51 protein-coding genes and 1 pseudogene (2 of these 52 running past the window's edge) are annotated in these 57,311 nt (G+C 59.6%); 22 read left to right on the forward strand and 30 right to left on the reverse strand.

Annotated elements, in window-relative coordinates; all coding sequences use genetic code 11:
* The 3 genes from DMX11_RS03010 to DMX11_RS03020 form a co-directional block, all read right to left on the reverse strand.
* Window positions 1-355, reverse strand: partial view of an ABC transporter ATP-binding protein gene (locus DMX11_RS03010; RefSeq protein WP_110743151.1) — the 5' portion only. Its footprint begins 467 nt before the window's first position; 355 of the gene's 822 nt are visible here — the first part of the coding sequence; the start codon lies at window positions 353-355; its stop codon lies beyond the left edge, outside the window.
* A complete protein-coding gene (locus DMX11_RS03015) occupies window positions 352-1,416 on the reverse strand; it encodes an acyl-CoA dehydrogenase family protein (protein ID WP_110743152.1) in 1,065 nt (354 codons plus the stop codon). Before DMX11_RS03015 ends, DMX11_RS03010 begins: the two co-directional genes overlap by 4 nt.
* Window positions 1,417-1,516: 100 nt before the next feature.
* Entirely contained in the window at window positions 1,517-2,077 is a 561-nt protein-coding gene (locus DMX11_RS03020; protein WP_110743153.1) for a carboxymuconolactone decarboxylase family protein, read from the reverse strand.
* A 102-nt stretch (window positions 2,078-2,179) separates the two neighbouring features.
* On the opposite strand from DMX11_RS03020, the gene DMX11_RS03025 reads away from it, so the two are divergent.
* A complete protein-coding gene (locus DMX11_RS03025; protein WP_110743154.1) occupies window positions 2,180-3,091 on the forward strand; it encodes an AraC family transcriptional regulator in 912 nt (303 codons plus the stop codon).
* Between the two features lie 46 nt (window positions 3,092-3,137).
* On the opposite strand, the gene DMX11_RS03030 is transcribed toward DMX11_RS03025, so the two are convergent.
* On the reverse strand, window positions 3,138-3,677 hold the full coding sequence (locus tag DMX11_RS03030; protein WP_110743155.1) for an Rrf2 family transcriptional regulator: 540 nt from the start codon (window positions 3,675-3,677) through the stop codon (window positions 3,138-3,140).
* Between the two features lie 191 nt (window positions 3,678-3,868).
* On the opposite strand from DMX11_RS03030, the gene DMX11_RS03035 reads away from it, so the two are divergent.
* Window positions 3,869-5,071, forward strand: coding sequence for an NAD(P)/FAD-dependent oxidoreductase (locus tag DMX11_RS03035; RefSeq protein WP_110743156.1), 1,203 nt, complete (start codon window positions 3,869-3,871; stop codon window positions 5,069-5,071).
* A gap of 228 nt (window positions 5,072-5,299) precedes the next feature.
* Window positions 5,300-6,925 carry a methyl-accepting chemotaxis protein gene (locus DMX11_RS03040; protein ID WP_110743157.1) on the forward strand — a complete coding sequence of 542 codons (1,626 nt, stop codon included), beginning with the start codon at window positions 5,300-5,302 and terminating at the stop codon, window positions 6,923-6,925.
* A gap of 52 nt (window positions 6,926-6,977) precedes the next feature.
* Here the strand turns inward: DMX11_RS03040 and DMX11_RS03045 are convergent, their stop codons facing one another.
* Complete coding sequence (locus DMX11_RS03045) at window positions 6,978-8,384, reverse strand: cytosine permease (RefSeq protein ID WP_110743158.1); 1,407 nt, start codon at window positions 8,382-8,384, stop codon at window positions 6,978-6,980.
* Window positions 8,385-8,700: 316 nt separating this feature from the next.
* Here DMX11_RS03045 and DMX11_RS03050 point away from each other — a divergent pair, with 316 nt between their 5' ends.
* The 12 genes and pseudogenes from DMX11_RS03050 to DMX11_RS03105 all read left to right on the forward strand — a co-directional run bounded on the left by DMX11_RS03050 (window position 8,701) and on the right by DMX11_RS03105 (window position 20,467).
* On the forward strand, window positions 8,701-9,186 hold the full coding sequence (locus DMX11_RS03050) for a flavin reductase family protein (protein WP_110743159.1): 486 nt from the start codon (window positions 8,701-8,703) through the stop codon (window positions 9,184-9,186).
* Window positions 9,187-9,266: 80 nt separating this feature from the next.
* Window positions 9,267-10,307, forward strand: a complete 1,041-nt coding sequence (locus DMX11_RS03055) for an LLM class flavin-dependent oxidoreductase (protein ID WP_110743160.1) — start codon at window positions 9,267-9,269, stop codon at window positions 10,305-10,307.
* Between the two features lie 481 nt (window positions 10,308-10,788).
* A complete protein-coding gene (locus tag DMX11_RS03060) occupies window positions 10,789-11,385 on the forward strand; it encodes an amino acid synthesis family protein (protein WP_003256068.1) in 597 nt (198 codons plus the stop codon).
* Between the two features lie 68 nt (window positions 11,386-11,453).
* Entirely contained in the window at window positions 11,454-12,287 is an 834-nt protein-coding gene (locus tag DMX11_RS03065) for an alpha/beta fold hydrolase (RefSeq protein ID WP_110743161.1), read from the forward strand.
* Entirely contained in the window at window positions 12,284-13,765 is a 1,482-nt protein-coding gene (locus tag DMX11_RS03070) for an aldehyde dehydrogenase (protein ID WP_110743162.1), read from the forward strand. Before DMX11_RS03065 ends, DMX11_RS03070 begins: the two co-directional genes overlap by 4 nt.
* 13 nt (window positions 13,766-13,778) lie before the next feature.
* Window positions 13,779-14,264, forward strand: a complete 486-nt coding sequence (locus DMX11_RS03075; RefSeq protein ID WP_110743163.1) for a flavin reductase family protein — start codon at window positions 13,779-13,781, stop codon at window positions 14,262-14,264.
* 135 nt (window positions 14,265-14,399) lie between these two features.
* Window positions 14,400-14,789: a carboxymuconolactone decarboxylase family protein gene (locus DMX11_RS03080; RefSeq protein ID WP_023535056.1), complete on the forward strand. Its 390-nt coding sequence runs from the start codon at window positions 14,400-14,402 to the stop codon at window positions 14,787-14,789.
* Window positions 14,790-14,879: 90 nt separating this feature from the next.
* The gene (locus DMX11_RS03085) at window positions 14,880-15,632 is read left to right on the forward strand and encodes a GntR family transcriptional regulator (protein WP_010954490.1); all 753 of its coding nucleotides are present in this window, start codon (window positions 14,880-14,882) and stop codon (window positions 15,630-15,632) included.
* A 2-nt stretch (window positions 15,633-15,634) separates the two neighbouring features.
* The gene (locus DMX11_RS03090; protein ID WP_110743164.1) at window positions 15,635-16,198 is read left to right on the forward strand and encodes an NUDIX hydrolase; all 564 of its coding nucleotides are present in this window, start codon (window positions 15,635-15,637) and stop codon (window positions 16,196-16,198) included.
* A 102-nt stretch (window positions 16,199-16,300) separates the two neighbouring features.
* Entirely contained in the window at window positions 16,301-18,484 is a 2,184-nt protein-coding gene (locus DMX11_RS03095; protein ID WP_110743165.1) for an ATP-binding protein, read from the forward strand.
* Between the two features lie 13 nt (window positions 18,485-18,497).
* Window positions 18,498-18,668, forward strand: a pseudogene (locus tag DMX11_RS03100) (AsnC family transcriptional regulator); the annotation flags it as partial.
* Window positions 18,669-19,054: 386 nt separating this feature from the next.
* A complete protein-coding gene (locus DMX11_RS03105) occupies window positions 19,055-20,467 on the forward strand; it encodes a cytosine permease (RefSeq protein WP_110743166.1) in 1,413 nt (470 codons plus the stop codon).
* 64 nt (window positions 20,468-20,531) lie between these two features.
* Here the strand turns inward: DMX11_RS03105 and DMX11_RS03110 are convergent, their stop codons facing one another.
* The 5 genes from DMX11_RS03110 to glnT all read right to left on the reverse strand — a co-directional run bounded on the left by DMX11_RS03110 (window position 20,532) and on the right by glnT (window position 26,235).
* Entirely contained in the window at window positions 20,532-21,833 is a 1,302-nt protein-coding gene (locus DMX11_RS03110) for an ammonium transporter (RefSeq protein WP_110743167.1), read from the reverse strand.
* 52 nt (window positions 21,834-21,885) lie between these two features.
* A complete protein-coding gene (locus DMX11_RS03115) occupies window positions 21,886-23,211 on the reverse strand; it encodes an FMN-binding glutamate synthase family protein (RefSeq protein WP_110743168.1) in 1,326 nt (441 codons plus the stop codon).
* A gap of 15 nt (window positions 23,212-23,226) precedes the next feature.
* Window positions 23,227-23,901, reverse strand: a complete 675-nt coding sequence (locus DMX11_RS03120) for a protein glxC (protein WP_110743169.1) — start codon at window positions 23,899-23,901, stop codon at window positions 23,227-23,229.
* Window positions 23,902-23,928: 27 nt separating this feature from the next.
* Complete coding sequence (locus tag DMX11_RS03125; protein ID WP_110743170.1) at window positions 23,929-24,834, reverse strand: glutamine amidotransferase family protein; 906 nt, start codon at window positions 24,832-24,834, stop codon at window positions 23,929-23,931.
* A 66-nt stretch (window positions 24,835-24,900) separates the two neighbouring features.
* A complete protein-coding gene (gene glnT, locus DMX11_RS03130; RefSeq protein WP_110743171.1) occupies window positions 24,901-26,235 on the reverse strand; it encodes a type III glutamate--ammonia ligase in 1,335 nt (444 codons plus the stop codon).
* 346 nt (window positions 26,236-26,581) lie between these two features.
* On the opposite strand from glnT, the gene DMX11_RS03135 reads away from it, so the two are divergent.
* Complete coding sequence (locus DMX11_RS03135; protein WP_110743172.1) at window positions 26,582-27,175, forward strand: helix-turn-helix domain-containing protein; 594 nt, start codon at window positions 26,582-26,584, stop codon at window positions 27,173-27,175.
* Between the two features lie 293 nt (window positions 27,176-27,468).
* Window positions 27,469-28,398 (forward strand): DMT family transporter, encoded by a 930-nt coding sequence (locus tag DMX11_RS03140; protein ID WP_110743173.1) that lies wholly within the window; start codon window positions 27,469-27,471, stop codon window positions 28,396-28,398.
* 185 nt (window positions 28,399-28,583) lie between these two features.
* Here the strand turns inward: DMX11_RS03140 and DMX11_RS03145 are convergent, their stop codons facing one another.
* Entirely contained in the window at window positions 28,584-29,474 is an 891-nt protein-coding gene (locus DMX11_RS03145) for a LysR family transcriptional regulator (protein WP_110743174.1), read from the reverse strand.
* Between the two features lie 102 nt (window positions 29,475-29,576).
* Here DMX11_RS03145 and DMX11_RS03150 point away from each other — a divergent pair, with 102 nt between their 5' ends.
* On the forward strand, window positions 29,577-30,020 hold the full coding sequence (locus tag DMX11_RS03150) for a cupin domain-containing protein (protein WP_110743175.1): 444 nt from the start codon (window positions 29,577-29,579) through the stop codon (window positions 30,018-30,020).
* Between the two features lie 41 nt (window positions 30,021-30,061).
* Here DMX11_RS03150 and DMX11_RS03155 read toward each other — a convergent pair whose 3' ends face one another.
* Both DMX11_RS03155 and DMX11_RS03160 read right to left on the reverse strand, forming a co-directional pair.
* Window positions 30,062-30,367, reverse strand: coding sequence for a winged helix-turn-helix domain-containing protein (locus DMX11_RS03155; RefSeq protein WP_158286150.1), 306 nt, complete (start codon window positions 30,365-30,367; stop codon window positions 30,062-30,064).
* Between the two features lie 240 nt (window positions 30,368-30,607).
* Complete coding sequence (locus DMX11_RS03160; RefSeq protein WP_110743177.1) at window positions 30,608-30,973, reverse strand: LysR family transcriptional regulator; 366 nt, start codon at window positions 30,971-30,973, stop codon at window positions 30,608-30,610.
* A 150-nt stretch (window positions 30,974-31,123) separates the two neighbouring features.
* Here DMX11_RS03160 and DMX11_RS03165 point away from each other — a divergent pair, with 150 nt between their 5' ends.
* Window positions 31,124-32,224, forward strand: coding sequence for an alkene reductase (locus tag DMX11_RS03165; RefSeq protein ID WP_110743178.1), 1,101 nt, complete (start codon window positions 31,124-31,126; stop codon window positions 32,222-32,224).
* Window positions 32,225-32,354: 130 nt separating this feature from the next.
* On the opposite strand, the gene DMX11_RS03170 is transcribed toward DMX11_RS03165, so the two are convergent.
* The 12 genes from DMX11_RS03170 to DMX11_RS03225 all read right to left on the reverse strand — a co-directional run bounded on the left by DMX11_RS03170 (window position 32,355) and on the right by DMX11_RS03225 (window position 49,603).
* Window positions 32,355-33,278: a LysR family transcriptional regulator gene (locus DMX11_RS03170; RefSeq protein WP_108078684.1), complete on the reverse strand. Its 924-nt coding sequence runs from the start codon at window positions 33,276-33,278 to the stop codon at window positions 32,355-32,357.
* Between the two features lie 161 nt (window positions 33,279-33,439).
* Window positions 33,440-34,654 (reverse strand): MFS transporter, encoded by a 1,215-nt coding sequence (locus tag DMX11_RS03175; RefSeq protein ID WP_110743179.1) that lies wholly within the window; start codon window positions 34,652-34,654, stop codon window positions 33,440-33,442.
* Between the two features lie 214 nt (window positions 34,655-34,868).
* Entirely contained in the window at window positions 34,869-36,293 is a 1,425-nt protein-coding gene (locus tag DMX11_RS03180; RefSeq protein ID WP_110743180.1) for an efflux transporter outer membrane subunit, read from the reverse strand.
* Complete coding sequence (locus DMX11_RS03185; protein WP_110743181.1) at window positions 36,283-39,435, reverse strand: efflux RND transporter permease subunit; 3,153 nt, start codon at window positions 39,433-39,435, stop codon at window positions 36,283-36,285. Before DMX11_RS03185 ends, DMX11_RS03180 begins: the two co-directional genes overlap by 11 nt.
* Window positions 39,436-39,445: 10 nt before the next feature.
* Window positions 39,446-40,576, reverse strand: coding sequence for an efflux RND transporter periplasmic adaptor subunit (locus DMX11_RS03190; protein WP_110743182.1), 1,131 nt, complete (start codon window positions 40,574-40,576; stop codon window positions 39,446-39,448).
* Window positions 40,577-41,085: 509 nt separating this feature from the next.
* Window positions 41,086-41,814, reverse strand: a complete 729-nt coding sequence (locus DMX11_RS03195) for a hypothetical protein (protein WP_110743183.1) — start codon at window positions 41,812-41,814, stop codon at window positions 41,086-41,088.
* The gene (locus tag DMX11_RS03200) at window positions 41,804-42,877 is read right to left on the reverse strand and encodes an MsnO8 family LLM class oxidoreductase (RefSeq protein WP_218278939.1); all 1,074 of its coding nucleotides are present in this window, start codon (window positions 42,875-42,877) and stop codon (window positions 41,804-41,806) included. Before DMX11_RS03200 ends, DMX11_RS03195 begins: the two co-directional genes overlap by 11 nt.
* Before the next feature lie 2 nt (window positions 42,878-42,879).
* Window positions 42,880-43,356 (reverse strand): nuclear transport factor 2 family protein, encoded by a 477-nt coding sequence (locus tag DMX11_RS03205; RefSeq protein ID WP_110743184.1) that lies wholly within the window; start codon window positions 43,354-43,356, stop codon window positions 42,880-42,882.
* Window positions 43,357-43,674: 318 nt separating this feature from the next.
* Entirely contained in the window at window positions 43,675-46,062 is a 2,388-nt protein-coding gene (locus DMX11_RS03210; RefSeq protein ID WP_110743185.1) for a membrane-bound PQQ-dependent dehydrogenase, glucose/quinate/shikimate family, read from the reverse strand.
* A 135-nt stretch (window positions 46,063-46,197) separates the two neighbouring features.
* Window positions 46,198-47,712, reverse strand: a complete 1,515-nt coding sequence (locus tag DMX11_RS03215; protein ID WP_110743186.1) for an aldehyde dehydrogenase — start codon at window positions 47,710-47,712, stop codon at window positions 46,198-46,200.
* 247 nt (window positions 47,713-47,959) lie between these two features.
* Entirely contained in the window at window positions 47,960-49,057 is a 1,098-nt protein-coding gene (locus DMX11_RS03220) for an alkene reductase (protein WP_110743302.1), read from the reverse strand.
* Window positions 49,058-49,096: 39 nt separating this feature from the next.
* Window positions 49,097-49,603, reverse strand: a complete 507-nt coding sequence (locus DMX11_RS03225) for a nuclear transport factor 2 family protein (protein WP_110743187.1) — start codon at window positions 49,601-49,603, stop codon at window positions 49,097-49,099.
* A 261-nt stretch (window positions 49,604-49,864) separates the two neighbouring features.
* Between DMX11_RS03225 and DMX11_RS03230 the strand changes: the two genes are divergently transcribed.
* Window positions 49,865-50,749, forward strand: a complete 885-nt coding sequence (locus DMX11_RS03230; protein WP_110743303.1) for a LysR family transcriptional regulator — start codon at window positions 49,865-49,867, stop codon at window positions 50,747-50,749.
* A 73-nt stretch (window positions 50,750-50,822) separates the two neighbouring features.
* On the opposite strand, the gene DMX11_RS03235 is transcribed toward DMX11_RS03230, so the two are convergent.
* The 4 genes from DMX11_RS03235 to DMX11_RS03250 all read right to left on the reverse strand — a co-directional run bounded on the left by DMX11_RS03235 (window position 50,823) and on the right by DMX11_RS03250 (window position 55,550).
* Window positions 50,823-52,073, reverse strand: coding sequence for a carbohydrate porin (locus DMX11_RS03235; protein WP_158286152.1), 1,251 nt, complete (start codon window positions 52,071-52,073; stop codon window positions 50,823-50,825).
* 220 nt (window positions 52,074-52,293) lie between these two features.
* Window positions 52,294-53,148, reverse strand: coding sequence for an acyl-CoA thioesterase II (locus DMX11_RS03240; RefSeq protein WP_110743189.1), 855 nt, complete (start codon window positions 53,146-53,148; stop codon window positions 52,294-52,296).
* Between the two features lie 96 nt (window positions 53,149-53,244).
* Window positions 53,245-54,021, reverse strand: coding sequence for an enoyl-CoA hydratase/isomerase family protein (locus DMX11_RS03245; protein ID WP_110743190.1), 777 nt, complete (start codon window positions 54,019-54,021; stop codon window positions 53,245-53,247).
* A gap of 8 nt (window positions 54,022-54,029) precedes the next feature.
* Window positions 54,030-55,550: a class I adenylate-forming enzyme family protein gene (locus DMX11_RS03250; RefSeq protein WP_177410702.1), complete on the reverse strand. Its 1,521-nt coding sequence runs from the start codon at window positions 55,548-55,550 to the stop codon at window positions 54,030-54,032.
* A gap of 266 nt (window positions 55,551-55,816) precedes the next feature.
* On the opposite strand from DMX11_RS03250, the gene DMX11_RS03255 reads away from it, so the two are divergent.
* Entirely contained in the window at window positions 55,817-56,584 is a 768-nt protein-coding gene (locus tag DMX11_RS03255) for an SDR family NAD(P)-dependent oxidoreductase (RefSeq protein ID WP_110743192.1), read from the forward strand.
* Between the two features lie 70 nt (window positions 56,585-56,654).
* Window positions 56,655-57,215, forward strand: a complete 561-nt coding sequence (locus DMX11_RS03260; RefSeq protein WP_158286153.1) for a TetR/AcrR family transcriptional regulator — start codon at window positions 56,655-56,657, stop codon at window positions 57,213-57,215.
* Between the two features lie 46 nt (window positions 57,216-57,261).
* Here the strand turns inward: DMX11_RS03260 and DMX11_RS03265 are convergent, their stop codons facing one another.
* A protein-coding gene (locus DMX11_RS03265; RefSeq protein WP_110743193.1) for a hydroxymethylglutaryl-CoA lyase crosses the window boundary here: on the reverse strand, window positions 57,262-57,311 show its final stretch. It continues 898 nt past the right edge of the window; the window shows 50 of its 948 coding nt (coding positions 899-948); the start codon falls outside the window, past its right edge; the stop codon is at window positions 57,262-57,264.

The raw sequence follows: 57,311 nt of genomic DNA on the forward strand, positions 1-57,311 counted from the left end.
GGGCACGACGCTCGGCAGCCGCCACCTTGGGCTGGCGGGCGAAGTCCAAGCCGAACGCGACGTTTTTTTCAAGGCTCAGCCAAGGCAGCAGGCTGGGGTCTTGAAAAGCCACCGCCAGGCGCGGGTGCGGGCCCTGCAGCCGCTGGCCGTGCAGGCTCACGCTGCCGCCGCTCGGCTGCTGCAAACCGGCCAGCACCCGCAGCAAGCTGGACTTGCCGACACCACTGGGGCCAAGGATGCTTACCACCTCGCCCGGTGCCAGTTGCAGGTCGAACTGCGCCAGCACCTGCTGCCAGCCGCCCTCGCCTGGGTAGCCCAAGCTGATAGTGCGGGCCTCGAGCAACACTGCACTCATGCGGCGCCCGCCTGGCGTTGCAGCTCGGCGCGCAGTTGCACCAGGCTGGGCGTGACGATCGGCACGAAGGCCGATTCCCGCCAGCGGCGGGCAAAGCCTTCGCCGTACTCGCTGAGGTACGCCTTGCCACCACTGGCCTGCAACTCCAGCTGCACCGCGTCGGCAGCACTTTCGGCCAGCGTGATGCGCAGCTTGAACAAGGCCCCCGGCTGTTGCTGGAAGCGGCTCTCCAGCAGGCCCTGCTTAAGCTCGCTGACGGTGTTTTCCAGTCGCTCGCTGAGCACTTGGCGCGCTTCATCCAGGAACGACGCGCGACCGTGCAGGTGCATGTGCACCTCAGCCAGTGCGCGCCGCGCCAGGCCGATGGCCATGCCGCACTGCAGCCCCAAAAACGCCGGGCGGACACCTGGCAGAAACTCGCGGGCATTTTCGTGCAGCAGCCAGTCACGCGTCAGGTGCACCTGCTGGAAAGCCAGTGCTGCCGTGTTGCTCGACTGCAGGCCCATCAACTGCAGGTCCTCGGAGCGTTCCAGGCCCGGGGCGTCCGAAGGGATGGCCAACACGAACGGCGTGCCGCCGTCGTCATCTTCGATGGCTGCCGCCACCACGAAACCGCTTCGGCGCAGGTTGGTCACCCAGTGCAGGCGGCCTGCAAGGTGCCAACCATCGGCTGCCGGGCGACCACGCACCTGCAACGCTTCGATACCGGAGAGGAATTTCATGGCGTTGGAAAGCCCGGTGGCCCCGGCCAGTTCGCCGGTCAGCAGGCGCGGTAGCAGGCGCTCGCGCAGGGGCTGGTTGGGGCTGTGCAACAGGTATTCGATGAAGGCGCGCTGGCCCCAGCAGACGAAGGCTGCGGCCAACGAGCGGCTGGCAATGGCGGCAATCGCCTCGACGGCGTCGGTCACCTGCCCACCCGTGCCGCCCAGGGCCGGGTCGACACCAATGCGCAACAGTTGCGATTCGGCGATCTGCGCCAGCACCTGGTGCGGCTCGCACAGGCCCCGGTCGATGGACTCGGCATTGGCATCCAGCCAGTGTCGAAATGCACAATCCTGCATGGTCTTGCTCCTTTAGAAAACGCCGGGGCTACTCTGCAGCCCATTCGCGGCACAGGGCCGCTCCTGCAACGACCGCGCGAGGGCCGCTTGCAAACGTGGGCTACGCAGAAGGCTGCCAACGGTATTTGCCAAGCTCCTCGTTGAGTGGCGTCTGGGCGAAGACATTAGCAAAGTTGCAGAGGGTTGCGAGACTTACCCCCAGAATCACTTCCAGCGCGTTGCCTTCGCTGAAGCCGGCTTCACGGAACGTCTGGTAGGTGGCTTGGCTGACATTGCCACGGGTGGCGATCACTTCGCGGGCAAAAGCGGCCAGGGCTTCATGGCGGGCGTTGGGCAATTCGTCACGCGCACGCAGGGCATCGACCACCTCCGGCGGCAGTTTGGCCTTGTTCAGCGCCACCGCTGTGTGGCCGGCCACACAAAAGTCGCAGCCATGCTGGGTGGCGGCGATCAGCTGCACCACCTCGCGATCGGCCAGGCTCAAGTCGGACTTGCCATTCAGCGCCGAGACGGTGACGTAGGTTTCCAGCGCCGCCGGAGCGTTGGCCAGCACGCCAAGCAGGTTGGGAATGAAGCCGGAATTCTTCTGCGCAATCTCAAGAAACGGCCGTGCCGCTTCCGGGGCGCTCTGCAGCGTGTGTAAAGTGATGCGCGAGGACATGCAGTGATCTCCGTTGATGGGTGTCACTACAGTCTGTTGGTTATAAGAACTACCCTCCATATTCGTCAGTCGCCTTTCCTTGCTCCTGAGTCTTTGCTTTAGATGATTTCTTCCAGCCCGCTTGTCGATTGGTTATTAGAAGGCCTGGAGCTCGATGCCAGCCTGTTCCACGTAGGCCGCTATTGCGGCGGCTGGCACGCCAGTACCCAGGGCATGGGCCGGGCCAGCTTCCACCTGGTGGTGCAAGGCCATTGCTGGCTGCACATTGACGGCCAGCCCCGGGCCCTGCGCTTGGAGCAAGGTGATGCCGTGTTCCTGCTGCGCGACTTGGCTTATCGCTTGTCCAGCGACCATGACCCGGTCGACGCCTGCGCGCAACCGCGTCAGGTCATGCAGGCACTGGACAATACGGCTGGCGACGGGGTCGGGCTGGTCTGCGGCTTCTTTCATTTCCACTCGGGCCTGTCATCGCTGATCGTCGACGGCCTGGCCGAGTGGATCCTGCTGCGCGCCAAAGACCCCGCAGGCAGTGCAGCGGGGGCGCTGTTCGGGTTGATTCTGGAAGAGTGTCGGCGCAACCCCGGGCCATCGCAGACGCTGCTGGAGCGGCTGACACATTTGCTGTTTCTGTATGTGCTGCGCCAGCAGGTGCACGCCGGCCAATCGCTTGGCGGCCTGGTCGCCCTCGCCCGCCAACCGGCATTTGCCGGGCTGCTGGAGCAATTGATCGAGCAGCCGGGGCAAGCGTGGACACTGGAGAGCATGGCAGCTTGCACCGGGTTGTCACGCTCGGCTTTTTTCAAGCGTTTCAGCGAGCTGGCGGGTCAATCGCCGGGGCAGGTTCTGCTGGCGCTGCGCATGCGCCAGGCCTGCCAGTTGCTGCAGGCCGGGCACACCGTGGAGCACGTGGGCGCGCAGGTGGGGTACCAATCGGTGGCGGCCTTTACCCGGGCGTTCGCCAAGGTGGTGGGGGTGCAGCCTGGGGCCTATCGGCGACAGCATGAAGGGCGCTGATCGGCGTCTATCCCTACCCGCGCAAAGGCCAGTACGGGCAACCCCTTCACACCTGCTCTACCGGAATATCCCCAGCCCCCTTGGCCTCCCGCCGCTCCCCCATCCAGGCAACGACCTGCTGGCCGAATTCAGCCGGGGCCTTGCGCCCGAAACGCATGGCCAGGTCCAGCACAGTCTGCTGTGCCAATGACTCTTCCATGCGCTTCTGCGCCCCCAGCATCACCGCGTGGATCGCACAGGTACCCTCGGTCGCCCAAGTCGGCGGCGAGCCGTCGAACAAGGTGCAACGCTCGCGCACCTCGCGGCAATCGAAGATCTTCTTCGGTCCATCAATGGCAGTGACGATATCCAGCACGCTGATCTGCGCCGCCGGCCGCGCCAGGCGGAAGCCGCCGCGCACGCCTTCGGTAGCCGCCACCAGCCCGGCACGGGCCAGCTTGGTGAAGACCTTGGCCAGGTATTCCTGCGGCACACCTTGCAGCTCGGCCAGGTCGCGCACGCTGGAATCACGGGTTTCACCGCGCTCGTCGACTAAAAACAACAGGCAATGGATGCCGTATTCCACGCCAGCACTGTAAAGCGACATTCTAATCTCCGACCGATTTTGTCGTATATGTTACGCCGATGCTCCGGCACTGACAAAACAAGCGTCGAGAGGTAGCGCCACTGCAAAGGGAAAACCCTTGCCGAAGATAACTACGATCGATATAGTCGTAGTTAATCGAAGGCCATACAGCTGGTCCTCGAGGCCCTCTTCGAACCTTGCGGAGTACCTTCATGAAATCCAACATCCTGATCATCGGTGCCGGCTTTGCCGGTGTCTGGAGCGCCCTGAGCGCTGCACGCCTGCTCGACCAGGCGCAACGTGGCGACCTCAGCATCAGCGTGCTGGCGCCTCAGCCAGAACTGCGTATTCGTCCGCGTTTTTACGAGGCCGACGTGCATGGCATGAAGGCGCCGCTGGGTGATCTGTTCGCGGCTGTGGGCGTTCACTTCATCCCGGGCAACGCCGACAGCATCGACACCGAAGGTCGCAGCGTCAGCTATATCGATACCCACGGCCAGCCACAGCGCATCGCCTACGACCGCCTGATCCTGGCGGCAGGCAGCCAGGTTGCCCGCCCGGCAGTACCAGGCCTGGCTGAGCATGCGTTCGATGTCGACCAGATGGAATCGGCCATGCGCCTGGAGCAGCACCTGGTCGATCTGGCCGCCCTGCCGGCTTCGCCAGCTCGCAATACCGTGGTGGTATGCGGTGGCGGCTTCACCGGTATCGAGACCGCAACCGAAATGCCTAATCGCCTGCGCTCGATCCTCGGGGCCAAGGCGGCATTGCGGGTAGTGGTGGTCGACCGTGGTGCGCAAGTGGGCGCGGCATTGGGTGCAGGGATCACACAGTCGATTGTTGCCGCGTGTGAACAGGCCGGTGTCGAATGGCTGGCCGGCGCTTCGGTGGTGGCTGTCGATGCGGCGGGAGTCACCCTGGACAACGGCGAGCACATCGCCAGCAACACGGTAATCTGGACCGTTGGCGTCAAGGCCAGCCCGTTGACGGCGCAAGTTGCCGGGGAGCGCGATCACTTCGGCCGGCTGAAAGTGGATGGTCATTTGAAAGTGCTGGGCCAGGACCACGTTTATGCCACCGGCGACACCGCCTGGGCTGCGGTAGATGACTTGGGCAACCATGCCCTGATGACGTGTCAGCACGCCATCCCCATGGGCCGCCACGCCGGCAACAACGCCGTCGCCGACCTGCTCGGCCTGCATCCGGTGGTATATCGCCAGCCCAAGTACGTCACTTGCCTTGACCTGGGTGGCTGGGGCGCCGCCTTCAGCGAAGGCTGGGAGCGTGAACTGAAGCTGCACGGCCAGGAAGGCAAAGAGCTCAAACGCCAGATCAACTCGGTGTGGATTTACCCGCCAGCGGCTGACCGCACCGTGGCGCTGGCTGCGGCGGACCCAATGATCGCCATCGTTTAACGGCATTTTCCTCACAAAACCGTCAACAATTGGCGGTTTTGCCAGTTCTGGCCGTTACGTTGAATGACTGTTCAATAATGATGGCCATATGGCATCATTCAAACAAAAAAGTCACGAGGGTGAGACACACAACCAACTTCGCAGCGCATCAAGAGCCTGGCGCCATACCGGTGACCGGCCATCCGCCCAAGCTCCTGAGGCCTGCACGCCACCGTCAAGGAGCATTCCATGCAGTTACGGAATTTGAAGATCGGCATTCGCGCTGCAAGCGTGTTCGCCCTGTTGGGCATCCTGGTCCTGTTCATGGGCTTGATCGCACTTTATGAAACCCGGCAGATGGACAAGGCCACGGATGAAATCCGGGTGACCTGGATGCCGGCCGTAATAGCCCTGGGTGACATCAGCAGCAACCTCGGGCGCGCCCGCGCCGTCACCTTGCGTGCCGCCCTGGACGACAACCCCAGTGACCGCGTGCGCAACCTGCAGATGCTCGACGGTATAAATACCGAGCTGAATAATGCTCTGAAGAATTATGCCGACACGATCATCGCTGCCGATGACCGCGCCCTGTTCAATGCCTTCAGCGCTGCTCATCAGCACTATTTCGAATTACAGACCCGCGTGCTGCAAGACATCCAAGCCGGGCGTATGGACGACGCCAAGCAGCAGATCAGCGGCGCGCTGACTCAGCGCGCCGACAGCATGATGCAGGCCATGGCAGCGTTGATCGCGTATAACGGCACAGGCGCCGAACAAGCCTCGCAGCGCAGCAGCGACGTCGCTGACGAAGCGTTCACCGCGCTGGTCGCCGCACTGGTGGTGATCATGCTGGCCCTTGCCGCCATCGCCACCCTGCTCACCCGCAGTATCGTCGTGCCGCTGGCCGATGCGCTGGCGGTGGCCGAGCGCGTTGCGACCGGCGACCTGACCCGCGAGATACGGGTAACCGGTCGCGATGAGCCGGCCATGCTATTGCGCGCCCTGAGCCGGATGCAGGGCAGCCTGCGCGATACCATTCGCCAGATCGCCGCGTCTTCCGACCAACTGGCCTCGGCCTCGGAAGAACTGCACACCGTCACTGAAGACACCAGCCGCGGCCTGCATCAGCAGAGTGCAGAAATCGACCAGGCCGCCACGGCGGTGAACCAGATGACTGCGGCAGTCGAGGAAGTGGCGAACAACGCGGTCAGCACTGCTGATGCTTCCAAAGGCGCTGACCAGACCACCCGAGATGGCCGCGACCAAGTCAACCAGGCGCTGGCATCCATTCAGCATCTGGTAGCGGATGTGACCGGCACATCGGCCGAGATCGAACAACTGGCCAGCAACGCCAACGAGATCAGCCGGGTGCTGGACGTGATTGGAGCGATTGCCGGGCAGACCAACCTGCTGGCACTGAACGCCGCCATCGAGGCGGCAAGGGCCGGCGAGGCAGGACGTGGGTTTGCCGTGGTGGCTGACGAGGTACGCGCCCTCGCCCACCGTACCCAGCAATCGACGGCGGAGATCGAGCAGATGATTGCCGGTATCCAGAACGGCACCGAGCGGGCGGTGACGGCAATGCACAGCAGCCAGGGTCGCGCCACGGGTACGCTGGCAGTGGCGCAAAGCGCAGGGCAGGCGTTGGAGGTGATAGCCGAGGCCATCGCTTCGATCAACCAGCGCAACCTGGTGATTGCCAGTGCCTCGGAAGAGCAGGCGCAGGTCGCACGCGAGGTGGACCGGAACCTGGTGAATATTCGTGACTTGGCGACGCAAACGTCGGCGGGCGCGAACCAGACCAGTGCGGCGGCGCAGGATCTGTCGCGGTTGGCGGTGGACCTGAACGGGATGGTGGCGCAGTTCAAGGTTTGATCCAAAACAGCCGGGGCCGCATTGCGGCCCCGGTTACAGCAACAGCGGTCTGTCAATCGTTGACGCTTACCACCCGCCCCGCCTTCTCGACAGCCTTGCCGCGCGTCGCCAGGCAGTAGTACAACGGCACGGTCACCAGCAAGCCGAACAGCCATGACAGGTCGGCCCCTTCGACAATGTTCGAGTACGGCCCCACATACAGCGAAGTATTGGCAAACGGCAGCTGCACCAGGATGCCGCAGGCATAGGCGATGATCGCGTGGTGGTTGAAGCGGCCATAGATACCGCCGTCGGCGCTGAAGATCGACGCAATGTCGTACTGGCCTTTCTTGATCAGGTAGAAGTCGATCAGGTTGATCGAAGCCCACGGCACCAGCACCAGCAGCAGCGCCAGGATCAGGCCGATGAAGTGGCTGATGAAGTCCGCCGAGGCGTTCAGTGCCACCATCCCGCAGCCCAGCAGAATCACTGAAGCCAGGATCACCCGCACCTTGATGCTCGGCGTCCACTCGGCCATGAAGGTCTGGATCGCGGTCACGATCGACAGCACGGCGCCGTAGAGGTTGAGGGCGTTGTGGCTGATGATGTTGAGCAGGAACAGCACCATCAGGATCGGGCCCAGCCAGCCGGTGGCCTGCTTTACCGCATCCATTGCGTCGGTGCCTTCCGGCACGCACAGCACGGCCACCGTACCAAAGCTGAAGCACAGGATGGTACCCAGGGTGGCGCCGAAGTAAGTGGCCCAGAACGGCTTGGCAATGCCCACTTCACGGGGCAGATAGCGCGAGTAGTCGGAGGTGTACGGGGAGAAGCTGATCTGCCAGATCACACCCAGCGACACGGTGGCAATGAAGCCCGACAGGTTGAACGCGCCACGGCTGAAGAAGTCAGCCGGCAGATCCTGGACGAACATCATGATGAAACCGGCAAGCAACGCCGAGCCCATCACCCAGGTACCGATGCGGTTGAGGATATGGATGAAGCGGTAGCCGATCACGCCAATAGCAGTCGCACTCAGCGCACCGATCACGATCGCACCGGGCATCGGCACGCTCGGCGCGATGCCGTGAATGGTCTTGCCTGCCAGGACGATATTGGAAATGAAGAAGCCGACATAGATCAGCGCGGTGAAGAACACGATCAGCAAGGCACCGTAGCGGCCAAACTGGCCACGGCTCTGCACCATCTGCGGAATGCCCAGCTGCGGCCCCTGCGCAGAGGCCAGGGCGATGACCACACCCCCGACCAGATGGCCCAGTACGATGGCGATCAGGCCCCACAACAGGTTCAGGTGGAACACCTGGACCACCATGGCACCGGTCACGATAGGCAGTGGCGCAATGTTGGTACTGAACCAGAGGGTGAACAGGTCGCGCGCCTTCCCATGGCGCTCGGCAGGTGGAACGTAATCGACCGTGTGATTCTCGACAAACTGGTGTTGCGACGACGGTTGGGACATGGTTTTCAGCTCGAAAGGTCGTTTTTATCTTTGTAAGGAAACCGCATCAAGGCGGCCTCTCAGCTGCGGACCATATTATGGTATTCCAAGCTTTTGACAACACTGATCCGCACGAAAAAACGGCCGCTGATCCGCTTCGCAAACCCCTGCGACAAACCGCCCCACTGCTCAAGGCCACGGTTTACGTGGCTTTGGGCCGTTCATCGCGAAAAAACAGGGATAAAAATTCTGCTTGCAAAATAGGTATTACGGTATACCATCAGACACATCAACGATAAAAACCGCGGACCACCGCAGCCCTTTAGAGGTACACGAGATGATCGACGCAACCGTCTACAAGAACGTCCTGGGCTCCTTCCCGTCCGGCGTTACCGTCATCACCACCCTGGACGACGACGGCTCGGTCGTCGGCCTGACCGCCAGCGCTTTCTCTTCCTTGTCGATGGACCCGCCGCTGGTGCTGTTCTGCCCCAACTACACCTCCGATTCCTACCCGGTACTGATCAAGCAGAAGCGCTTTGCCATTCACCTGCTGTCCGGTGAACAGCAGGCCGAAGCCTACGCGTTCGCCAAGAAGGGCAAGGACAAGGCCAGCGGCATCGAGTGGACCCTGAGCGAACTGGGCAACCCGATCCTGGCCGGCGCCACCGCCGTCATCGAATGCGAACTGTGGCGTGAATATGAAGGTGGCGACCACGCCATCATGGTCGGCAAGGTACACAACCTGATCGTCCCTGCCGAAGCGCCACGGCCGATGGTGTACTGCCGCGGCAAGATGGCCAGCCTGCCGGCCTTTGCCTGAAGCCTGCACTAGGACGCAGCCCGCCCCCACACTGAAGCCCGCTTGACTGACGGGCAACAACAAGCGTTGAGGAAAAACCCATGAAATTTTCGTTGTTCGTGCACATGGAACGTTGGGATGAACAGGTCAGCCACCGCCAGCTGTTCGAAGACCTGACCGAACTGACCCTGATGGCCGAAGACGGCGGTTTCAGCACCGTATGGATCGGCGAACACCACGCCATGGAATACACCATTTCGCCAAGCCCGATGCCGCTACTGGCCTACCTGGCCGCACGCACCGAGAAGATCCGCCTGGGCGCCGGCACCATCATCGCGCCGTTCTGGAACCCGATCCGCGTGGCTGGCGAATGCGCCCTGCTCGACGTGATCAGCAACGGCCGCATGGAAGTGGGCCTGGCCCGTGGTGCCTACCAGTTCGAGTTCGACCGCATGGCAGGTGGCATGCCGGCCACCGACGGCGGCAAGGCGCTGCGCGAGATGGTGCCCGTGGTGCGTAAGCTGTGGGAGGGCGACTACGCCCACGACGGCGAAGTCTACAAGTTCCCGACCTCCACCAGCGTACCGAAACCGTTCAACGCCACGCCGCCTATGTGGATCGCCGCCCGTGATCCGGACTCGCACAACTTTGCCGTTGCCAATGGCTGCAATGTCATGGTCACCCCGCTGATGAAGGGTGACGAAGAGGTGCTGGACCTCAAGAACAAGTTCCAGGCTGCCCTGGACAACAACCCGGACGTGCCGCGCCCGCAATTGATGGTGCTGCGCCACACCCATGTGCACAGCCCGGCCGAACCGGAGGGCTGGAAGGTTGGCGCCCAGGCGATCTCGCGCTTCTACCGCACCTTCGATGCCTGGTTCGGCAACAAGACCACCCCGGTGAATGGCTTCCTGGAGCCGAGCCCGGAGTCCAAGTTCGCCGAAGTACCGGCGTTCCAGCTGGAGAACATCCGCAAGAACACCATGATCGGCACGCCGGAAGAGATCATTGCGCGCATCAAGTACTACCAGGAGCTTGGCGTCGACGAGTTCAGCTTCTGGTGCGACAACAGTCTGCCCCACGCCGAGAAGAAGAAGTCGCTCGAGCTGTTCATCAAGGAAGTGGTGCCGGCGTTCGCCTGAATTCCCATTGCCTGAATCATTGCGGGACGCAGCCCGCTCCCGTGGGCCCTTGTGGCTCGCGTGAGCGGGCTTTTTTTGAGGGGTACGCCTTGGGTCTTGCGGTGTATTCGAAATCGAGCGCCGCCCGCGCGGCGCATCGCGAGCTGCGCTCGCTCCTACGTTTGTTTCGGGCCAGTGATTCCTGTGGGATTTGCGCGCGAACGCCTTGGCGCATGGCGCGAAATCGCGTCGTACAAACAAGGCGGTCGCGCGCGCCTGCAACAGGCGTTACTGGCCAAAAACAAACGTAGGAGCGAGCGCAGCTCGCGATGCGCCGCGCGGGCGGCGCTCGATTTCGAATACACCACAAAAACTCAAGGCATACCCAACAGCCCCACCTTTCGTCCCCCCGCAAGAGAAATTTCCAGCCACCTCTTGCACAACAAATATTATGGTATACCATCAGACAACAAGAGCTGATAACCCTCACCAGGAGCCATCCATGAGTTTCGAAATCCGCAAGATCGTCACCTACTCCGAAGAGACCCGCATCGAAGGCGGCAAGGCCACCGACAAGCCGGTGACCATGGTCGGCCTGGCCGTCGTGATCAAGAACCCATGGGCCGGTCGCGGTTTCGTTGAAGATCTGAAGCCGGAAATCCGCGCCAACTGCTCGGAGCTGGGTGCACTGATGGTCGAGCGCCTGACTGCCGCCATTGGCGGTGCCGACAAGATCGAAGCCTACGGCAAGGCCGCGGTGGTCGGCGCCGACGGCGAAATCGAGCACGCCTCTGCGGTGATCCACACCCTGCGCTTCGGCAACCACTACCGTGAAGCGGTACAGGCCAAGAGCTACCTGAGCTTCACCAACAAGCGCGGCGGCCCAGGCACCTCGATCCAGATCCCAATGATGCAGAAGGACGATGAAGGCCTGCGTTCGCACTACATCACCCTGGAAATGCAGATCGAAGACGCCCCTCGCGCCGATGAAATCGTCGTGGTCCTGGGTGCTGCCGACGGTGGCCGTCTGCACCCACGTATCGGCAACCGCTACATCGACCTGGAAGAACTGGCTGCCGAAAAAGCCAACGCTCAATAACAACAACCAAGACGGGCCGGGGCGTGGCGTGCTTACCCGCCGCGCCCGACCTTCAAGGAGCGCCCTCCATGATTCAGCCTGTCGCTGAACGCACACCTGCCGGCACCAGCTACCTGTCCGTCGGCCAGGGCCAACCCGTGGTATTGATCCACGGCGTGGGCCTGAACAAGGAAATGTGGGGCGGTCAGTTCGTTGGCCTGGCCAACGACTACCGCGTCATTGCCTACGATATGCTCGGCCACGGCCAAAGCCGTGTACCGGCCGCAGACACGCCGCTGGAGGGCTACGCCGACCAGCTCGCCGAACTGCTCGACCACCTGCAAATTGCCCAAGCCACCGTGATCGGTTTTTCCATGGGCGGCCTGGTCGCCCGCGCCTTTGCGCTCAACTACCCACAGCGCCTGGCCGCCTTGGTCGTGCTCAACAGCGTGTTCAACCGCAGCCCCGAGCAGAGTGCCGGCGTCATCGCCCGCGCCGCCCAGGCTGCAGAGCTAGGCCCTGACGCCAACGTCGATGCAGCGCTCGACCGCTGGTTCAGCCGTGAATACAAGGCTGCCAACCCGGCGCAGGTCGCTGCCATCCGCCAGGTGCTGGCGAGCAACGACCCGCAGGGCTACCACACCACTTATTCGCTGTTCGCCACTCAGGACATGTACCGCGCAGGCGACCTGGGCAGTATCCAGGTGCCGACGCTGATCGCCACCGGCGAACTCGACTCGGGCTCCACCCCGGCCATGACCCGCCAGCTCGCCGCCAGCATTCCTGGCGCACACAGTGTGGTCCTCGCCGAGCAACGGCATATGATGCCGGTGGAAGCACCGCGTGAAGTCAACAAGATGCTGCTGGACTTCCTCACCCAAGCCCGCACCCTCACCGAATCCGCCAAGGGGATTGTTGCATGACCCTCGTTCGTTTCCAGATGTGCATCGACGGCCAATGGCGCGATGCCCAGAGCGGCAAGACCTTCGACAGCCTCAACCCGGCCACTGCCCAGGCCTGGGCGCAACTGCCCGATGCCGACGAAGCCGATGTCGAGCTGGCCGTACAGGCCGCCCAGCGTGCCTTCGACAGCAAGGAATGGCGCAGCATCACTGCCACTGCACGCGGCAAGTTGCTGCGTCGCCTGGGTGACCTGATTGCCGAGAACAAGGAACACCTGGCCCAGCTGGAAAGCCGTGACAACGGCAAGCTGATCCGCGAAACCCGCGGCCAGGTCGGCTACCTGCCCGAGTTCTTCCACTACACCGCAGGCTTGGCCGACAAGCTCGAAGGCGGCACCCTGCCGCTGGACAAGCCCGACCTGTTCGCCTACACCGTGCACGAGCCGATCGGCGTGGTCGCCGGCATCATCCCGTGGAACAGCCCGCTGTACCTCACGGCGATCAAACTGGCCCCGGCCCTGGCAGCCGGCAACACCATCGTACTGAAACCGTCCGAGCACGCCTCGGCGACCATCCTCGAACTGGCCCGGCTGGCCCTTGAAGCCGGTTTCCCGGCTGGCGTGGTCAACGTGGTCACCGGTTACGGGCCAAGCACCGGCGCGGCGCTGACTCGCCACCCGCTGGTGCGCAAGATCGCCTTCACCGGCGGCGCGGCCACCGCCCGCCACGTGGTGCGCAGCAGTGCCGAAAACTTCGCCAAGCTGTCGCTGGAGCTGGGCGGCAAGTCGCCGAACATCATCTTTGCCGACGCCGATCTGGACAGCGCCATCAACGGCGCCGTGGCCGGCATCTATGCCGCCTCCGGGCAAAGCTGCGTGGCTGGTTCGCGCCTGCTGGTGCAGGACGAGATTTTTGACCAGTTCGTCGAGCGCCTGATCGCCCGCGCCAAGCGCATCCGCATCGGCAACCCGCAGGACGACGCCAGCGAAATGGGCCCGATGGCCACGGCACAACAACTGGCCGTGGTCGAAGGCCTGGTCGCTGCGGCCAAGGCCGAGGGCGCGAAGCTGCACATGGGTGGCAAGCGTGCCGAGGTCGAAGGCGATGGCTGGTTCTACGAGCCGACCCTGTTCGAATGCGACAGCAATTCGATGACCATCATGCAGGAAGAAGTGTTCGGCCCGGTCGCTGCGGTCATCCGTTTCAAGACCGAGGAAGAAGCCCTGGAAATTGCCAACGACTCGCAGTTCGGCCTGGCTGCCGGCATCTGGACCCGCGACCTGGGCCGCGCCCACCGCCTGGCCCGTGACGTGCGTTCGGGGATCATCTGGGTCAACACCTACCGCGCCGTGTCGGCCATGGCACCGATCGGTGGCTTCAAGAACAGCGGCTACGGCCGTGAGAGCGGCATCGATTCGGTGCTGGCCTATACCGAGCTGAAGACCGTGTGGATCAACTTGTCCACCGCGCCGATGCCCGACCCGTTTGTGATGCGTTGAGAGGTAGCACGAGATGATCGAACCCGGCATCTACAAAGACGTGATGGGCTCCTTCCCGTCCGGCGTCACGGTTGTCACCACCCTGGACGCCGACGGCGGCATCGTCGGCATCACCGCCAGCGCGTTCAGCGCGCTGTCGATCGACCCGGCACTGGTGCTGTTCTGTCCCAACTACGCCTCGGACACCTACCCGATCCTGCGCGACAGCAAGCAGTTTGCGATCCACCTGCTGTCTGCCGACCAGACCGCCGAGGCCTATGCCTTCGCCGGCAAGGGCAAGGACAAGGCCAAGGGTGTCGAGTGGCAGCTGAGCGAACTGGGCAACCCGCTGCTGACCAAGGCCACCGCGATCATCGAGTGCGAACTGTGGCGCGAGTACGACGGCGGTGACCACGCGATCATCGTTGGCGCGGTGAAGAACCTGGTGCTGCCGGCCGAGCCGGTGACACCCATGGTCTACCACAAAGGCAAGCTGGGCGCCTTGCCGCCGTTGGGCTGAGACACCTTGAGCATCGGTGTTGGCTGTTCGCGAGTGAACCGGCGACAAAGCCAACACCGATAGTACTGTTTTTAGGGGGCCGCGCTATCGTCTCACCCTCGGTTGCGGCCCCTGTTTTATTCCGGAGTACTGCGCATGAGCAATGAAAAGTACGAGAAAGGCCTGCAGATCCGTACCCAGGTGCTGGGCGAGGACTACGTCAACCGCTCGATCCAGAACGCCGACGCGTTCACCCAGCCGCTGCAAGAGCTGGTCACCGAATACTGCTGGGGCCATGTCTGGGGCCGCGAAGGCCTCTCGCTGAAGGAGCGCAGCATGATAAACTTGGCCATGATTTCCGCGCTCAACCGGCCCCACGAGCTCAAGCTGCACATTCGCGGCGCATTGCGCAATGGCCTGAGCCGTGAACAGATTCGCGAGATCCTGCTCCAGGTCGGCATTTATTGCGGCGTGCCCGCGGCGGTGGACAGTTTCCGCCTGGCCCGCGAAGCGTTCGCTGAAGCCGATGCGGAGTCAACCCGTTAACACCGGGCTGTTCGAACCCACGCAAGGAGCACCCAAGGTTCGTGGTGCTGTTGCGGTTGCGGCCGGGCAGCCTCTTTAAGAGCGCACTTGATGAAACGCCAGCCACTCGACGACAGCTTCAAGGTCAACCGCAACCCCGTTACCCTGCGCGAAATCGTGCTCGACAAGCTGCGCACCGCGATCATGAACTTCCATTTGCTGCCCGGCGACCGCCTGGTCGAGCGCGACCTTTGCGACCGCCTCGGCGTCAGCCGCACCTCGGTGCGTGAAGCGCTGCGGCACCTGGAGTCCGAAGGCCTGGTGGAATTCGCCGACGCCAAGGGGCCGCGGGTGGCCATCATCACCCTGGAAGACGCCCGCGACATCTACGAGCTGCGCTGCGTGCTCGAAGGCCTGATCGTGCAGCTGTTCACCCTCAACGCCAAGGCCAAGGACATCCGCGCCCTTGAGCGCGCGCTGGAGGTGAACCGCGAGGCCCTGGAAGAGGGCGAGCTGCAACAGGTGCTGGATTCGGTGCAAGGCTTCTACGATGTGCTGCTGGAGGGTTCAGGCAACCAGGTGGCTGCGCAACAGTTGCGCCAGTTGCAGGCACGCATCAGTTACTTGCGGGCCACTTCGGTGTCGCAAGAAAACCGCCGCGGCGCCAGCAACCGCGAAATGGAAAAAATCGTCGAAGCCATCAAGGGTGGCGACCCGCTGGTCGCGCACCAGGCTTCGGTCGATCATGTCCGCGCTGCCGCCAAGGTGGCCCTGGACTACCTGCGCCAGAAGCAGGATGACAACGCCAAGGTGCGCGACATCGTCGAGCCCCTGGCCCTGAAGGAACCTCGTATAGGCCGCTGACCATGCCCAACGCCCCGCGCTACTGCCCGCACTGCACCACGGAACTGGCCCGGGGCGTTCCCACAGGCGATACCCACGAACGCCTGCACTGCACCGGCTGCGGTTACATCCACTACATCAACCCGAAGCTCATCGCGGGCTGCATCATCGAGCGCGAGGGCAAGTACTTGCTGTGCCAGCGTGCCATCCCGCCGCGCCCCGGCACCTGGACATTGCCGGCCGGGTTCATGGAGGCCGGTGAAACCACCGAGCAGGCAGCGCTGCGCGAGGTCTGGGAAGAAAGCGGCGTGCGCGCCGACATCGTTTCGCCCTACTCGATCTTCAGCGTGCCGAAAATCAGCGAGGTGTACATCATCTTCCGCGCCATCGCCACTGAAGAGACCGGTCAGTATGGCCCGGAGACCCTGGCTTACAAGTTCTTCGAACCGGATGAAATTCCTTGGGACGAGATCTATTACCCGGCGATCCGGCAGATTCTCGAGCGCTACATCCTGGAACGGCAGGCCGGGGTTTACGGCATTTACATGGGTAATGACGACACCGGCAAAGTGCACTTCATGCGCTAGCCTGCGCCGGGCAAGGACCGGTACCGGCAACACGAAAACACTCGCCAAGCGGCTATTCTCGGTGCACCCTAATGGCCTTGAGCAAACGGACCGGCAGCGTATATGGCGAAATGGCTAGACGGCGGCGGCTTGATGGCAGAGCGCATCCGCCATCACGACTGGACAAACACTTCCCTGGGGCCCCTCCCCACCTGGCCCGACGCCCTGAAAACTACCCTGGCCCTGTGCCTGGCCTCGCGCTTTCCGCAGGCAGTGCTCTGGGGCCCGGAATTGCTTACCCTGCACAATGACGCCTTCTCCCAGATCCTCGGGCAGAAGCCACTGGCGCTTGGCAAGCCTTTCAGCGAAGTGTGGCAGGAAGCCTGGGCCGACATCAGCAGCATGGCCCAACGAGCGCTGGCTGGCGAAGCGGTTTATATCGAAGACTATTTGCTCACCATCGACCGCAATGGCGGGCCCGAACGCGCCTACTTCACCTTCTGCTACAGCCCTATCCGTGGCCACGACGGCCAGGTACTGGGCATGCTCGATACCGTCACCGAAACCACCGCCAACGTGCTGGCCAACCAGCGCCTGAAGTTCCTTGACGACCTTGGCCGCAGCATTGCCGATGCCACCGAACCGGACCATGTGCTCGCCATCACCACCCGCCGACTCCTCGAGCACCTGCAGTTGTCGAGTTGCGCCTACGCAGTCATGGATCCCGACGAGGACGGCTTCACCATTTGTGGCGACGCGGTAGCACCCGGCTCGCCGCACCTTGTCGGGCAATATCAGCTGCGCGACTTCGGCCACCTGGCAGTCAGCCGCCTGCGCAGCGGCCAGGCCCTGGTGATCAACGACAATCTTCGCGAGCTGGCCCCTGAGGAAGCGGCCACCTTCCAGGCAATCGGCATTACCGCGACCATTTGCATGCCCCTGATCAAGGGCGGCCGGCTGACCGCGCTGATGGCCATTCACGATAAAGCACCACGGGCATGGACCCACTATGAGCAAGCGCTGATCAGCGAAGTCACCGAGCGCTGCTGGGCGCATATCCAGCGCGTACAGGCCAACGCCGAGGTTCGCGAAGCCATGGCGGCGCTGGAAGCGCTCAATGCCACCCTGGAGCACCGCGTGGAGGAGCGCACCACCCAGTTGCTGCACACCGAAGCCGTATTGCGCCAGGCGCACAAGCTGGAGGCGATCGGCCAGCTGACCGGCGGCGTGGCCCATGACTTCAACAACCTGCTGACCATCATTCGCTCGTCACTGCACTTTCTGCAACGCCCCAGCCTGGACGAAAAACGCCGCGAGCGCTATCTCAAGACCATGTCCGACACCGTTGACCGTGGCGCCAAACTGACCGGCCAGCTGCTTGCATTTGCCCGCCGCCAGGCGTTGAGCCCGGAGGTGTTCGAGGCCGGGGCACGGCTGGAGGCCATGGCCGATATGCTCGACACCGCCACCGGTGCGCGCATCCAGATCGATTTGCAGCTGCCGCAGGCGCCCTGCCATATCCGCGCCGACCTCAGCCAGCTGGAAACCGCAGTGATCAACCTGATGCTCAATGGCCGCGATGCCATGGCCGGCGAAGGCACCCTGCAACTGCGCTTGCAAGCGGACCAGCCGCTACCCGGCCTGCGCGGCCATGCGCCGCAGCCAGGCCCGTTCGCGGCGATATCAGTGCGCGACAGCGGCGTCGGCATCGCCAACGAATTGCTGGAGCGCATTTTCGACCCGTTCTTCACCACCAAGGCGCCGGGTGAAGGCACCGGTCTTGGCTTGTCACAGGTGTTCGGCTTTGCCAAGCAGTCAGGGGGCGATGTGCACGTTCACAGCATCCCCGGCCAGGGCACCACCTTCACCCTGTACCTGCCGCAGCAGGCGCCACCGGCAGACCACGCCGAAGACGCCACGGCGACCCGCCAGCCGCAGGCAGAGGGCGGGCGGCGACGGATACTGGTGGTAGAAGACAACCCGGATCTGGGCAACTTCACTGCGCAGATCCTGGAAGACCAGGGCTACCGGATCAGCTATGCGCGTTCGGCGGAAGAAGCGCTGGCACAGCTTACCGGCCCGGCGGGTGATTTTGATGCGGTGTTTTCCGATGTGATCATGCCCGGCATGGGTGGCCTGGCGCTGGCCCGTGAACTACGCCGTCAGCGTCCACAGTTGCCGATAATCCTGACCTCGGGGTACAGCGAGGCGGTTGCCGAAGGCGGCCATCAAGGGTTCGCCTTTCTGGCCAAGCCCTATTCGGCAGAACAATTGTGCCAGGTACTTGGCCAGATGCTGGGCAGTTAGCCTGGGGCGCTAGGAGTCCGGGGCGATTATGGGCTACCACGCTCGCCTGGCACCGAGCGCCCTGGGGCTGAATTTTGCCGCGTTGGTGTTCGTTACCCTGCGCGAAGTCACCCGCCAGCCGGTGGCTGACTTTGAAGCGGCGTTGGCTGAGATCCCGCAGATTGTCGAAGCGCAGCGGTTGTTTAGCGGCTGAACCCCCACCCATTGACGGCAGGTTATGAAAAGCGCACCGGACCTCTGGCGGCGTGTTTACCCGCGAAGAGGCCGCTACAGGCAACCTTTTCACCTGCACTGTAAACGTGCACACCGCACCACTCCAGCCCACCACAAACCTGCACGCCCCCAAGCAAACCCTTCTGGCCCAAGCCTTCCGACCAGCTGGCACCCTCCTTGCTACTGTCAGCCGCTTAAGCTTTTGTCAGCCTTAGGTTTTTTAACGCTTATGGGTACATATTTACTAATTTCCCCTTACCCCAGCGCCCCGCATCATCGCTCCAACAAGAACGCGTCGCCCTTCGCCGGCACGCCCCCGGGCAGCTCCCTATGCCCTACCTTGCCTTGGAGTCAGTCATGACCAGTGCAGCCAATTCGGCACCCTTGATAGAAAAACACACGATCGGCTATGTGCCGCCGGAAGACCGCCATGGAAAGGTAAGGGATCTATTCACACTGTGGTTCGGCGGCAATATCGCGCCACTGCCCATCGTCACCGGCGCGCTGGGGGTGCAGTTGTTTCACCTGAACCTGGTATGGGGCATCGTCGCCATCCTCGTCGGTCACCTGGTCGGTGGCGTGCTGATGGCATTGCACTCGGCCCAGGGCCCGCAGATGGGCATCCCGCAGATGATCCAGAGCCGCGCCCAGTTCGGCACCCTTGGTGCGCTGCTGGTGGTGGTGATCGCCGGGGTCATGTACATCGGCTTCTTCGCCTCCAACATCGTGCTTGCCGGCAAGTCGCTGCATGGCGTGGTCGACGCCGTACCCGTGCCGGTCGGCATCGTCATCGGTGCGCTGGGTTCGGGCATCATCGGCATCATCGGCTACCGCTTCATCCACGTACTCAACCGCATCGGCACCTGGGTGCTGGGCATCGGTATCGTGGTCGGGTTCGGCTACATCTTCACCCATGTGCAAAGCGACGACTTCCTCACCCGCGGCGGCTTCAATTTGGCCGGCTGGCTGGCCACCGTGTCGCTGGCGGCGCTGTGGCAGATCGCCTTTGCACCCTACGTGTCGGACTACTCGCGCTACCTGCCGGCAGACGTGAAAGTCAGCTCGACCTTCTGGACTACCTACCTGGGTTCAGCCCTGGGTTCAAGCCTGTCGTTCATCTTCGGCGCCGTGGCGGTGCTGGCAATCCCGGCCGGTATGGACACCATGGACGCGGTCAAGCTGGCCACCGGCACCCTCGGCCCGATCATGCTGGTGCTGTTCCTGCTCAGCGTCATCAGCCACAACGCCCTCAACCTGTATGGCGCAGTGCTGTCGATCATCACCCTGGTGCAGACCTTCGCCTACCGCTGGATTCCGACCGCCAAGAGCCGCGCGGTGCTGTCGCTGATCGTGCTGTCCGCCTGCTGCGTGGTGGCGGTGTTCGCCTCGGCAGACTTCATCGGCCATTTCGTCGACATGGTGCTGGTGCTGCTGGTGGTGCTGGTGCCATGGACGGCAATCAACCTGATCGACTTCTATGCCATTCACAAGGGCGACTATGACATTCAGTCGATCTTCCAGGTGGATGGCGGCGTCTACGGGCGTTACAACCCGCAGGCATTGATCGCCTATGCGATCGGTATCGTGGTGCAGATCCCGTTCATGAACACACCGCTGTACGTCGGGCCGATTTCCGAGCACATCAACGGGGCTGACCTGTCGTGGCTGGTAGGCCTGGCAGTGACCTCGCCGCTGTACTGGTGGCTGGCCAGCCGTGACAGCGCCTACCGCCGTCGGCAGACCAGTGCGAAGTTGGCCATGGGGCACTGATCGAATCGGTGCCGGCCTTTTCGCGGGTCAAGCTGCGAAAAGGCCGGCACAGGCACCGCATCAATCAGAGGTTGTACGCCCGCTCATTGTGCTCCGCCAGGTCCAGCCCCTGCTCTTCCTCTTCTCGGCTGGCCCGCAGCCCCACGGTCAGCTTGATGGCCCCGAGAATCGCCCAGCTCACCACGAAGCAATAGACAACGGTAAACGCCACGCCCTTGAGCTGTATCAGCGCCTGCCCGAGCGGCGAAGCCCCTTCCACATATCCGCCCAGCGACGGCGCGGCAAACACACCGGTCAACACGGCCCCGATCATCCCGCCAACACCATGCAGCCCGAATACATCGAGGCTGTCGTCATACCCCAGCGCCTGCTTGAGCCGGGTCACGGCAAAGAAGCAGATCGCCCCAGTCAACAAGCCGATTACTATCGCGCCCAACGGCCCGACAAAAGCACAGGCTGGTGTGATTCCGACCAGTCCGGCCAGCGCACCGGAAGCCGCACCCAGCGCTGTCGGTCGACCATGCATCACCTGTTCGGTCAACAACCAGCCGACAATCCCGGCACAGGCCGCCACCATGGTCGCCAACATCACCACCCCTGCCCCTTGGTTGGCCGCAAGCCCTGAACCGACGTTGAAGCCGAACCAGCCCACCCACAATAACCCTGCCCCTACCAGGGTGAAACCGAGGTTGTGCGGCGGCATCGCCACCTGCGGGTAACCCTTGCGCTTACCCAGCATCAACGCCGCCGCCAGGGCTGCCACGCCAGAGTTGATGTGCACCGCCGTACCGCCAGCAAAGTCCAGGACGCCCCAGTTGACCATCAATGCCCCCGGCCCGCCCCATACCATGTGGGCGATTGGCGCATACACCAGCACGAACCACGCCGCCATGAACAGCAGCGAAGCGCTGAACTTCATGCGTTCGGCAAACCCACCGGCAATCAGCGCCGGCGTGATGATCGCGAAGGTCAGCTGGAACACCGCGAACACGCCTTCGGGGATGGTGCCGACCAGGCTGTCATGGCCGATGTCGAGCATCAGGGCCTTGTCCAGCCCGCCGATGAAGCTGTTGACGGTGATCTGCCCTTCGACCATGCCGCTGGTAGCGACCACCAGGCTGTAGCCGAACAGCACCCAGAGAATGCCGATGACACCGGCCACGGCGAACAGCTGGGTAAATACCGAAAGAAAGTTCTTCGCCCGCACCATGCCGCCATAGAACAGCGCAAGGCCAGGGATGCACATCATCAACACGAACATCGCGGCGCAGATCATCCAGGCGGTATTGCCGGTGTCCAGAGTGGGTTCGGCGGCGTAGGCCAATGGCGTCAACGCGAGCAGCACAACAGCAAGGGTATGCTTCATGGGTCACTCCTGTGCGAATGGGGGGCTGCTTCGCAGTCCCCCGAGGGTCAACTCAATACTGCGCCTGGCCCGGCACCCACGTGGTCCCTGCCAACGGCACCCGGGCCATGGCCGCCGCCTCGACGGTCAACGCCACCAAGTCCTCCGGGTCAAGGTTGTGCAGATGCGACTTGCCACACGCCCGCGCCATGGTCTGCGCCTCCAGCACCAGTACCCGCAAGTAGTTGGCCAGCCGCCGCCCGGCTTCCTCCGGGTTCAGCCGCTTGGCCAGCTCCGGGTCCTGAGTGGTAATCCCGGCCGGGTCGCGACCGTTCTGCCAGTCGTCATAGAACCCTGCCGCCGAACCGATCTTCTTCAGCTCGCTGTCCAGCCGCGGGTGGTTGTCGCCCAGGGCAATCAGCGCCGCCGTGCCAATCGCCACCGCATCCGCCCCCAAGGCCATGGCCTTGGCCACATCGGCACCGTTACGGATACCCCCCGAGACGATCAGCTGCACCTTGCGGTGCATACCCATTTCCTGCAGCGCCTGCACCGCCTGGGGAATAGCCGGCAAGATCGGGATGCCAACGTGCTCGATGAACACTTCCTGGGTTGCAGCCGTACCACCCTGCATGCCATCGAGCACGATCACATCGGCACCCGCTTTCACCGCCAGCTTGACGTCGTAGTACGGGCGGCTGGCGCCGATCTTCACGTAGATGGGTTTTTCCCAGTCGGTGATCTCGCGGATCTCGGCAATCTTGATGGCCAAGTCATCCGGGCCGGTCCAGTCCGGGTGGCGGCAGGCACTGCGCTGGTCCACGCCGATCGGCAAGGTACGCATGCCGGCCACCCGCTCGGTCACTTTCATGCCCAGCAGCATGCCGCCACCGCCCGGCTTGGCACCCTGGCCAAGGACGATCTCGATGGCGTCGGCCTTGCGCAAGTCGTCGGGGTTCATGCCGTAGCGTGACGGCAGGTACTGGTACACCAGGTGCTGCGACTGGCCGCGCTCCTCCGGGGTCATGCCGCCGTCGCCGGTGGTGGTACTGGTACCAGCGATTGTCGCGCCACGGCCCAGGGCCTCCTTGGCGTTGGCCGACAGCGCGCCGAAGCTCATGCCGGCGATGGTCACCGGGATCTTCAGGTGGATCGGCTTTTTGGCAAAGCGGTTACCCAGCACCACGTCGGTACCGCACTTCTCGCGGTAGCCTTCCAGCGGGTAGCGCGACACGCTGGCACCGAGCAGCAGCAGGTCGTCAAAGTGCGGCACGCGGCGCTTGGTGCCGCCGCCGCGGATGTCATAGATGCCGGTTTCGGCGGCACGCTGGATTTCCTGGATGGTCAGGCGGTCGAAGGTGGCCGACTCACGCAGTACCGGGGGGAATTGCTCGCTCATGGGAATGCTCCTGGATCAGTACGCGCTGGCGTTGTCGACTTTGAAGTTGTACAGCTGGCGGGCCGAGCCGTAGCGTTTGAAATCGGCGGCCTTGTGCGTCAGGCCGGCCTTGTCCAATAGCGCCTGCAACTCTTGCAGGTGCTCGGCGCGCATCTCTTTCTCGATGCAGTCCGAACCCAGCGACTGCACTGAGCCCTTGACGTAGATACGCACCTCGTACAGCGAGTCGCCCAGCGCATCGCCGGCATCACCGCACACGACCAGGCGCCCGGCCTGGCCCATGAAGCAGCTCATATGGCCGATGCTGCCGCCCACCACGATATCCACGCCCTTCATCGAGATGCCACAGCGCGCACCGGCATCACCCTCGATCACCAGCAGCCCGCCATGGGCAGTCGCGCCAGCGGCCTGCGAAGCGCTGCCCTTGACCCGTACCGAACCGGACATCATGTTCTCGGCCACGCCGACACCCACGTTGCCATGCACCGTGACGCTGGCCTGCTGGTTCATGCCGGCACAGTAGTAGCCAGCGTGGCCTTCGATATCCACGGCCACCTCAGCATTAATGCCCACGGCCAGGTTGTGCTTGCCGTCAGGGTGAGTCACCCGCCATTCGTGATCTTGCACCTCGCCGTGCAAAGACTCGTTCAGGACACGCACCGAAGTGCTGGAAAGGTCAATCGTCTTCATAAGGTTCTCCAGGGGTTCGGTGGGAAGTCAGGCGCTTTCGCGCTCCCAGACGTACAAGGTGGCCGGCGCCGGCTCCCAGACCTTGGCGTGCTCGATGCCCGGCAGGCCGGCCAGGGCCTGGTACTCCGAGGCCATCGCCACATAGTCGTCGGTCTCGGCCAGCACGGCCGGCTTGCAGGCAATCGGGTCGCGAATCACGGCAAAGCCATTGCGAGTGCCGATGGCGAAAGTGAAGAAGCCGTCCAGGTCCTCCAGCGCGCCGTCCAGGGCCTGGGCCAGGCTGTCGCCCTGCTGCAGGCGCCAGGTCAGGTAGCCGGCGGCCACTTCAGTGTCGTTGTCGGTTTCGAAACTGATGCCTTCGCGCTTGAGCACCTGGCGCAGGCGGAAGTGGTTGGACAGCGACCCGTTGTGCACCAGGCACAGGTCGGCGCCGGTGGAAAACGGGTGGCTGCCTTCCATGGTCACGGCACTTTCGGTGGCCATGCGGGTATGGCCGATGATGTGGCTACCCTTCATGCTCGCCAGGCCGAAGCGGCTGGAAATTTCTGCCGGCAGGCCCATGCCCTTGAGAATTTCGATGCTCTGGCCGGCGCTCATGATGCGTACGTCCGGCGCCAGTTCGCTCAAGGCCTGGCGCGCTGCGGCCTCGCCGGTATGTACTTTCAGCACCGCGGCGCTGGCATTCTGGAACCAGTCCAGCGAGCAGCCCAGGCGCCCTTCCAACTGGCCCATCAAGCGGGTCCAGGGGTAGTCGGGATCCGTGGCTTGCAGGGTCAGCTTGACCCAGCCATCGGCCACTTCATCGCCGTAGATGGCAAAACCGGCGCTGTCCGGGCCTCGGTCGGTCATGGCTTCGAGCATGGGTTCGAAGAGCTTGCCAAGCTGGGCTTCCAGCTCAGGCTTCTTCAGGTAAAGACCTACGATTCCACACATGGTGATGCTCCTTCTAGGCAGTGGGTGGCCGCCGCGTACGCGGCTACCCAGGGATAGGGTTGGCGGTCAGAAGAACTCGGTGTAGCGCTGGATCTCCCAGTCGGAGACATGGCGGCAGTACTCCACCCACTCCATGCGCTTGAGCTTGATGAACTCGTCGACGATCTCGGCGCCGAGGACCTCGCGGAACAGCGGGTCCGCCTCCAGGGCATCGGCGGCTTCCTTCAACGACTGCGGCAGGGTCTTGATCCCGCGCGCGGCGATCTCCTCCAGGCTCAGGTTGTAGAGGTTCTCGTTGCACATCTCGCCCGGCTCCAGCTGGCGGTCGATACCATCCAGGCCGGCTGCGATGATCGCGGCGGTGACCAGATACGGGTTGCAGCCGGCGTCCGGCAGGCGGAACTCCAGGCGGCCATAGGGAATGCGCACCATCGCCGAGCGGTTGTTGGCACCGTAGGCGACGAACGCCGGAGCCCAGGTGGCTCCAGACAGCGAGCGGCCAACCACCAGGCGTTTGTAGGAGTTCACCGTCGGTGCAGCGAAGGCGCACAGCGCCGGCCCATGGGCCAACAGGCCTGCGGCAAAGTGATAGGCCAGTTTTGACAGGCCCATGCCACTGCTGTCCGACGGGTCGTGGAACAGGTTCTTGTTGCTACTGCTGGCCAGTGACAGGTGGAAGTGCATGCCATTGCCGGCGCGCTTGGGGTCGGGCTTGGGCATGAACGAGCAGATCATCCCCAGGTCATTGGCGATCTCGCCGGCGGCCATGCGGAAGAATGTGAAGCGGTCGGCCGACTCCATGGCGTCGCTGTAGGTGTAGTTGATTTCGAACTGGCCGTTGGCGTCTTCGTGGTCGATCTGGTAGATGTCGAAGCCCACTGGTTGCAACGCTTCGGTCAGGCGTTCCAGGAACAGGCGCGAGCGTGAAAGGCCTTTGTAGTCGTAGCAAGGCTTGTCGAGGTTGTCGGAAGCGTCTACCAGCTGCAGCTTGCCGCCCTCGTCGCGGCGGAACAGGCTGAACTCGGGCTCGAGGCCGGTGTTCAGGGTCCACCCCTTGTCAGCCAGGCGCTGCACCTGCTGCTGCAACACAAAGCGGCTGTCGTAGGGCCAAGGCTGGCCGTTGACGTGGCCCACGCAAACCACCCGGCCATAACCGGGTTGCCATGGCACCGGAATCAAGGTCGACAGGTCGCCGCGTGCCATGAAGTCCGGGCCGTGCGGCTCCATGCCCATGCCGCAGATGGCGAACCCGGCAAAACCGGCGCCCTCCTCGGCGACCATTTTCAGGCCCGAGACCGGCACCGACTTGGTCTTCGCCGAGCCATGGATATCGACGAACTGTGCCAGCACGTACTTGATACCGTGCTGGTCGAGGGTGCGCTGGGTGTCTGCTGGCAACATGGGGTGAACACTCCTGGGTGAGGGGCAATGATTCCGCTTGGGAAACTTACTTTCCTCACAGGAATGCAATGCGCTTGCCAACTTCGTCCTGGGTGCGCGTTCGGTGCTGCCTGGCCTGGGCTCTTTGCGGTTGAACCAGCGCCCCCGCAGGCAGTGCAGGCCCCTGCAGGCGCGGGTTTACCCGCGATGAGTCCAGCCTGGGTAACACAAAATCCAGACAGGTTTTTATGCTCGGGTTATGGGAAACTTGTTTTCGTGCGAGGAAAGCCACAGCAGATGCCAATGCATTGCGCACTTTCCCAGTGCGAAATCTTTATTCTTGAACTGAAACCGTGCAGGACCTTCGATGTCGACCGAAACCGAACCGCGCCTTCGCCTGGAGCAATACCTGGGCCTGCAGATCAAGCGCCAGCGCCAGGCCCAATCCCTCAAGCTGGCTGATGTAGCCCGCATCGCCGGCATCAGCCAAGGCATGTTGAGCAAGATCGAGAATGCGCAGGTATCCACCAGCCTCGAAACCCTGAGCCGCCTGTGCGATGTGCTCGGCATGCCGATGGCCAAGCTGTTCAGCCAGTACGACCAGCCCGATGGCAATGCCCTGCTGGTAAAAGCAGGTGAAGGCCTGGAAGTGGTCCGCCGCGGCACCGAGAAAGGCCACACCTACCATTTGCTCAATCACGCCAGGGGGCCGAAGAAGAATTTCGAGGCTTATATGGTGAGCATGGACGACGCCAGCGAGGAGTTTCCAACCTTCGCCCACCCAGGCACCGAGTTCCTCCATTTGCTGGAGGGTGAACTGGTGTACCGGCACGGCAACCAGCTCTACCACATGCACGCCGGCGACAGCCTGACCTTCGATGGCGAAACCCCGCACGGCCCTGAGCGGCTGGTGCAGGTGCCGATCCGCCTGCTGTCGATCATGAACTACGGCGACGAGTGACGCGGCGCTGCAAGGCAACATCCGATGTCGTGAACAGACAAGCACACGGCGCCCGCAATCGGCTTTGAACCCTGTATACAAAGATAATACACACATCGATTAGCCCCGCGCCGTGGGCTGATCGGTGTGGTATTCGCGAGTAAAACAGCCTCGCTTCACAATTCCAACGCTGTGGCGCCCTTTTGCACCGGGCAATTCGTCCGGGCTCATAACGATAAAACTCCCAGTATTAGAGACCTGCGTAGCGCAACCGGGAGTGTATGCGCGCGCCACCTTGTGAAGACTTGACTGCCATGATCGCGACGTCCATCCCTGTAGCCGGTGCTGCCACCGGCCACCGCAACGCCCTGTGCGTTGCCCACATCGCCGCTGTACTGTTCGGCCTGACCGGTATTCTCGGTCACCTGATCGAGGCCGACGCCAGCATCATCACCTTCGGCCGCGCCACTTTCGCTTTCATCGCCCTAGGCTTCGTTGCCGGGCTCAAAGGCACGCGCCTGCTCGACGCACTGACCCTGCGCAACCTCCCGGTTCTGGGGTTGACCGGCGCCCTGCTGGCTACCCATTGGGTAACGTTCTTCATTGCGGTGAAAGTGGGCGGCGTTGCCGTGGCAACCTTGGGCTTTGCCAGCTTCCCGGCATTCATCGCCATGATTGAGCGCGGCGTGTTTGGCCAGCGCATCGGTGCCGTGCAAGGTTTGCTGTTGCTGGTGGTCACCGCAGGCCTGGTGCTGGTGGTGCCAACCTTCGACCTGCTCGACAAGGGCACCATCGGCCTGCTCTGGGGGCTGGGTTCGGGCCTGGCGTTCGCCCTGCTGACTGTGGCCAACCGCCGTAACGGGTCGAGCATGAATGCCATGCAGGTGGCGTTCTGGCAGAACGTGGTGGTGGCTGTGCTGGTGGCGCCATTTGCCTTTACGCACCTGGGTAATACCAGCCTGGGCGGCAGTGACTGGGTCAACCTGGCATTGCTGGGGGTGTTCTGCACCGGGCTGTCGCAGTTCCTGTTCGTGAAAAGCCTGGAGGGGCTGGAGGCGCGTACTGCCGGTATGATCATTGCGCTGGAGCCGGTGTACGCGATCATCGGGGCGTGGTGGTTGTTTGGTGACCAGCCAAGCCTGCGCATGGCTGCGGGTGCAGCGCTGATCGTGCTGGCGACCATTCTGGCGGCGGCGCGCAAGGCACCTGCCGAGCAAGGGGATACGAGCCGCTGCGCGCATTGATGCGCTTCGCTCTCGGGCAGGATCCGGTTTTTTGGTCTTGGCGCGTGTGACTGGAAACGGCGCAGACCTTCACTGACGCGGGGGCGCGAGGTACCTTTGCGCCCTACGACGGGGCCTTGATAAGGAAGGCACCCCATGAGCGACACGCTGATGAGCTGTCGGAAATGCAGACGTCACGGCCGCAACTATTCCCTGCGCAGCGCGTCCAGGACTACCCTGAACGCCGCCGTTTGCTGTCGGCGTGTGGGGTAATAGAGGTGATAGCCAGGGAACATTTCTGACCAGTCCGCCAATACCTCTTCAAGCGCGCCGCTGTTGAGGTATTCCTGCGCGTGCGCATCGGTAACCTGGGCCAGCCCGACCCCAGCCAGACAAGCATCGAGTATCTGCAGCGAGCTGTTCATGATCAGGGGCCCTTGCACGCGAACACGAAACTCGCTGCCATCGCGGGTGAACTCCCATGGATAGACGCCGCCGTGCGTAGGCAAGCGCAAGTTGATGCAACGATGGGTTATCAGCTCTTCAGGTCGCCGGGGTGCGCCGTAACGCTTCAGGTAGTCGGGTGAGGCTAGTGTAACCATGCGCATGGGCGGCCCAATGGGCACAGCCACCATGTCGGCATCAATGATCCCGCCCAAACGTACACCCGCGTCAAATCGGTCGGCAACGATGTCAGTCAGACCATAATCCGTCATCAATTCAATCGCGATATCTGGGTAGGACTCAATCACGGGTCGCAGCTTTGGCCAAAGAACGTGCCGGACGGCGTACTCGTCGGCAGTAATGCGCACCGTCCCTGACGGGTGTTGACCGAACGCTGACAGCGCACCAAGGTGACCATTGATTTGATCCAACAGTGGCGCGATATCGCGTAGTAATCGGTCCCCCGCCTCCGTTCGCGTGACGCTCCGGGTGCTGCGGGTGAGGAGCCGAACGCCGAGACGCTCCTCCAGGCCCCGTATCGTCTGGCTAACGGCTGAGGGTGACACACCCAACCATGCCGCCGCCCGGGTGAAATTGCGCTCCCTGGCCACCGCCACGAAGACCACTAGATCGCTCAGATTGCCTGTCTTCATTGTTAAGCTCAGCTTCAAACCGCCTTCTGGATTTTGCTAATTATCGAATTAAACCGCGCTCGGTACAGTTCCCTCAATCCGTTTTCGAGAGATTTGACCACCATGACAGATAACAGGCTTCCCAACGCCGACATGCAAATTCACCGTGCTGGCTCGACCAAGGCGATCCAAGGGCCTGCTGAGTGGTTCACCGGACGCGTGCGCATTGACTGCGTCTTCACCGCTCCAGCCCCTGCTCGCATTGGTATTGCAGTGGTCAACTTTGAGCCGGGCGCTCGTACTCACTGGCACAGCCACCCTCTCGGCCAAGCCTTGCTGGTCACCGATGGCGTAGGTTGGACGCAATGCGAAGATGGGCCTAAGACCGAGATCCGAACCGGCGATCTTATCTGGTGCAATTGTGGCCGACGTCATTGGCACGGTGCGACCGACACCACGGCATTGCAGCACATCGCGATCAATGAGTTGCTGGAGGGGAAGGCAGTGGATTGGCTGGAGCCGGTAAGTGATGACGTCTTCCTGGGCAGCGCTGCGAAAAAGGACTGAGCCAAAACAAGGCGTTGCTTATTCCGGCCTGGAGAAACAGATCATGAATGCTCGACCAGCCTGAGGCCTTTACCACGGTGCGTTTCGATGACAGCAGTGGAACCCAATAGTCGCAACGTTTTACGCAGGTAGTTGAGCTGCACTTCTATGCGCTTGGTTCCCGGGTCGAAATTAAAACCCCACACATCCTTGAAGATACTTTGGCGGCTGACAATATTATTGGCGTTAATGACGAGAAGCGAGAGCAACCTAAAGGAGGTACCCTTGACTACAACACGCTTGTTTTTACAGATCGCTTCCCGTTTAAGGGCGTTCAGGTTCAGGTCAGCGTAGGCAAGATCATTCATGGTAGGAGGTATGGCTCTCATGCAATCCCATCACCGGCAGTTACGCCAAATACTCACCACCTACAAGCCTTCATCGAAACGAACCGCTTATTGACATTCGCTGACCCGCAGATGCACAAGCCCAGGTGTGATGCAGCCGACAATACCCCCGATCAGCCCTGTCAACTATTGCAAAAATGTCCCTGACCGATTCATTTTATGAATCGATCAGGGCGTTTAGGGGCGACGCTGGGTGCGCATTCAGCGAGGCGAGGCTGAGAACTTACCAAGTGCCTCAACCAACAGGCTCAACGAGCGCTCGAGGTGCCCGGCAATCGCGTTAGCGTGCGAAGTTGCGTGCAACTGCCTGCCTCGTCGGACAAAAAGTTCATCACCAAAAAACGTTCTTAAATCCCTGAGCGTATTGCTAATAGCAGGCTGAGTGACACCGAGCATGAGCGCTGCACAGCTCGCACTTTTCGAGCGGTGAACAACCATGAAAACGACCAACTTATTAAGATCAAGGCAACGCAGGCGGATGGGGTCAAAATCGCTACGCACAGTAGACAATCGAACTTCCCTCAGCAGGCGGCGGTTCTCATCAGGACGGCTGGATATACACCGCATTTCAGGCTACAGGCGGTGAACCAGCAGGACAACGCCTTATTCTGGAAGCTGATTCCATAATGCCTGGAATCGGGGAGCAGTTATCAGCAGCGATATCCCGCGTATATTTCCCTGATCAGCGCATCGGAGCGCTCCCTAGAGAGGATCCTAATGAGCATGCTTTTCACGCCCTATTCCTTGTCAGGCCTCAGCTTGAAAAACCGCGTGGTCATGGCCCCCATGACGCGCGCACGCGCCGAAACGACAGTTCCCGATGACCTGACTGTGCTGTACTACCAGCAGCGCGCGGGTGCCGGACTGATCATCACCGAAGGTGTGCCCGTTTCGGTGCAAGGGCGGGGATACCTGTTCAACCCTGGGTTGTATACGCAAGAACAAGTCGAAGGATGGAAAAGGGTCAACGCAGCCGTTCACCAGAAACAGGGCTGCATTTTCGCCCAGTTGTGGCATGTGGGCCGTGTATCACACACCACCTTGCAACCAAACGGTGAAGCGCCTGTCTCGTCGAGTGCGAAGCTGGCAGCTAACTCCAACGCATACGCCTACGATGAAAATCATCAGCCTGGCCCGATTCAGGCCAGTAAGCCGCGGGCCCTGACGGTCCCTGAAATTGCTGACATCAAAGGCGATTTCGTCCGTGCTGCATGCAGGGCGATGGAAGCTGGATTCGACGGTATTGAAATCCATGGCGCCAATGGATACTTATTCGAGCAGTTCATCAATCCAACTGTGAACGACCGGACTGATGAGTATGGAGGCTCGATCCAAAATCGAATCAGGCTTCTCCTCGAAACCATCGATGCAGTCGCGGCAGCAATTGGCCGAGAGAAAGTGGGCGTACGTATCTCCCCATTCGGACGGCTTTTTGACATGGCGCCATTTGAAGACGAAGCCGAGACATGGGTAGCGGTTGCGGCCGAGCTGCAAAAGCGAAACATCGCGTATGTGCATTTGAGCGACCAACTGACCATCGGTGCGGAACGGATGCCTGAAGGATTCCCCAAGCAATTCAGAGCATCGTACCGAGGCACGCTCATTGCGGCGGGAGGGTTTGATCGCGAATCCGCTGAAGCCGCTCTGGAGGCGGGCGAGCTCGATTTAATCGCCTTTGGCCGCCCCTTCATCGCCAACCCTGATCTAGTCGAGCGCATGAAGAATGGCTGGCCCCTTGCCACTCCTGACCGTGAGACGTTCTACGGCAACAGTGGCGAAAAAGGATATGTCGATTATCCATTCTACAACCCAGCCTGAAGAGCATCTGCGCGCTGAACCTGCCTGAGCCCAGTCCCTGGCCGTGGTGGCATGCGTCGGCCAACACGCACGCTGCGAACAAAAAGGCGACCTCAACCTGGGTCGCCTTTTTCATATAGAAAGTCACGCATCATCTGTCAGGACGGAAAATTTTCGAGTCCCGTTGAGCGAGTTCGAGGAGCGCATCGACGATCATCCGCACCTTGGGCTGAATGTAGCGCGTACGCGGCCAGATGACATGGATTGGCATTTCAGCCCCCTCATACTGCTGAAGGACGGGAATCAAGAGGCCTTGCTCGATCTGATCATGAACGAGCCACGTTGGAAGTTGCGCCAGCCCTCCCCCCGCAAGTGTCATCTCCAACAACATCTCTCCATCACCCATCTCGTGCTTCACGCATACCTCTTGCTCGCTGACATGCCCTTTGTCATCCAGCAGCATCCAGGTTTTTCGAGTGCCGTTTCGCCAACCGACTATACAGTCGTGAGACAGTAAATCTTCTCGGGTCTGCGGGACACCGCGCCGCTCAAGGTAACTGGGTGTGGCGCAAATCAGCAAGCTCTGGCTACCGAGCTTTCGCGCGACAATCTCTCCGTCATCTTTGAGCGTTCCAATCCTTACCACCAGGTCGACCCCCTCATTGATGATATCGACAAGCCGCTCACTAAAGCTCACTGACAGATCAAGCTTGTGGTATCGAACCGAAAGATCAATCAGGGTCGGCAAAATGTGCCGGCGGCCAAACGCAGCGGGTAGATCGACACGCAGCCGACCAACGGGCTCCTGCTGGCCGGTGGTAAGGAAACTTTCCGATTCTGCCAGCTCGTCAATGGCCCGAAGGCAACTGGCAAGAAATGCCTCTCCTTCACTCGTCAATATAAGACGCCGAGTCGTGCGATGCAGAAGCTTCACACCGAGTCGGGCCTCAAGGCGAGTAACACTTTTACCCACTGCAGAGCTGGTCACTCCAAGCTCCAGCGCTGCGGCAGTAAAGCTGAGCGTTTGAGCTGAGGTGACAAACTCCCTGATTCCGTCAAACGTGTTAACCGCCATTATGGAGCCCCGAGCTGAAAGGGGTGGAATTTACGCACCCTAATGGTGAAATTGTACCGAAATACACAGCCCTTGCTGCTGCCTTGCAAGCGCCCGGAATCCGAATTTTCGGGGTGAGGTTTACCTGCCTCAGCGGCATTGCCTAGGCGGGCCGCAGGGCGCTACTTCTCAGGCACACCCACCCTGTCCTTGCCCACTAGCAGATACCCCAGCGACATCGCGACTACCCCCAACATTACCGCTGAGGCGTTCTCCATACCTAAGGCATCCACCAATGCGCCCATACCGATGATGCCGATCGCACTCCCCAAATATCCGGCGAGATAGAAAAGCGATCCCAAAGCAGCTCTGTGAGTACCAGGAGCCAGCGATGTGAAAACACCCATTGCGCCCACGAACGTCGCGCCATATCCCACCCCTGCGAGGACAGTGAAGAGTACGAAGATTGATGGCTGATGTACGTACAAGGCGACCAGGCACCCCACCCAGGCCGCGCATATCAACGCCCCTCCACTGCCCATGGCGAGTTCAGGTCTGACGCGTCGGCAGAAGAATTGCGTAATCCCCGCTGTCGCCTGGAACGCGGTAACAAGTAAACCTGCCGAGGCATGACTGTGCGCTGAGACCTCCGTCAGCGTGCTGATGATCATCGAAGGCCCTAATGCGACGAAAACCGATCCAACTGACCATGCGACCACCAGGATCAATGAGATCCGGGTGAACGCCCGCCAGCTACCTCGCATTTGTTCGTCAAGGGTCAAGCGCACACTGCCGTCGCTTGTTTTGGGAAGGTGATGCACAACCTCCCCGCTCCACTGCACGCGACACAACCCAATTGCAGTCAATATGGCCAGGCAAGCGTTAAGTACAAAGGGACTGAGCGTAGGGTAAAAATCAACGGCGATGGCAGCTGAGCTCAGCACCGGCCCCAAGGCTGCGCCGGACGTGAAGGACACGGTGGCCAATACCGCTGCATGCCGCTTGCGGTCTTGAGCATCAAAACCAACCAGCGCCGCATTGGCGCTGCCGGTAAGTGCACCCGTCCCTACCCCGGCCAAAAAGCGTCCCAGGAAGAGCCCATCGAGCTCCGTCGAAAATGCGAATACCAATGACCCTGCCGCCACAGCGAACAGTGCCGGTACCAAGACACAGCGGCGATCCTCCAAGCGGTCGGAAAGCCTTCCCAGGACTGCCAATGCCAACAAGACGCCGATGGCGTAAACGGCAAAAAGCGAGGTCAGGGTTGTCGACGAGAAATGCAGGTTCGCTTGATAAAGACCGTACAAGGGGGATGGGGCTGTACTGCCTACGAGCGCGCTCAAAATGGCCAGGGAAACAAGCAAGCGAGCTTTAGCCAAAGAGTGATGTGCAGACACGAGTTAACCACTTCGCTAATCGGGGATGCGCTGACTATACCGATGCTTAGCCTGCTAAGCATTAGCCTGAAAGTTAATTCTGCTCGCTCGAATCGCACTGAACCCTTCCCGGGGGTGGGCGTTGTATGGACGGATTACCCTAGCGAAAGCGCGCAAAAAAGAAGGCGCCCCTTAGGCGCCTTGAAGAGACTCCCACCAAAGGAGATCGGGAGTTTTACTGCTGTGCTACAGGTGGTTTCTGGGAGACCTCAGACCACCCTCCACCCAGCGCTTTGTACAGCTGGACTTGGGACGTAAGTTGAGCAAGGTGGTCGGTCAACAGCTGTTGCCGTGCAGACAAGAGTTGACGTTGGGCATCAAGCAGAGCCAGGTAGCTATCCACCCCCTCGTCATAGCGCTGCTGCGCCATCTGGTTGTATTCCTCGAAGGTGCGCACCAGGTCACGCTGGCTCTCTATCTGCTCCCCCCAGGTTCCCAACGCAGCCAGGCCATCCGCCACTTCGCGGAAGGCGGTCTGGATTACCGACTCATAGTTTGCAATGCCAAGATCCTTCTGGATTTTCGCGTAGTCCAGACTCGCCTTGAGTCGCCCGCCATTGAAAATGGGCAGATTGATTTGAGGGGCAAAGCTCCAGCTTTCCGAACCTGCATCAAACAGACCGCTAAGTCGGCTGCTGGCGGTCCCTGCGGCCCCGGTCAACGTGATGCTCGGGAAAAACGCCGCACGAGCAGCGCCAATATTTGCATTGGCCGCAAGCAGCTGATGCTCGGCAGCACGGATGTCCGGGCGCTGCTGTATCAGCTCCGCGGGTAGACCTGCTGGTATGTCTGCGAGCAAGGGTTTGTCCAGATCTACGCCGCTCAGGTTTGCCGGCATATCCGTCCCTAGCAACAGCCGCAAAGCATTCGCGTCCTGGGCAACCTGGCGGGTGAATGCTTGAACCTGCCCGCGTGCGCTGTCTACGAGCGTCCTTGCCTGTCGCACATCGAGATCCGACGCAGTACCTGCCTCGCTACTGGCTTGTACCAGATCCAGGTTGTGCCTGTAGTTTTGCAGTGTCGACTGGGTAACCTCCAGAAGCTGCTGATCCGTGCGCCATGTGAAATAAGCGATCGCAACGTTGGCGACCAAGCCCAACTGCACGCTCCGTTGCGTTTCTTCGCTCGCGAGATACGTTTCCAGCGCACTCAGATCAAGGCTACGTACTCGGCCCCAAACGTCCAGCTCGTAGCTCGTCAGCCCTACCTGAAGACTGTTATCTCCCGAGGTGATGTGTTGACCCGTTGTTGAAAGGTCCCCCGGGGTTCGGGAGCGCCCAGTGCGCCCGTCAACGCCAATCTCAGGCAGCAGCGCCGCCCCTTGGATGCGGTACTGGGCGCGGTATGCGTCCACATTCAGTGCCGCTTTGCGCAGGTCGCGGTTGTTGGACAGAGCCAAATCCACCAGCTCATGCAAGGCGGGGTCTTTGAAGAAGGTTTTCCAATCGATCCTCGCTACGCCTCCTGAAGATGGGGCCGCATAAGCGGCGCCCTCAGGAAAGGTGCTGGGAACCGGGGCCTCGGGCCGTTGATAATCGGGGATCAGGCTGCAGCCACCCAATGTCATCGCCAACACCAACAGCAGGGGTTTATGCGTCATGATGAGCGCCCTCGTGGATAGCTACGCGCACAGCCCCACGCTGCCTTGACTTGAACACTTTCGTCACAGCCACGTAGAACAACGGCACAAAGAAAATGGCCAGGAATGTTGCTGCGAGCGTACCTCCGACCACCGCAGTACCAATCGAATGCTGACTGCCACTGCCCGGCCCGTAAGCGCGTGCAAGAGGCAACGTACCCATCACGAACGCGATGGAAGTCATGATGATTGGACGCAGCCGCAGACGCGCTGCCTCAGTTGCAGCCTGCACCAGAGTGCGGCCCTGGTTTTCGTAGAGGTCTTTTGCGAACTCGACGATCAGGATGGCGTTTTTCGCTGCAAGCCCCATGGTCGTCAACATGCCGACCTGGAAGAACACATCATTGGAAAGGCCTCGCCCGAGGGTTGCGGCGACCGCACCAAGCACCCCGAGCGGCACAACGAGCATGATCGATACGGGCACCGACCAGCTTTCATAAAGAGCTGCAAGGCAGAGGAACACGATCATCAGTGAAAGCACATACAGTGTGATCGCTTGAGAACCTGCCGCTCGTTCTTCATAAGAAAGCCCAGTCCAGGACACTCCAAAGCCATTTGGCAGCTGCGAAGCGACCCGTTCAATCGCTGCCATGGCATCCCCTGTGCTGTAGCCCGGTGCTGGCTGTCCCAGCAACTCAACAGAAGGAATGCCGTTATAGCGCTCCAGCTTGGGCGAACCATAGACCCACTGACCACTGGCGAACGAGGAGAATGGCACCATCTGCCCAGCCGCATTTCGCACGTACCATTTGTCAAAGTCTTCCGGCGAAATCCGAGCGTCCATTTCACCTTGGACATACACCTTTTTCACACGCCCCTTGTCGACGAAGTCGTTGACGTAGGTGGAACCCCAAGCAACAGACATCGTGTCATCGATCGACTCGATCGAAACCTGCAGTGCCCGCGCCTTCTCATCATCAATGGTCACCTGGTACTGAGCCTCATCAGCGAGCCCGTTAGGCCTGACGATGGCCAGCGCAGGCTCTTTGGCCACCAGCTTGAGCAACTGATCACGCGCCTCCATCAGCGCAACATGGCCTCGAGCACCGTTGTCCTGGAGGAAAAGATCAAAGCCCGTCGCGTTACCCATTTCCATGATGGCAGGGGGGACGATTGATACGACATTCGCATCTCGGACAGTGCTGGCAAAGCGCGTTATCCGCTGAGCAATGGCAAAGGCTGAGTTTTCACTGTCAGTACGCGCCTCGAACGGCTTGAGTCGCACCCAGATCACGGCAGAGTTCTGCCCGCGACCCGCGAAGTTGAAACCACTGATATTGAACGCGGAGACGACACCGTCTTTCTCCTCTTCCAACAGATACGTTCGAACTTTATCGATGACCGTCTGGGTGCGTTCAGCACTGCTGTTGGGCGGTGTCTGAATCTGCACAATCAGCAATCCTTGGTCTTCATCCGGCAGGAAGGCAGACGGCAGATTTCTGAACATGGCGACGACGCCAAGCAGCAGCAATGCATAAATCACGAAGGTTCGTTTGGGGTTGCGCAAGATCCTGGAAATCGAGGACGCATAGCGATCAGTGTTTCGTTCGAAGACGCGGTTGAACCACGCGAAGAAACCGGTTTGCTTCTTCTGACCACCGGCATGCGCCTTGAGCATGGTTGCGCAGAGTGCCGGAGTGAACACCAACGCGACCAGTACGGAGAGCCCCATCGCGGTGATGATCGTGATGGAGAACTGCCGGTAGATGATCCCTGCGGAGCCGCCAAAGAAAGCCATCGGCATGAACACGGCACTAATCACCAAGCCGATGCCTACCAGCGCTCCGGAGATTTGCTGCATCGATTTGTAGGTGGCGTCACGTGGCGACAGGTGCTCCTCTTCCATCAGTCGCTCGACGTTTTCCACGACCACGATGGCATCGTCCACAAGCAGCCCGATCGCCAGCACCATGGCGAACATCGTCATCACGTTGATAGTGAACCCACAGGCGTACAGCACGCCAAAGGTACCGAGCAGCACCACCGGCACCGCCAGGGTTGGAATCAAGGTCGCACGCATGTTCTGCAAGAACAGCAGCATGACCAGAAACACCAGAACGACTGCCTCGAACAGGGTATGCACCACCGAGTCGATCGAGGCTTTCACCGAGGGGCTGGTGTCGTAGGGGTAAACGACTTCTACGCCGGGCGGCAGGTAAGGTTTAAGCTGGTCGACAGTATTTTTGACGCGTTCGACGGTCTCCAGCATGTTCGCGCCGGTGGCCAAGCGCAACGCAATACCGGCTGCAGGTTTACCGTTGTAGTTGACGTCGTAGGAATAGGTTTCATTGCCCAGCACCACTTCGCCCAGATCCTTCAAGCGAATCTGAGAACCGTCCGGCTGCACCTTGACCAAAATTTCCTTGAACTCATCAGCGGTTTTCAACCGGGTTTTACCGATCACCGTCGCGCTCAGCTCAACACCTTTACGCGTCGGCAGTCCGCCAATAGCTCCGGACGAGACTTGGACGTTCTGCGCCGAGATAGCGGCGGTGACATCGCTGGGCATCAACTGGTAGCTATTGAGCTTGGCGGGATCAAGCCAGATCCGCATCGCATTCTGGAAGCCAAACACGAAGAAGTCGCCCACCCCTTGGGTACGGGACAGCGGATCCTGGAAGCTCGACACGATGATGTTGCCCAAGTCACCGTAGCTCAGCTTTCCATCCTTCGAATAAATGCTGACCAGCAGCATGAAGTTCACCTGGAACTTCACCACGCGGATCCCTTGCCGCTGCACTTCCGCCGGCAGGTTAGGCGTCGCAAGCTGAAGTTTGTTCTGAACTTGAACCTGCGCGATATCAGGATTGACGCCCTGGTCGAAAGTCACTGTGATTTCAACGCTACCGTCACTGTTTGCTGCCGAACTGATGTAACGCAGGCCATCCAGGCCGTTCAGTTGCTGCTCGATGACTTGCACCACCGTATCTTGAACGGTCTGCGCAGAGGCACCTGGGTAGGTGACGGTTATCTGCACGGCCGGCGCCGCGATATTGGGATATTGATTGACAGGAAGGCTGTGGATCGCCAGTGCTCCACCGAGCATGATCGCGAGCGCGATCACCCAGGCAAAAATTGGCCGATCAATGAAGAAACGAGACATTGTCGACCTCTCAGTTTGCCGTCAAAGCGGTGTTCACGTGGACGTTCGATGCAGGCTGCCCTTCGACGACCGAGTCCGCCTGGACGAACTGCAGCCCCTCGGTGATAACCCGTTCACCTGGCCTGACACCGCTGTCTACCAGCCAGGCGTTCCCTACCGTGCGCACAGTCTCGAGATCGCGCTGCTCTACATGATTGTCAGCAGTGATCACCCATACAGTCGCAACACCCCGGCTGTCCCTGACGATGGCCTGCTGAGGCACCAGAATGGCGTTTTCGCGGACCCCCTCTTTCACTTGGGCATGTACAAACATCCCAGGCAGCAGAGCACGTTCAGGATTGGGAAAAACAGCGCGCAAAGTGACCGAGCCGGTGCCTTGGTCAACGCTCACTTCGGAGAATTTCAAGGTACCGGCAAGCGGGTAGGCACTGCCGTCATCCAAGGTCAGACTGACCTCAGCCTGGTCAGTGCCCGAGGTTTTCAAATCACCCGACTTCAGTGCGCGCTTGAGGGCAAGGATACGGGTGATGGGTTGAGTGACATCGACATAAATCGGATCGAGCTGATTCACCGTTGCCATAGCGGCGGCCTGACCGTCAGTCACAAGCGCACCTTCAGTAACAGCGGATCTGCCAATGCGACCCGTGATAGGTGCAAGCACTTTGGTATATTGGACATTGATGTCGGCCACACGCTTGTCGGCTTCAGCCTGCTTCCACGCAGCCACGGCATCATCATGTTGCTGCTGACTCACCGCGCGCGCTTTCAGCAAACGCTCATAACGCTCGGCCAGATTGCGCGCGCTGCGCAGATTGGCCTCAGCCCTGGCTTGCTGAGCCACGTACGTGCGCGGGTCGATTTGATACAGCTGCTGGCCTTGTTTGACCTCAGTGCCTTCCGTGAACAATCGGCGCTCCAGAATGCCCGCAACTTGCGGACGAACTTCAGCGACGCGAAATGCGGAGGTTCGCCCAGGAAGGTCGGTACTCAAAGTCAGCGGAGCTTCCCGGACTGCGTAGTACCCCACTTTAAGCGCTGCAGGACTCGCTGCTTGATCCTGCGCAGAATCACAGCCCGTCAGCAGTAATGCAGCAGAAAGGGGCAAGACCCCTAACGCGGCCCGAGAAAACGATTTGTTCATAGAAACTCCGGTACGTAACCGCTTGCGCACACGCGTGCAAGCAAGAGCCTGAAGGCCCAAGCTCGCCTGGACGGTCATGTAGAAATTTGGCGCGAATGATGATGTCGACCGGAACAGAGCCCGGGCGCCATCGCTTGGGGGGAATTCTAATGCTCGTCCTGATTTTGATTAATCAGCTGGAATTCCAGTCATTTAATCCCTGTATTCCAATATAAAAATCAGACAAGACTCCGTGCGCGTGAATACGCCTGCGCATAGCGCTGTAGCAGTTGAGCGGCAGGTTGCAAAGAAACGGAGACTACGGGCGCTTGGCATGTTCCGAATCCTTTGAAGGAGTCCGGATGTTTGGCAAGGCGGTGAAGGGAGGATCAGCTTGAAGCGCAGGACAGCCTTGTGAAGACCAGAATCGATGAGCTGTAAAAATTGGAATGTGGCTGCTGTTCACCTTAGAGCATAGTGGGGCGCATACCACTTCTGGCCTGTAGCTGCGCCCCCGAACCGGACTGTTTTCAAAGAGGCGTATCACCAAAGTCGATGACCCGAGCGTCCTCGATGGACGGCATTGAGCGCGCGACATCGTCCGTAAGACGAAGCTTTACCACACGCACTCCAGCTGGCTCACCCATAACTGCGGTCACTACCGCATCGTATGCGGGGCTTCCTTCCGAGGCGACGACTTGGGCGGAAAGGTGACGCACCTCATTTCCGAGGGCACGCCGGACTGAATCACTCACTCCATTTAGTCCTCCCAGCTCTGCATGAACGCGCGCGAGGACACGATTGGTCGACCATGAGGTTTCATAGCTTGACCTTTTGTTCGAGAGGATCGGCGTTTTGTCGAGGGAGATAAAGCGCGGCGCCCCCGGCGAGAACTCGATTCGCGTTTCATAACTGATGATCGAGCCTTGCATACCCGCCTTCCCTGGCGCTTGGTAAGCGACAACCATATTCAACAGACCATCTCCATTTTCTGCAGTCGAGTAATTTGAGTGGATGATGTGATGGGCGCTGATTTTATCCGGTATCGATGCGAACCAAGCCACAAGTGACTGATGATCCTGGGCGAACACATGGTGCATCCGGTGACCGGATAGAAGAACGTTCGGATGGAACATTTTCAGGTGTTCATTGAGGTCACCTCCAGGTGCTTCCAGGAAGGCGAACCAACGATGGGCCAAATGCAGCGCTATGTGATTTGACGGTGAGAGGGCTTCAATCGGAAGGCTATCAAGCGTCATGCGCCCTCTCCTTGCATCCCTCTGCCTGAGCGAGCGAATGACTCACAACCTCACTTTTCCTCAGCGAATGGGCAATGCTGGTCAATGCATTCAGCCGGGAGGTCTCACCTGGCATCATGAGGTTGATCATGACCTCATCAGTACCATAAGCATCTGCCAGCTCACGTAGTTGGACCACGACATGATCAGCTGTCCCGTAGATGAGCCGCCCTTTGTTGCGCTCGCGAATCGCCAACTCATCCGATGACCAGTGATGGGCACGGGTACTCTCGATTGATGGCACCCGATCGAACGGGCTGGCACTCTCTGCGTAGGTAAGCCAGAGGTGAAAGGCCGCCGCATAATCCTTGGCTTCTTCAGGCGTATCTCCGACTGCTACAAATACGGCTACGACCACCGAAGGTGATTGTGAAAAATCAGTCGGTTTGAAAGCCTGGCGATACGCGCTAGCTGCATGCGGCCCATCGCCACGAGGATTGATGAAATGGGCAAAGGTGAACCCCAGGCCTGCCTGCGCGGCGACTTCCGCCGTCGCCCCCGAAGCACCTAGAACATAAGGCTGAGGTTTGTTGCGGGTCTCTGGATGCGCGCGCATCCCCTCATAGCGCGAGTTGGGCATATGGTTCCCGGTCACGAACCCGAGCAAGTCGGCAACTTTGCGACCATAGGGGATCGACTCGCCTTTTTCATCATTGAGCGCCATGCTCGTGCGCCTGTCAGCCCCAGGGGCTCTACCGAAACCAAGGTCGATGCGCCCAGGGAACAGCGCTTCAAGCAATTGGTAATTCTCGGCAATTTTCAAACTGCTGTAGTTAGGTAGCAGCACCCCACCGGAACCCACCCTGATCGCCTTGGTTGCCGATGCGATACGCGACATGAGAATCTCAGGGGAATTGCTGGCAGTCGCTGGAGCACCATGGTGTTCCGAGACCCAGAACCTGTGGAATCCGCTTTCCTCCGCAAGCTGAGCCAGGCGCACGCTAGCCCCCAGCGCATCGACAGGAAGCAGTCCCTCATCCACCGGAGAGTAGTCAAGAATGCTCAGCTTCAATGGCGTGTGCATATTCACGCTCCTTCCGTTTGGCCGGATACTTGCTCAGGGTTGCTGCGATCAGGCCAGACGACCTCCAATCGAGTACGCGTGATGCGCCACTCGCCATTGATTCGCTTGTACTCATCGGCGTACAGCCCTAGCAGCAGTAACGGGTTTGGATCAGGCTTTGAAGCAGTCTCGAAGTCGATGAGGTAGCAGCGCCCCTCGGCAGTATCAGGCCCGGTCAACTTGATCCAGTGATTGGTGATTGCGTGCATGAACGGGAAGCTGCGCCGGTTATCCCGGTCGTAGAGTGCAAAGGCCTCCTGCAAACCGGATTTGATCGCCTCAATCCCCTCCATTTTTCCGACAGTCACCTCAACCACAGCGTCCGCCGCGAAGACCTCGCTTAGGGCCTGGATGTTGTTACCGTCCAGGTGATGGGCGTAAAGCGTTCTGAGATCGCGAATGGCTTCACGATCGATAAGCTGTTGAATAGCATTTTCCACGAAATGTCCTCCAATGAGAGTGGGAGACCAGGGCTATGCAAGCGCTTGCGCAAACGGCGAAGGCCTTCTGACCACCTGCCTGAAGGCCGGTGAGTTTCAGCCAGCTGCTGCGCCCAGTCATCAGAGCTCTACTCTAAAAGGGATCGCGGAAAAGATAATCGGGCTCCGATTCCAAACATTCAGGAATGACAGGACAGAATGAGTGGGCATCGGCGGGGGGCGCTGATCAATGTCGATGCAACGCTTCGTGAAGGCGGGGATGGAGCGGCGTCGGGTCCGCCGAGGCCACCTCAGGGTTGAGGTGACCTCGACGGCTTGTTACTGCTGTTTAGGCAACGTGTAGGCGATCAACAGATCGCTTCGATCCGTTGAGCTACGTGCACCGCCGGCACTGACAACCACGAATTGCCGATTGCTAGACGGTGAAACAAAGGTCATAGGTGTCGCTTGCGAACCCACTGGCATGCGAGCTTTCCAGAGCTCTTCACCGGTGGATTGATCGTACGCCCGCAGGAAATAGTCCTGAGTGCCTGCAAAGAAGACCAGGCCTGAACGCGTCGAAACGGTACCGCCGATGGTTGGCATGCCAATCGGGAAAGGCGCCCGGACTTTGACACCCGCGATTGCAGTATCCTGGACGGTGCCTGCAGGACGCTGCCAGATGACCTCCCGCGTCTTGAGATCAATACCGGTCACAGTCCCATAAGGAGGGGCTTGGCACGGAACGTCTATCGGGGAGACAAAGGACGAGTTGGTCACAACGAATGGCGTGCCACGCATAGGAGCGAACTCCGAGTGGGGCTTACCGTTACCATTGGTCTCATGATGTTCGCTCGGGATCAGCTGCACGCGAAGCGGTATCCGGATGTCGTTGACGACCATCACGCCAGTATCTTCGTTGATAGAGACACTACCCCAGTTCATGCCGCCAAAATTACCAGGGTGCTGAAGGCTCGCAGTGGTGCCTGGTGGTGTGAAGGCACCCTCGTATCGCAACGATCTGAACTGGATGCGGCAGAGCAACTGATCGTAGATTGTGGCGCCCCACATGTCCTGCTCAGTCAGTTTTTCCTGGCCGATGTAAGGCATGCCCACCGAGAACGGCTGGGTCGGCGCCGTTTTGTCGCCAGCCAGTTCTTGTTGCGGGACGCTTCGCTCGACCACTTCAGTGATTGGTTTACCCGTCTCCCGATTGAGCATGAAAATGTTGCCGGTCTTGGTCGTTTGGATCAACGCCGGTTGGTTGCCGCCATTGCCATCCGGGACATCATACAGAGCGGGTTGCGAAGGAATGTCATAGTCCCAGATGTCGTGATGAACAGTCTGGTAAGCCCAGCGCTCTCGCCCAGTCTTGTAGTCCAGCGCGACAACTGAGGACGCGTAGCGATTGGCCGCCTCAGAGCGATGCCCGCCCCAGAAATCAGGGGTAGAGTTGCCTAACGGTACATAGACAAGCCCCAGTTTGGAATCGTAGGCAGCAGTCGACCACATGTTGGGCGTTCCGCGGGTGTACGTTTCACCCGGTGGTGGATACTTGGTGATCGATGGATTGCCCAAATCCCATGCCCACTCCAGCTCACCCGTGGCAGCGTTGAACGCGCGGATGACGCCAGACGGTTCCTTGGTTTCCAGGTTGTCGTAGACCCAGCCACCGACAATCAAGAGGTTGCCAGCGACAGTGACGGGAGAAGTGCCCATGTAGTAGGTGGGTTTAACCTCGCCCATGCCCTGCTTGAGGCTAACCTGGCCATTCATACCGAAGCTTTGGCACTCTTGGCCTGTCTTGGCATCAAGAGCGATCAGTCGCGAGTCGAGCGTGGAGAGAATCACCCGTTGCGGGCAATCCTGAACCGCGGTCGAGGCACTGCGCACAGCATCAGAGACCTCAGTGGCGTCGTAATAGCTGACACCGCGGCAACGGTTCCAGACCTTTTGGTTTTGCACTTTGGCATCGTAGCGCCAGATTTCCTTACCGGTGTTCGCATCCACCGCGAAGACCTTGTTCAAAGGGGTGCAGATGTAAAGCGTGTCGCCCACCTGAACCGGAGTGTTCTGGTTTTCAGAACCTGCATCAGCAATCTCTCCGGTACGGAACGTCCACGCCACTTCAAGGTTGGAAACGTTCTCTGGGGTGATCTGCTCAAGCGGTGCGAAGCGGGTTCCAGTCGGCGTACGTCCATAATGTTGCCAGTTGCCGTTTACAGCTTTATCGGCCGCGCCACTAGCGACCGCAGGACGAGCCGGCCCCTGGATAACGCCATGTGGGAAGAACATCGCGATGAAGCCGGCGACCAGCAGCACTGACGTGACCCCTGCACCTCCCACCCACACTTTCCGACGCTGCGTGAAGCCCACCTTCGAGGCCAGCAGCAGTACAGGAATCAGAAGGAGCAGGAACCCTGCCAGGCGTGGCACCATCGGCCAAAACTGGAGCCCGACTTCGTAGAGCGACCATGCGATGGCAGTTGCAGTGAGCCCCAGATAAACCCAGACACCCAGCTTTTTACGCTGAAAGAATCCGTAGGCCGATACAACGAGCAATACTCCGGTGAGCAGATAGAACAAGGATCCGCCGAGCCAGGCAAGGTATACCCCACCTACGAGTAACGGAGCGGCGAGCACCAAGAGTAAACCGCCAAACCAGAGAGGTAGCTTAGACAGAACAAGTGTGCTCACTTGATCGGTGACGTCTTTTTGGAATTGCATGTGCGCACCTATTGTTTTTTTCGCGCTTTGGGATCGTACACAGAGCAGCTCTCAGCCCCCATACGCGAGGAATCTGAGAGCCTATTGCGACGCAGTCTTAATGAGGTTCGTGTGGCCCGTTGGGCGGGCAAATCATTAGCTCTTTAGCAGCACTGCGACTGATTTGGTCTCGGTGTAATGCTCAAGCCCGCTAAGGCCCATTTCCCGGCCAATGCCAGACTCCTTGAAACCGCCAAAGGGCAAAGAGGGGTCTATCTGGTTGTGACTGTTGACCCAGATGATCCCTGCCCGGATGCGCGCGGCGAGCGCATGCGCTTGGGTGACGTTCTGTGTCCAGATACTGGCGGCCAGTCCGTACTCCGTGTTGTTGGCTTCACGCGCCAGATCGTCGAGGCTCTGGTTGGAGATCTTCATCGCGGAGATCACCGGGCCAAAGATCTCTTCTCGATAAACCGTCATTCGATGATCGACGTTGGCGAGCAGAGTAGGTTTGTAGAAGAACCCCTCCCCGTCCATCTCACTGGCACCGCAGATCACCTTCGCACCTTCACTGACACCGGTGCGGACGAGTTCACTGACGCGACCAAGCTGGCGCTGGGAGATCAAAGGGCCGATCTGCGTCGCCCTATTCAGCCCATGCCCGAGCTTCATCTCGGAAATGAATTCAGCGACACCGTTGATGACATCGTCGTATACATCTTCGTGGATATAAAGTCGGGAACCCGCAGTACAGGCCTGACCACTGTTCAGCATGACGGCTTGAGCAACACCAGGAATGGCGGTAGACAGGTCAGCATCCGGGAAGACGATGACAGGGCTCTTGCCACCCAGCTCAAGCGTTACTCGCTTGAGCGTCTTGGCTGCTGCCGATGCGATTGCTTTGCCGGTTGCGGTACTGCCAGTGAAGGCGATTTTGTCCACCAAAGGACTGTTAACCAAGGCAGCGCCGCACCGGCCATCCCCCGTCACTACGTTCAGCGTGCCAGGCGGAAGCCCTGCTTCCTCACAAATGGCCGCCAGACGCAACGCGGTGAGAGGCGTGTCCTCCGCTGGCTTGAGCACAATGGAGCAACCCGCAGCCAGCGCAGGAGCCAGTTTCCAGGCAGCCATAAGCAGTGGGACATTCCAAGGGATGATCTGCCCAACAACGCCGACTGGCTCATGGGTCGTGTAGGCATGCCACTCGCCGGCCAAGCCTACAGGCACGGACAGCCCGTTAAGCTTGGTGCACCACCCGGAATAGTAGCGGAAATGCTCGGCTGAGTTCCGCACATAGGCATCTTTGACAATGCCGTAGGGCGACCCCTCATCGAGAACTTCGAGCTCTGCCAGCTCTTGCGAGTATTTGTCGATCAGTTCGCCAATCCGCCAGAGCACCTTGCTTTTTTCAGAGCCCGAAAGTTTGCGCCAGGCACCAGAGTCGAATGACTTACGAGCAGCGCTGACAGCTTTGTCGACGTCGGCTTGATCACCGTCCGCAACCTCAGCGATGACTTTTCCCGTAGCCGGGTCGAATACTTTTCTTCGTGCCCCGCTCTGGGCGTCTTGCCACTGACCCTCGATGAACAGCTTGTGAGATTTACCGAGGAAGCTGGCTGCTTCACTCGAGATGGCAGGGTAAGAGAGATCGATCACATCATGCGCAGGCATAGCATCTTGCTCCGGCTCTGGAGGGTTCAAACGAACCTCATGTTGTATTTTGGTTGCCGATACCGAACCTAACCAATTCTGCGATTCATGACCAATGGAAAAAATGCGGATTTAGATACGAAAACCGTATCGCGCCAAGCGCGTAGCCCACCCCCCCGGCCGAATCCCGCCTTAAAATAGAAAAGGCAGTGGGCACGGATACCCACTGCCCCTTCATCAAGGCGACATTCAGGCTCAGGTGGACACGTCAGGAATGGCCGCCATAGGGCGGATAGTCAATGTATCCTTCATCCCCTCCTCCATAGAAAGTCGCACGGTCAAACGGGCTGAGCGGCAAGCCGCGCTTGAATCGATCTACCAGATCGGGGTTGGAGATATAGGGGCGACCGAAAGCAGCAAGGTCGACAAGCCCATCATCCAGCATGGCCTGGGCAGTTTCTTGTGTCAGCGATCCCGCGAACATCAATGTGCCGCGGTAGACCTCCCGGAACTCGCGAACAAATTCACGGTTCATGAGGTTTCCGCAGAGTGAATCCTGATCACTCAAATGCACATAAGCCAGGTCTCGCGAATTCAATGCTGCCGCCGCCGCCAGCCACGTTTCACGCTCATCCGCAAACGCTGGCATGGCTGACAAACGCCCGAAAGGCGCCACCCGCAGACCTACTCGGTGACTGCCAATCGCTGCTGAAATCATATCTACCGTTTCCAACAAGAAACGCAGCCTGTTCTCAATGCTGCCGCCGTACGCGTCAGTGCGCGTATTCAATCCGCCATTGATGAATTGCTCAAAGATATAGCCGTTGGCGCCGTGAATCTCGACACCATCAAACCCTGCAAGGATTGCATTTTCAGCTGCCTTGACGAAGTCTTGCGACACCCTGGCTACCTCAGCGGCAGGCAACGCCCGCGGGCGCGTTACCTGAACCTGACCCGGCTCACCATCGGCGGTATAGCCGTAGCACGTAGTGTTTTCGGCCAAGGTATCGACTGACGAAACTGGAGCGTTGCCATTGGGCTGCAAGGACGTATGAGAGATACGACCAACGTGCCAGAGCTGAATGAAAATCTTACCGCCCGCTTCGTGAACCTGGTCGGTAACTCGCTTCCAACCAGCGACCTGTTCTGGAGAGAAAATGCCTGGCGTGAAGAGATAGCCTTGACCCTCCTGGGTTATCTGCGCCCCTTCTGTGATGAGCAAACCTGCACCAGCGCGTTGGCGATAATAGGCCGCGGTGCTGGCATTGGGCACAGTGTCCTTGGCTCTCGACCTGGTCATTGGCGCCATTACGACGCGCGAGGTTAATTGAGTGCCCGATAGATCGTAGGGAGTCAACAACGTCATTTTTTGCCTCTGCGAATGCATGCCACAATAGGGTTCGTCTTACCAAGACTCTTTTTTGAAAGGGGCTTCAACCCAGCCCTTTGCCCAAGGGGATGACTGCTCGATGGTTCCGGTCATGGATTGGAACAACCACGCCCCATTTATTTTCACTAAATGGTCGGTGTAGTTTCCAGCGAGCAGAAATGCTTCGCCTTTGGCGTCCGCACCGTCAGTGCGCATTGTCAACAAGCAGACGAGATTGAAGTGGGCAACCGCACGATCGCCCTGATCACTGATTTCAATGCGCGGCGCAAATATGTCGTGCTGACTCCACAAAATGCCTTTGCTCAAATTTTTACAGTGTGCTCGGATTGCACCTTGACCGCGGACATCACCCCCCACACCTTTGATGATCCATTCCCCGTCTTCGGAGAACAAGGCGGCAATGCTATCAGGGTCATAACCATTATCTAAATGAAAGGCGTATCGGTATTTAAGTTCTTTGATTTTTTCCCGATCCTCCAGTTGCTCAAGACGCTGTTCGATGGAGCGAGGCTGTGGCGACATAGGTGGCTTTTCCTTGTTGTTATTAGCAATCCAGCAATGTGCATCGGTGAAAAATGCAGTCGGCCCTTGGCATGACCAAACTGCCACACACACTTACAACGTAGCGATCGCAGCGATGTTTGACTAATAGAGTTTTTTGCTTTATTGATACAAAAACCGAATCACAAAATAAAATAGCCAAATGCCATGAATCCTTCCCTTGCCAGCCCCAGCGCCAAAACTTATAGCCTTTTCAAGCGGTTAAAGTACCGACACCTTTTCATGTTGGCGACTTTGGGCAACTGCCAGAATCTGCATCGGGCCGCCGAGACACTCAACATGTCCCAGCCCACCCTTACCCGGATGCTTCAGGAAGTAGAAGATGCGTTTGGGTGCGCACTGTTCGAACGCCAACCTCGAGGGGTCGTGCCCACCCCGGTGGGCGAAGAACTCTTGAAATTCGCCCATTCAGCGCTCAATAGCCTTGATCGCTGCGTAGAAGACCTGACCGCCAGGGCGGAGGGTGGCTACGGCCATCTAGCCGTAGGTGTCGTCATGGGTAGCGCACTCGATCGGGTGGTCTCGACGATCGCGACCATGAAAAGCGCCTCACCTCATCTGGGAATCCGGATGATGAGTGACACCAGCGACGTGCTGATAGAGATGCTGGAGCAGGAGCGGCTGGATGTGGCGATTGCGCGTCTAGGCACCCCAGGCGATAGGTCCAGATTTGAATTCGAACCCCTCGGTAACGATCGTCTGGTCATGGCGGTGCGAAGTGGACACCCACTGGCAACGCACGCCCCTGCGAAGATGGAGGACATTCTTCAGAAATGGACGTGGCTCCTTCAACCAGCAGCGAGCCCAGGGCGAAAAGCCGTGGAGCGCTGGTGGGCGGACAGGGATCTACTCCCTCCCTCCAAAACGATCGAGTGCTCGTCCATTTGGGCGATGCTGCAGCTCGTGCAATTAACGGATGCGGTCATGGTGTTAAGCGAAGCAGTGATCAATGATCACGTCCGTACAGGGCTGATCACTGTCCTCACAGGGTACGTTATCGAAGGTTTACCGCCCTATGGAATCATTTTGCGCAAGGGCATGGGAAGGAGCCGAGAGCTTCAGAACTTCTTGAGCCATCTGCAACAATCTGCACCTGTTGAAGGCTAATGATCCTGCAAGTATCAGGGGCCCTGCGCGAACTGCACGTGGCCCCTGGGCAACCCAGCCCTGAAGCTACAGGCTAGAAACTCGCTCTGACCATGAGACCCAGCAAGAACGCGTTATCGACCTCATCCACTGCGCCAGGGTGAACGATGTACTGCACGTTGGGACGCACGGTCAACCAGTCCGTGATCTTCACGCCGTAGTAGATCTCGCTACTGTATTCGTCCGTCTGAACGGGGGTAAAACGCGGGTCATCGTAGCGGGTGACCTGATTGTAGATGTTTACATGGCGCTGGTGTGCCGTCACATTCGAGGCAACGCTCAACCCCCCGATCGCGACTCCGATCGAGTCGTCGGGACGAGAGACAAACGGGCCATTGATGATAAGACCGATGTTGTAATGCCTGGCGACGAATCCAGTATCGCGATCATTCCAGAACCCTTCCGAAAAGACCTCGATCTTGCGGTGCTGATCTCCGCCAACATGGCCCACCGTCTGGCGCGCGACATACCACCAACCTTTGCGCCCCCGATGCGACTGGTAGCGAGTGTCGGGCTCGAACGCATGCTCATGGCCATCCGCGTTGTAGCGCAGGTCATCGGCGTCAGTGGTGTTATAGAAAGCGCCAAGCCTGAACTCCGCGGGCTGGCCAAATAACGCGCGTTTAGGCGTCCAAATGACCTCAGCGGGTATAAGAGCACCTTCCGCGCCACGGGTACTCACTTTGAAGGCATTGTCATTTTCTAAAAGGGTCGGGTTCTGCTCGAAGACTCCAGCCTGGACAGCGACATCATCAAGAAACTGATATTTGACTGCGGTCGCCCACTGACCGATCGGGAAGTTATACCAGTCATCCCCATGCCAGTTCCCGCCTGAATTACCGCAAAAAATCAGGTTTTGAAAATCGCAATCAAACTGACCGAATTCCTCTGGCCCGAATCGACCCATTCTGAAATACAAGTTAGGTTTTCCCAAGCGGGTTTCGAGGTAGAGCTGAGACAGCCGCGTAACACTACCACGCCCATACACGTTCTGCGTCTGGGTCAATGAACCTGATCGCGGGTCAGTCAACCGCTCCTTGGCCAACTCCTCGCCATTACGATCAATTAGCGTCATGACAAACTTTGAAGAAGATGCGCCTAGCAGTTTGTCCAAGTCAGCACTGACCGAAAACATGTACTGATCGGCGTAGGCGAGTTTCTTATCCTTGTCGTAGCCACCGTGCGCATTGTACGCACTGTCACTTCTGTAATTGAGGTCGAAGTCGACACCTTTCTGGTGTAGCTCGTCTCTCAGGCCACCCCAGCTACCCAACATCCATGGCATTGAAGTAGAGGTCGTCTCTGCGATACAGGTTGCAGGCACACTTAAAAACAGGGCGAACGCAGTGCTCGCGCACTTAATCTCAGGCGCAGAAAATCTCATATTTTTTGTTTCCCTTCTTGAATGGTACCCTCTAGGCACCAATTATTATTTTTGAGTCAGAAGAGCGTTTTGAGCATGCAAAAAAATAGCGACCCCAAACGTGAGGCCGCTGATAGAGAAATCAGAGTTTCCGAATAAGTCCTTCTTGTGCAACAGAGGCAATAAGCCGCCCTTGCTGGTCAAAAATCGAGCCGCGCGAAAGGCCTCGGCCCGCCCCACTCCAAGGGCTGTCATTGACATACAGGAGCCACTCGTCCACGACGCAATCGCCGTGGAACCAAATCGAATGATCCAGACTGGCAACCCGCATGTCTCGCTGCATATCGGAAACGCCATGCGGAAGCAAAGACGTAATCAGCAGGGCCGTATCACTGGCATAAGCCAGCAAGCTTCGATGAACGTCAGTATCGCGAGTGGTGAGCTGCGCAAACCTGAACCAGAAACTCTTTTGCGGCGCACGAGCCTTGGGAGCGCTAGGATCAATAGGCTCTACCGGTCGGATCTCCAGCGCATTGGCGGCTTCGTGGCGACGTTTGATCTCTTCGATCAAATCAGCATCCCCGGCCAGGAGTTCCAGCTCCGTCGGCAAGGCAGACGGAACGGCGACCTCAGGCGCGCAGTGCTGGTGGTGAAACCCCTCTTCAACAGTATGAAATGAACCATCTCCAACGAAAATGACTTTCGAATCCTGCCAGGCTGTGAGCCGTCTGCGGCTGAAGCTTCGACCGTCCTGAACGGTCTCGACCTCATACATCACGGGCGCGTCCGCACGCCCTGGACGCACGAAGTACCCGTGCAGGGAATGCAGTTTTTTATCTGCCAGCACCGTACGCGTCATCGCCATCGCTGCCTGGCCTAATACCTGCCCACCAAAAAGCTGAGGTAATCTCAGGTCCTGGCTCTCACCTTTGAATACATTGGCCTCCACCTCCTCCAAAGCGAAGATGGCGGCTAACTTCTCTGCCGGCGTACTCATCTAGACTCGCCTCGCTGGCGCGCGCATGGACAGGCAAAAGGCGGGAGACAACCTACCCACCCTCACGCCCATGCAGCGCTCGTTATGTCCAGTGCTTCACCGCCCCTTGTAAGCGGGCTCGCGTTTTTCGGTGAACGCTGCAATACCTTCTTTGAAGTCTTCGCTCAGAAGGATTCGACGGAAAGCCGTGCGCTCCAATTCCAACGCAGCGTCAAGACCGCAGTCAGCGCCGCGTCGAATCACTTGCAACGACGCCCGCACAGCCAGAGGGCCATTTTTGGTGATGCTGTGAGCAATTTCCAAAGCACGCGGCAGAAGGTTATCCGAGGTAGTGAGCTCACTCACCAATCCTTCTACGAGCGCTCGCTCGGCGCCAATAGGCTCGCCGGTCAGCACCATTTGAGTCGCCAGGGCGCTGGAGACCACTCGGGACAATCGAGTGACACCACCGGCACCGGCGATGACACCCCACCGCGGCTCCGGAAGCGCGAACTTGGCATAATCCACAGCAATGCGCAGGTCGCAGGCCAACGCGATTTCAAGCCCTCCGGCATAGGCAAGACCGTTAATGGCGGCAATGATCGGTTTGGTCGTCGGCGAACCGCGGTTGATACCGCAAAAGTCACCATCGTCCAGTTCCTTGACCGCCCTCTCACGCAGATAGGGCAAGAAGGTGCCGATGTCGGCGCCTGAACAGAAGGCCTTGGTGCCGGCCCCCGTCAATACCACAACCTGGATCTCGTCATCGGTATTGATCCGCGACCAGATCTCCTGGAAGGCCAGATGCGTGTTCAGGTCAATGGCGTTCATGGCCTGAGGACGATTGATCGTCACCAGGGCGACAGGACCTTGTTTTTCGAAGTCGATAGCCATGATTATCCTCAGCCCTGCGGCTCAAAACGTTGACGGAGTTCGCGCTTGAGAATCTTGCCGTTGTGGTTGAACGGCATATCCGCGTAGGTGATGAATTCGACACGCTTCGGCAGCTGGTAACTAGCCAGATGCTCCCGGGCATGCGCGACGAGCAGCTCAGGATCACCGACCACCCCATCGTGCAGCACGATGATCGCGGTAACCTCTTCACCCCAGCGCTCGTTGTTCAGACCGATCACTGCAACTTCGCGAACGTGATCATGTTTTGCCAGCACGGCCTCGACTTCCTGGGAATAGACATTCAGCCCGCCGGTTTTGATCATGTCCTTCAGACGGTCGTAGAAGTACACAAAACCGTTGGCATCCATGTGCGCAAGGTCGCCAGTGTGTAGCCAACCATCCTGGTCAATCGCATCAGCCGTCGCATCGGGGCGGTTGTGGTAGCCCAACATGATGGTAGGCCCCCGCAGGACGATCTCGCCAATCTCGCCTGGAGGTGCAATGTTGCCCTTGTCGTCAACGATAGCCACCTCGATGTTCTGGAAGGCCCGGCCAATCGATCCACGAGCGCGGTCGTAATCCTCCTCCTTGAGCACCGTCGCAATCGGGCCAGCTTCAGTGAGGCCATACTGGTAGTAAATCTTCACGCCAGGGATGCATGCTTTCATGGCGCTGCGGTCGTTTGCGGTAAGAATGCCACTGCCTACGTACCACCGGGTCATGGAACTCACATCCAGCTCCTTGGCGAGCGGGTGCAAGACGAACTCGCGTGCCAGCGAGGGCGGCATGAAGGTGTTGGTAACGCGCTCTTTATCGATGACGCACAGCACCTCTTCAGTGGCATATTTCTCAAGCAGCGTAGCGGTAGCCCCGAGGTACAAGTGGGGGAGCAACCAGCAATTGAGCGCTGCAGAATGGTGCAACGGCGTAGCGATCAACGTGTTATCGCCCTCCACCATGTCTGTGTCGATGATTTCGTTGAGCGAGTTCCAGAAGAGATTGGAATGGCTCAGCAGCACGCCTTTGGATCGCCCGGTCGTGCCACCGGTGTAGAGAATCACGGCAGGATCATGTTCGCTCAGGCGGTCTGTCGGGTGGGGAGCGTCTGCATAATCTGCTTTGAACGCATCCAGCGACTCCAGATTCACCACGGGAAATCGCAGCGTTTCCAGCAACCCACCAAAGGCTTCAACATGTTGCTCGGATACGAACAGCACCTTTGAGCCACTGTCCTCGAGCATCATGGAAATCTGCTCAGGCGTTTCCCGATAGTTCAGTGGCACGGCTACGGCACCGATCTTGACGACCCCGTAGAACGCCTCGACCCATTGGCGGCTAGAGCTGGCAAGGAACGCGACCTTGTCTCCATGTGAAACACCCTGCGCAAGCAGCGCGTGGCCTACTCGGTTGGCACCGGACTCGAACTCTGCGTAGGTCGTGCGTCCGACCTTATCGATCAGGGCCACTTTGCTGGGGAAACGCTTGGCATTGTGGGTGATGTGACCACCCAGCAGCATACGGCTAGACATGAAAAATCCTCTTGTAATTGTTTTGAGGCTCCTCAGCGCGCAGATGTTCACGCAGCGTCCGAGCCGTCTGGACGCCCAGAATAACTAACCCACGTTAGTTTGCAATAGGGGAAACGCCGGATTTTTAGAACAAGAATGCCTACAGACAGCCGGGATCCAGCGGAAAAACAGGCCACGCAAGGCCTGAATACCTTGTAATTCGAGCGAAAGGAGATAAAAATAACGCTTGTTAGTTTCCTATACCAAAAACAAGATGAGGACTCACCATGCTAGACCTTTCACTACGCCTCGATGATGCAATCGTGCTGATCACGGGAGGCGGCCGAGGGAATGGCGCATCCCTCGCCCATGGTTTTGCCATCGCCGGCGCGACCGTCATCGTGACCGACATTGACATGAACACCGCATCAGGGACAGCCAAAGCCATATGCGACGAAGGTGGTAAGGCTCATGCATTTGCCCTCGATATCTGTGACGAGGCCGCTTGTATCAATCTCGCAGATCTCATAAGGCGTGAAATCGGCAGTATCACGGCGCTGATCAACAATGCGGGCCTGCTCTTCCGTGCCCCATTCGCCAGCGAAAAGAGCCCGGAGCAGTGGCGTCGAACCCTGGCAGTGAATGTAACTGGCATGTTCAATGTCACCCATGCCTTCCTTGCGCACTTGAAAGAAACGAAAGGCTCAGTTCTCAACATCGGCTCCATCCACAGCTACACATCCGGCTTGGCCTCACTGTCCAGCTACGTGACGTCCAAAGGGGCGGTCTTGCAATTTACCAAGGCTCTGGCGTCCGAATTGGCCGCTGACGGTATCCGTGTAAATGGACTCGCGCCAGGCTCGTTCCCGACGGCTATGTCGCAAGAAACACGGCAAGATCCTGGCAAGCTTGAGGCATTTCTCAGTCACGTGCCCATGGGGCGTACGGGGGAACCGCACGAACTGGTAGGGCCGGCAGTGTTCTTGACCTCGCACCTGGCAAGCTATATTACTGGCGCGATGGTTCCTGTGGATGGTGGCTATCTGACCCGCTAAGCCGCCCTCCCATTCTTGAAGAGACATTTACCTGATGCGACCTGTAGGCGCGAAACGAGAAGTCACCGAATTGGCCATTCACACCGCTGGCGTGGACTTGATTGCCAAGTACGGCTACGAGGCGATGACCCTGAGAACCCTTGCGGAGCAGGTCGGCATCAAAGCTGCCTCCCTCTACAACTACTTCAGCAACAAGCAAGAGTTCCTAGCCACAGTCCTCAAGGCCGTGATGCGCGATCTGCTGATGGAATTCACCGAAAAGGTGGACCTTCAGCCATCCACATATCAGCGTTTTGAGGCCATGGTAGGCGTGCATCTGCATTTCCATACTGAGCGCCGCAAGGAGGTCTTCATAGGCAATATGGAGCTTCGCAGCCTGGATGAGGACAATTACCGCATGGTTACCCGCTTGCGCTCAGAGTACGAGCGTCGGGTTCGTCAAATCATCGAGGATGGCGTGCAGGAAGGAATCTTCAATGTCTCTGACTGCAACCTCACAACCAAAGCACTGATCTCCATGCTGACCGGTATCTGCACCTGGTATCAGCCGGGGGGGAAGCTCGGACTGGAGGAGCTGGAGCGGCAACACATCGAACTGTCGCTCAGAATGGTAGGATTTAAATCCAGCTGAACCAAAAACCCCACCTTGAAGGTGGGGTTTTCACTGCCAGCTTGCGTCAAGCCTTTTTGTAACGCTCCAAGCTACCACCATGCATGACCTTGCCGG

This window comes from Pseudomonas sp. LB-090624, from assembly GCF_003205205.1.
GTDB lineage: Bacteria > Pseudomonadota > Gammaproteobacteria > Pseudomonadales > Pseudomonadaceae > Aquipseudomonas.

What these genes read in the sequence shown, in the direction of transcription:
- DMX11_RS03135 (WP_110743172.1), top strand. Translation starts at nt 26,582, where the DNA reads ATGTCGACCGAAACCGAACCGCGCCTTCGCCTGGAGCAATACCTGGGC.
- DMX11_RS03045 (WP_110743158.1), bottom strand. Translation starts at nt 8,384, where the DNA reads ATGTCCCAACCGTCGTCGCAACACCAGTTTGTCGAGAATCACACGGTC.
- DMX11_RS03055 (WP_110743160.1), top strand. Translation starts at nt 9,267, where the DNA reads ATGAAATTTTCGTTGTTCGTGCACATGGAACGTTGGGATGAACAGGTC.
- DMX11_RS03060 (WP_003256068.1), top strand. Translation starts at nt 10,789, where the DNA reads ATGAGTTTCGAAATCCGCAAGATCGTCACCTACTCCGAAGAGACCCGC.
- DMX11_RS03220 (WP_110743302.1), bottom strand. Translation starts at nt 49,057, where the DNA reads ATGACGTTGTTGACTCCCTACGATCTATCGGGCACTCAATTAACCTCG.
- DMX11_RS03240 (WP_110743189.1), bottom strand. Translation starts at nt 53,148, where the DNA reads ATGAGTACGCCGGCAGAGAAGTTAGCCGCCATCTTCGCTTTGGAGGAG.
- DMX11_RS03255 (WP_110743192.1), top strand. Translation starts at nt 55,817, where the DNA reads ATGCTAGACCTTTCACTACGCCTCGATGATGCAATCGTGCTGATCACG.
- DMX11_RS03165 (WP_110743178.1), top strand. Translation starts at nt 31,124, where the DNA reads ATGAGCATGCTTTTCACGCCCTATTCCTTGTCAGGCCTCAGCTTGAAA.
- glnT (WP_110743171.1), bottom strand. Translation starts at nt 26,235, where the DNA reads ATGTTGCCAGCAGACACCCAGCGCACCCTCGACCAGCACGGTATCAAG.
- DMX11_RS03125 (WP_110743170.1), bottom strand. Translation starts at nt 24,834, where the DNA reads ATGTGTGGAATCGTAGGTCTTTACCTGAAGAAGCCTGAGCTGGAAGCC.
- DMX11_RS03015 (WP_110743152.1), bottom strand. Translation starts at nt 1,416, where the DNA reads ATGCAGGATTGTGCATTTCGACACTGGCTGGATGCCAATGCCGAGTCC.
- DMX11_RS03110 (WP_110743167.1), bottom strand. Translation starts at nt 21,833, where the DNA reads ATGAAGCATACCCTTGCTGTTGTGCTGCTCGCGTTGACGCCATTGGCC.
- DMX11_RS03190 (WP_110743182.1), bottom strand. Translation starts at nt 40,576, where the DNA reads ATGAACAAATCGTTTTCTCGGGCCGCGTTAGGGGTCTTGCCCCTTTCT.
- DMX11_RS03160 (WP_110743177.1), bottom strand. Translation starts at nt 30,973, where the DNA reads ATGCGGTGTATATCCAGCCGTCCTGATGAGAACCGCCGCCTGCTGAGG.
- DMX11_RS03090 (WP_110743164.1), top strand. Translation starts at nt 15,635, where the DNA reads ATGCCCAACGCCCCGCGCTACTGCCCGCACTGCACCACGGAACTGGCC.
- DMX11_RS03215 (WP_110743186.1), bottom strand. Translation starts at nt 47,712, where the DNA reads ATGCCTGCGCATGATGTGATCGATCTCTCTTACCCTGCCATCTCGAGT.
- DMX11_RS03145 (WP_110743174.1), bottom strand. Translation starts at nt 29,474, where the DNA reads ATGAAGACAGGCAATCTGAGCGATCTAGTGGTCTTCGTGGCGGTGGCC.
- DMX11_RS03245 (WP_110743190.1), bottom strand. Translation starts at nt 54,021, where the DNA reads ATGGCTATCGACTTCGAAAAACAAGGTCCTGTCGCCCTGGTGACGATC.
- DMX11_RS03035 (WP_110743156.1), top strand. Translation starts at nt 3,869, where the DNA reads ATGAAATCCAACATCCTGATCATCGGTGCCGGCTTTGCCGGTGTCTGG.
- DMX11_RS03085 (WP_010954490.1), top strand. Translation starts at nt 14,880, where the DNA reads ATGAAACGCCAGCCACTCGACGACAGCTTCAAGGTCAACCGCAACCCC.
- DMX11_RS03150 (WP_110743175.1), top strand. Translation starts at nt 29,577, where the DNA reads ATGACAGATAACAGGCTTCCCAACGCCGACATGCAAATTCACCGTGCT.
- DMX11_RS03185 (WP_110743181.1), bottom strand. Translation starts at nt 39,435, where the DNA reads ATGTCTCGTTTCTTCATTGATCGGCCAATTTTTGCCTGGGTGATCGCG.
- DMX11_RS03170 (WP_108078684.1), bottom strand. Translation starts at nt 33,278, where the DNA reads ATGGCGGTTAACACGTTTGACGGAATCAGGGAGTTTGTCACCTCAGCT.
- DMX11_RS03250 (WP_177410702.1), bottom strand. Translation starts at nt 55,550, where the DNA reads ATGTCTAGCCGTATGCTGCTGGGTGGTCACATCACCCACAATGCCAAG.
- DMX11_RS03180 (WP_110743180.1), bottom strand. Translation starts at nt 36,293, where the DNA reads ATGACGCATAAACCCCTGCTGTTGGTGTTGGCGATGACATTGGGTGGC.
- DMX11_RS03050 (WP_110743159.1), top strand. Translation starts at nt 8,701, where the DNA reads ATGATCGACGCAACCGTCTACAAGAACGTCCTGGGCTCCTTCCCGTCC.
- DMX11_RS03140 (WP_110743173.1), top strand. Translation starts at nt 27,469, where the DNA reads ATGATCGCGACGTCCATCCCTGTAGCCGGTGCTGCCACCGGCCACCGC.
- DMX11_RS03225 (WP_110743187.1), bottom strand. Translation starts at nt 49,603, where the DNA reads ATGTCGCCACAGCCTCGCTCCATCGAACAGCGTCTTGAGCAACTGGAG.
- DMX11_RS03155 (WP_158286150.1), bottom strand. Translation starts at nt 30,367, where the DNA reads ATGAATGATCTTGCCTACGCTGACCTGAACCTGAACGCCCTTAAACGG.
- DMX11_RS03030 (WP_110743155.1), bottom strand. Translation starts at nt 3,677, where the DNA reads ATGTCGCTTTACAGTGCTGGCGTGGAATACGGCATCCATTGCCTGTTG.
- DMX11_RS03200 (WP_218278939.1), bottom strand. Translation starts at nt 42,877, where the DNA reads ATGCACACGCCATTGAAGCTGAGCATTCTTGACTACTCTCCGGTGGAT.
- DMX11_RS03105 (WP_110743166.1), top strand. Translation starts at nt 19,055, where the DNA reads ATGACCAGTGCAGCCAATTCGGCACCCTTGATAGAAAAACACACGATC.
- DMX11_RS03070 (WP_110743162.1), top strand. Translation starts at nt 12,284, where the DNA reads ATGACCCTCGTTCGTTTCCAGATGTGCATCGACGGCCAATGGCGCGAT.
- DMX11_RS03115 (WP_110743168.1), bottom strand. Translation starts at nt 23,211, where the DNA reads ATGAGCGAGCAATTCCCCCCGGTACTGCGTGAGTCGGCCACCTTCGAC.
- DMX11_RS03210 (WP_110743185.1), bottom strand. Translation starts at nt 46,062, where the DNA reads ATGCAATTCCAAAAAGACGTCACCGATCAAGTGAGCACACTTGTTCTG.
- DMX11_RS03075 (WP_110743163.1), top strand. Translation starts at nt 13,779, where the DNA reads ATGATCGAACCCGGCATCTACAAAGACGTGATGGGCTCCTTCCCGTCC.
- DMX11_RS03095 (WP_110743165.1), top strand. Translation starts at nt 16,301, where the DNA reads ATGGCGAAATGGCTAGACGGCGGCGGCTTGATGGCAGAGCGCATCCGC.
- DMX11_RS03120 (WP_110743169.1), bottom strand. Translation starts at nt 23,901, where the DNA reads ATGAAGACGATTGACCTTTCCAGCACTTCGGTGCGTGTCCTGAACGAG.
- DMX11_RS03235 (WP_158286152.1), bottom strand. Translation starts at nt 52,073, where the DNA reads ATGCCATGGATGTTGGGTAGCTGGGGTGGCCTGAGAGACGAGCTACAC.
- DMX11_RS03040 (WP_110743157.1), top strand. Translation starts at nt 5,300, where the DNA reads ATGCAGTTACGGAATTTGAAGATCGGCATTCGCGCTGCAAGCGTGTTC.
- DMX11_RS03025 (WP_110743154.1), top strand. Translation starts at nt 2,180, where the DNA reads ATGATTTCTTCCAGCCCGCTTGTCGATTGGTTATTAGAAGGCCTGGAG.
- DMX11_RS03230 (WP_110743303.1), top strand. Translation starts at nt 49,865, where the DNA reads ATGTTGGCGACTTTGGGCAACTGCCAGAATCTGCATCGGGCCGCCGAG.
- DMX11_RS03065 (WP_110743161.1), top strand. Translation starts at nt 11,454, where the DNA reads ATGATTCAGCCTGTCGCTGAACGCACACCTGCCGGCACCAGCTACCTG.
- DMX11_RS03080 (WP_023535056.1), top strand. Translation starts at nt 14,400, where the DNA reads ATGAGCAATGAAAAGTACGAGAAAGGCCTGCAGATCCGTACCCAGGTG.
- DMX11_RS03020 (WP_110743153.1), bottom strand. Translation starts at nt 2,077, where the DNA reads ATGTCCTCGCGCATCACTTTACACACGCTGCAGAGCGCCCCGGAAGCG.
- DMX11_RS03195 (WP_110743183.1), bottom strand. Translation starts at nt 41,814, where the DNA reads ATGACGCTTGATAGCCTTCCGATTGAAGCCCTCTCACCGTCAAATCAC.